39 protein-coding genes and 1 pseudogene are annotated in these 42,499 nt (G+C 70.7%); 28 read left to right on the forward strand and 12 right to left on the reverse strand.

Annotation, left to right across the window (positions count from 1 at the left end; all coding sequences use genetic code 11):
• The first annotated feature begins 265 nt into the window (after positions 1 to 265).
• From argC to ABT186_RS16450, 5 genes are all read left to right on the forward strand, one after another.
• A complete protein-coding gene (argC, locus tag ABT186_RS16430) occupies positions 266 to 1,294 on the forward strand; it encodes an N-acetyl-gamma-glutamyl-phosphate reductase (protein WP_351925531.1) in 1,029 nt (342 codons plus the stop codon).
• Positions 1,291 to 2,469: a bifunctional glutamate N-acetyltransferase/amino-acid acetyltransferase ArgJ gene (argJ, locus tag ABT186_RS16435; RefSeq protein ID WP_351232734.1), complete on the forward strand. Its 1,179-nt coding sequence runs from the start codon at positions 1,291 to 1,293 to the stop codon at positions 2,467 to 2,469. Before argC ends, argJ begins: the two co-directional genes overlap by 4 nt.
• Before the next feature lie 162 nt (positions 2,470 to 2,631).
• Entirely contained in the window at positions 2,632 to 3,567 is a 936-nt protein-coding gene (gene argB, locus ABT186_RS16440) for an acetylglutamate kinase (protein ID WP_351232732.1), read from the forward strand.
• On the forward strand, positions 3,564 to 4,793 hold the full coding sequence (locus tag ABT186_RS16445) for an acetylornithine transaminase (RefSeq protein WP_351232730.1): 1,230 nt from the start codon (positions 3,564 to 3,566) through the stop codon (positions 4,791 to 4,793). Before argB ends, ABT186_RS16445 begins: the two co-directional genes overlap by 4 nt.
• A 7-nt stretch (positions 4,794 to 4,800) precedes the next feature.
• Positions 4,801 to 5,337, forward strand: coding sequence for an arginine repressor (locus ABT186_RS16450; RefSeq protein ID WP_351232728.1), 537 nt, complete (start codon positions 4,801 to 4,803; stop codon positions 5,335 to 5,337).
• 61 nt (positions 5,338 to 5,398) lie between these two features.
• Here the strand turns inward: ABT186_RS16450 and ABT186_RS16455 are convergent, their stop codons facing one another.
• The 5 genes from ABT186_RS16455 to ABT186_RS16475 form a co-directional block, all read right to left on the reverse strand.
• Positions 5,399 to 6,199 (reverse strand): FAD:protein FMN transferase, encoded by an 801-nt coding sequence (locus tag ABT186_RS16455; RefSeq protein WP_351232726.1) that lies wholly within the window; start codon positions 6,197 to 6,199, stop codon positions 5,399 to 5,401.
• On the reverse strand, positions 6,200 to 7,000 hold the full coding sequence (locus ABT186_RS16460) for an FMN-binding protein (protein ID WP_351925533.1): 801 nt from the start codon (positions 6,998 to 7,000) through the stop codon (positions 6,200 to 6,202).
• A 28-nt stretch (positions 7,001 to 7,028) separates the two neighbouring features.
• A complete protein-coding gene (locus tag ABT186_RS16465) occupies positions 7,029 to 8,366 on the reverse strand; it encodes a ferredoxin reductase family protein (protein ID WP_351232740.1) in 1,338 nt (445 codons plus the stop codon).
• Positions 8,367 to 8,490: 124 nt separating this feature from the next.
• The gene (locus tag ABT186_RS16470) at positions 8,491 to 9,024 is read right to left on the reverse strand and encodes an FMN-binding protein (protein ID WP_351925535.1); all 534 of its coding nucleotides are present in this window, start codon (positions 9,022 to 9,024) and stop codon (positions 8,491 to 8,493) included.
• A gap of 9 nt (positions 9,025 to 9,033) precedes the next feature.
• Positions 9,034 to 10,383 carry a ferredoxin reductase family protein gene (locus tag ABT186_RS16475; protein ID WP_351232720.1) on the reverse strand — a complete coding sequence of 450 codons (1,350 nt, stop codon included), beginning with the start codon at positions 10,381 to 10,383 and terminating at the stop codon, positions 9,034 to 9,036.
• Between the two features lie 206 nt (positions 10,384 to 10,589).
• On the opposite strand from ABT186_RS16475, the gene ABT186_RS16480 reads away from it, so the two are divergent.
• Positions 10,590 to 11,330: a response regulator transcription factor gene (locus ABT186_RS16480; RefSeq protein WP_351925537.1), complete on the forward strand. Its 741-nt coding sequence runs from the start codon at positions 10,590 to 10,592 to the stop codon at positions 11,328 to 11,330.
• Positions 11,331 to 11,359: 29 nt separating this feature from the next.
• The gene (locus tag ABT186_RS16485; protein WP_351925539.1) at positions 11,360 to 12,829 is read left to right on the forward strand and encodes a sensor histidine kinase; all 1,470 of its coding nucleotides are present in this window, start codon (positions 11,360 to 11,362) and stop codon (positions 12,827 to 12,829) included.
• Here the strand turns inward: ABT186_RS16485 and ABT186_RS16490 are convergent.
• From ABT186_RS16490 to ABT186_RS16500, 3 genes are all read right to left on the reverse strand, one after another.
• The gene (locus tag ABT186_RS16490) at positions 12,816 to 13,520 is read right to left on the reverse strand and encodes a L,D-transpeptidase family protein (protein WP_351232716.1); all 705 of its coding nucleotides are present in this window, start codon (positions 13,518 to 13,520) and stop codon (positions 12,816 to 12,818) included. The genes ABT186_RS16485 and ABT186_RS16490 overlap by 14 nt on opposite strands.
• 3 nt (positions 13,521 to 13,523) lie before the next feature.
• The gene (locus tag ABT186_RS16495) at positions 13,524 to 14,111 is read right to left on the reverse strand and encodes a pyridoxamine 5'-phosphate oxidase family protein (protein WP_351232714.1); all 588 of its coding nucleotides are present in this window, start codon (positions 14,109 to 14,111) and stop codon (positions 13,524 to 13,526) included.
• A 125-nt stretch (positions 14,112 to 14,236) separates the two neighbouring features.
• A complete protein-coding gene (locus ABT186_RS16500; protein WP_351925541.1) occupies positions 14,237 to 15,139 on the reverse strand; it encodes a hypothetical protein in 903 nt (300 codons plus the stop codon).
• A gap of 305 nt (positions 15,140 to 15,444) precedes the next feature.
• Between ABT186_RS16500 and ABT186_RS16505 the strand changes: the two genes are divergently transcribed.
• The 5 genes from ABT186_RS16505 to ABT186_RS16525 all read left to right on the forward strand — a co-directional run bounded on the left by ABT186_RS16505 (position 15,445) and on the right by ABT186_RS16525 (position 21,467).
• Positions 15,445 to 16,641: an argininosuccinate synthase gene (locus ABT186_RS16505; protein WP_351232710.1), complete on the forward strand. Its 1,197-nt coding sequence runs from the start codon at positions 15,445 to 15,447 to the stop codon at positions 16,639 to 16,641.
• A gap of 130 nt (positions 16,642 to 16,771) precedes the next feature.
• The gene (gene argH, locus ABT186_RS16510) at positions 16,772 to 18,199 is read left to right on the forward strand and encodes an argininosuccinate lyase (RefSeq protein ID WP_351925543.1); all 1,428 of its coding nucleotides are present in this window, start codon (positions 16,772 to 16,774) and stop codon (positions 18,197 to 18,199) included.
• Positions 18,200 to 18,268: 69 nt separating this feature from the next.
• Entirely contained in the window at positions 18,269 to 19,240 is a 972-nt protein-coding gene (locus tag ABT186_RS16515; protein WP_351232706.1) for an aldo/keto reductase, read from the forward strand.
• 80 nt (positions 19,241 to 19,320) lie between these two features.
• A complete protein-coding gene (locus tag ABT186_RS16520; RefSeq protein ID WP_351925545.1) occupies positions 19,321 to 19,872 on the forward strand; it encodes a TetR/AcrR family transcriptional regulator in 552 nt (183 codons plus the stop codon).
• Complete coding sequence (locus tag ABT186_RS16525) at positions 19,869 to 21,467, forward strand: MFS transporter (protein ID WP_351232702.1); 1,599 nt, start codon at positions 19,869 to 19,871, stop codon at positions 21,465 to 21,467. Before ABT186_RS16520 ends, ABT186_RS16525 begins: the two co-directional genes overlap by 4 nt.
• A 132-nt stretch (positions 21,468 to 21,599) precedes the next feature.
• Here the strand turns inward: ABT186_RS16525 and ABT186_RS16530 are convergent, their stop codons facing one another.
• Positions 21,600 to 22,271 carry a lysophospholipid acyltransferase family protein gene (locus ABT186_RS16530; RefSeq protein WP_351232700.1) on the reverse strand — a complete coding sequence of 224 codons (672 nt, stop codon included), beginning with the start codon at positions 22,269 to 22,271 and terminating at the stop codon, positions 21,600 to 21,602.
• A 342-nt stretch (positions 22,272 to 22,613) separates the two neighbouring features.
• On the opposite strand from ABT186_RS16530, the gene ABT186_RS16535 reads away from it, so the two are divergent.
• The 3 genes from ABT186_RS16535 to ABT186_RS16545 all read left to right on the forward strand — a co-directional run bounded on the left by ABT186_RS16535 (position 22,614) and on the right by ABT186_RS16545 (position 24,913).
• Positions 22,614 to 23,774, forward strand: a complete 1,161-nt coding sequence (locus ABT186_RS16535) for a glycerophosphodiester phosphodiesterase (RefSeq protein WP_351925547.1) — start codon at positions 22,614 to 22,616, stop codon at positions 23,772 to 23,774.
• A gap of 89 nt (positions 23,775 to 23,863) precedes the next feature.
• Positions 23,864 to 24,370 carry an RNA polymerase sigma factor gene (locus ABT186_RS16540; RefSeq protein WP_351225241.1) on the forward strand — a complete coding sequence of 169 codons (507 nt, stop codon included), beginning with the start codon at positions 23,864 to 23,866 and terminating at the stop codon, positions 24,368 to 24,370.
• Positions 24,371 to 24,415: 45 nt separating this feature from the next.
• Positions 24,416 to 24,913, forward strand: coding sequence for a GNAT family N-acetyltransferase (locus tag ABT186_RS16545; RefSeq protein ID WP_351225243.1), 498 nt, complete (start codon positions 24,416 to 24,418; stop codon positions 24,911 to 24,913).
• Here ABT186_RS16545 and ABT186_RS16550 read toward each other — a convergent pair.
• Positions 24,910 to 25,344: a hypothetical protein gene (locus tag ABT186_RS16550; protein ID WP_351225245.1), complete on the reverse strand. Its 435-nt coding sequence runs from the start codon at positions 25,342 to 25,344 to the stop codon at positions 24,910 to 24,912. The genes ABT186_RS16545 and ABT186_RS16550 overlap by 4 nt on opposite strands.
• A gap of 1 nt (position 25,345) precedes the next feature.
• Complete coding sequence (locus tag ABT186_RS16555; protein WP_351925549.1) at positions 25,346 to 25,705, reverse strand: hypothetical protein; 360 nt, start codon at positions 25,703 to 25,705, stop codon at positions 25,346 to 25,348.
• Positions 25,706 to 26,170: 465 nt separating this feature from the next.
• Between ABT186_RS16555 and ABT186_RS16560 the strand changes: the two genes are divergently transcribed.
• The 13 genes from ABT186_RS16560 to ABT186_RS16620 all read left to right on the forward strand — a co-directional run bounded on the left by ABT186_RS16560 (position 26,171) and on the right by ABT186_RS16620 (position 41,714).
• Complete coding sequence (locus ABT186_RS16560; RefSeq protein WP_351225249.1) at positions 26,171 to 27,223, forward strand: methionine ABC transporter ATP-binding protein; 1,053 nt, start codon at positions 26,171 to 26,173, stop codon at positions 27,221 to 27,223.
• Positions 27,220 to 27,993: a methionine ABC transporter permease gene (locus tag ABT186_RS16565; protein WP_351225251.1), complete on the forward strand. Its 774-nt coding sequence runs from the start codon at positions 27,220 to 27,222 to the stop codon at positions 27,991 to 27,993. Before ABT186_RS16560 ends, ABT186_RS16565 begins: the two co-directional genes overlap by 4 nt.
• Positions 27,994 to 28,084: 91 nt before the next feature.
• The gene (locus ABT186_RS16570) at positions 28,085 to 28,918 is read left to right on the forward strand and encodes a MetQ/NlpA family ABC transporter substrate-binding protein (protein WP_351225253.1); all 834 of its coding nucleotides are present in this window, start codon (positions 28,085 to 28,087) and stop codon (positions 28,916 to 28,918) included.
• A 142-nt stretch (positions 28,919 to 29,060) separates the two neighbouring features.
• Entirely contained in the window at positions 29,061 to 29,699 is a 639-nt protein-coding gene (locus tag ABT186_RS16575) for a GNAT family N-acetyltransferase (protein ID WP_351225255.1), read from the forward strand.
• Positions 29,700 to 29,827: 128 nt separating this feature from the next.
• Positions 29,828 to 31,039, forward strand: a complete 1,212-nt coding sequence (gene cbiE / locus ABT186_RS16580) for a precorrin-6y C5,15-methyltransferase (decarboxylating) subunit CbiE (protein WP_351225257.1) — start codon at positions 29,828 to 29,830, stop codon at positions 31,037 to 31,039.
• Between the two features lie 344 nt (positions 31,040 to 31,383).
• The gene (gene cobT / locus ABT186_RS16585; RefSeq protein ID WP_351925551.1) at positions 31,384 to 35,031 is read left to right on the forward strand and encodes a nicotinate-nucleotide--dimethylbenzimidazole phosphoribosyltransferase; all 3,648 of its coding nucleotides are present in this window, start codon (positions 31,384 to 31,386) and stop codon (positions 35,029 to 35,031) included.
• Between the two features lie 143 nt (positions 35,032 to 35,174).
• On the forward strand, positions 35,175 to 36,392 hold the full coding sequence (cobA, locus tag ABT186_RS16590) for a uroporphyrinogen-III C-methyltransferase (RefSeq protein ID WP_351225261.1): 1,218 nt from the start codon (positions 35,175 to 35,177) through the stop codon (positions 36,390 to 36,392).
• An 80-nt stretch (positions 36,393 to 36,472) separates the two neighbouring features.
• Positions 36,473 to 37,363 carry a TrmH family RNA methyltransferase gene (locus ABT186_RS16595; protein ID WP_351225263.1) on the forward strand — a complete coding sequence of 297 codons (891 nt, stop codon included), beginning with the start codon at positions 36,473 to 36,475 and terminating at the stop codon, positions 37,361 to 37,363.
• A gap of 52 nt (positions 37,364 to 37,415) precedes the next feature.
• Positions 37,416 to 37,709 carry a hypothetical protein gene (locus ABT186_RS16600; RefSeq protein ID WP_351925553.1) on the forward strand — a complete coding sequence of 98 codons (294 nt, stop codon included), beginning with the start codon at positions 37,416 to 37,418 and terminating at the stop codon, positions 37,707 to 37,709.
• Between the two features lie 190 nt (positions 37,710 to 37,899).
• Positions 37,900 to 38,424 carry a PadR family transcriptional regulator gene (locus ABT186_RS16605; RefSeq protein WP_351225267.1) on the forward strand — a complete coding sequence of 175 codons (525 nt, stop codon included), beginning with the start codon at positions 37,900 to 37,902 and terminating at the stop codon, positions 38,422 to 38,424.
• Positions 38,421 to 39,107: an ABC transporter ATP-binding protein gene (locus tag ABT186_RS16610; protein WP_351225269.1), complete on the forward strand. Its 687-nt coding sequence runs from the start codon at positions 38,421 to 38,423 to the stop codon at positions 39,105 to 39,107. Before ABT186_RS16605 ends, ABT186_RS16610 begins: the two co-directional genes overlap by 4 nt.
• Positions 39,104 to 41,338 carry an FtsX-like permease family protein gene (locus ABT186_RS16615; RefSeq protein ID WP_351925555.1) on the forward strand — a complete coding sequence of 745 codons (2,235 nt, stop codon included), beginning with the start codon at positions 39,104 to 39,106 and terminating at the stop codon, positions 41,336 to 41,338. The genes ABT186_RS16610 and ABT186_RS16615 overlap by 4 nt, the downstream gene beginning before the upstream one ends.
• Before the next feature lie 196 nt (positions 41,339 to 41,534).
• Positions 41,535 to 41,714 carry a DUF6191 domain-containing protein gene (locus ABT186_RS16620; protein WP_351225273.1) on the forward strand — a complete coding sequence of 60 codons (180 nt, stop codon included), beginning with the start codon at positions 41,535 to 41,537 and terminating at the stop codon, positions 41,712 to 41,714.
• Positions 41,715 to 42,254: 540 nt separating this feature from the next.
• On the opposite strand, the pseudogene ABT186_RS16625 reads toward ABT186_RS16620, so the two are convergent.
• Positions 42,255 to 42,499: pseudogene (locus ABT186_RS16625) on the reverse strand (hypothetical protein); the annotation flags it as partial.

Here is a 42,499-nt window from a genome sequence, read left to right on the forward strand (position 1 = left end):
GCCACGGCCCCCACCCCGGGCGTGCGAGTTGCCCCGGCGGCAACCCGGGGGGGGGGGGCGGGAGGGGCGTAAATCCCCGCTACCCCCCCCGTCCGCGTCCGAGGCGGCGATTCCGTCGGCCTTCGTCGCCTCCCGCTGTCTCCCGCTGCCTCCTGCTCGGTCGCGCCGCCGCGCGCCCGGGAGGCAGGCGGCGGCGGGTCCGACGCACAGGATTGCATAAACGTGCAGCGAAACGTATAGTCATGCCATCCAGGAGGAGGGTTCCATGACGGTACGTGCGGCGGTGGCCGGAGCGAGCGGGTACGCGGGCGGAGAGCTGCTGCGTCTGCTTCTGGCGCATCCCGAGGTGGAGATCGGCGCCCTGACCGGCAACTCCAACGCCGGACAGCGGCTCGGCGCGCTGCAGCCGCATCTGCTGCCCCTCGCCGGTCGTGTGCTGGCCGAGACCACCCCGGACGCCCTTGCCGGTCACGACGTCGTCTTCCTCGCCCTGCCCCACGGGGAGTCCGCCGCCGTCGCCGAGCAGCTCGGCCCGGATGTGCTCGTGATCGACATGGGCGCCGACTTCCGGCTGAAGGACGCGGCCGACTGGGAGAAGTTCTACGGTTCCCCGCACGCCGGGACCTGGCCCTACGGCCTCCCCGAACTGCCGGGTGCCCGCGCCGCGCTGGAGGGGTCCAAGCGCATCGCGGTGCCCGGTTGCTACCCGACCGCCGCCTCCCTCGCCCTCTTCCCCGCGTACGCCGCCGGGCTCGCCGACAACGAGGCCGTGATCGTCGCCGCCTCCGGCACCTCGGGCGCGGGCAAGGCGCCCAAGCCGCACCTGCTCGGCAGCGAGGTCATGGGGTCCATGTCCCCGTACGGCGTCGGCGGCGGCCACCGGCACACGCCCGAGATGATCCAGAACCTGAGCGCGGCGGCAGGGGAGCCGGTCTCCGTCTCCTTCACACCGACCCTCGCCCCGATGCCGCGCGGCATCCTCGCCACGTGCAGTGCCAAGGCGAAACCCGGCGTCACCGGCGAGGCCGTCCGCGCCGCCTACGAGAAGGCCTTCTCCGACGAACCCTTCGTCCATCTGCTCCCCGAGGGGCAGTGGCCCGCCACCGCGTCCGTCTACGGTTCCAACGCGGTTCAGCTGCAGGTCGCGTACGACGAGGCCGCGGGCCGCATCATCGCGATCAGCGCCATCGACAACCTGACCAAGGGCACCGCGGGCGGTGCCGTCCAGAGCATGAACATCGCCCTCGGGCTCGACGAGACCACCGGGCTTTCCACGATCGGAGTCGCACCGTGAGCGTCACCGCTGCCAAGGGGTTCACCGCCTCGGGCATCGCCGCCGGGATCAAGGAGAACGGCAACCCGGACCTGGCCCTCGTGGTCAACAACGGGCCCCGCCTCGCCGCCGCGGGCGTCTTCACCTCCAACCGTGTCAAGGCCGCGCCGGTGCTGTGGTCCGAGCAGGTTTTGAAGGCCGGCGAGGTGTCCGCCGTCGTCCTCAACTCCGGCGGTGCCAACGCCTGTACGGGCCCCAAGGGTTTCCAGGACACGCACGCGACCGCGGAGAAGGTCGCGGAGTCGCTCAACACGGCAGGACACGACGAGACGGGTGGCCACAACTCCGGCATGGTCGCCGTGTGCTCGACCGGCCTCATCGGTGTCCTGCTGCCGATGGACAAGCTGCTGCGGGGAGTTGACAAGGCCGTCGCCCAACTCGGTCCGCACGGCGGCGAGAAGGCGGCCATCGCCATCAAGACCACCGACACGGTTCACAAGACGTCGGTCGTGACCAAGGACGGGTGGACCGTCGGCGGTATGGCCAAGGGCGCCGGCATGCTGGCACCCGGCCTCGCCACCATGCTCGTCGTCCTCACCACGGACGCCGACCTCGACAGCGGGACCCTGGACACGGCCCTGCGCGCCGCCACCAGGGTCACCTTCGACCGTGTCGACTCCGACGGCTGTATGTCCACCAACGACACGGTGCTGCTGCTCGCCTCGGGCGCGTCCGGAATCACCCCGGATCACGCCGAGTTCGCCGCGGCCGTCGAGTCGGTCTGTGCCGACCTCGGCCGTCAGCTCATCGGCGACGCCGAGGGCGCGAGCAAGGACATCAAGGTCGAGGTGATCAACGCCGCGACCGAGGACGACGCCGTCGAGGTGGGCCGCTCCATCGCCCGCAACAACCTTCTGAAGTGCGCGATCCACGGCGAGGACCCCAACTGGGGCCGCGTCCTGTCGGCGATCGGCACCACGAAGGCCGCCTTCGAGCCCGACCAGCTCAACGTCGCCATCAACGGCGTCTGGGTGTGCAAGAACGGCGGCGTCGGCGACGACCGCGAGCTCGTCGACATGCGCTACCGCGAGGTGCACATCGTGGCGGACCTCGCGGCAGGCAACGAGTCTGCGACGATCTGGACCAACGACCTCACAGCCGACTATGTCCATGAGAACAGCGCCTACTCATCTTGACGTGCCCGCCTGGTTGTCGCGGGTCCTCGTCGTCGCCGACGAGGGTTCCTGCTTCACAGGCGACCGCTCGCCCCGGACGTGTCCGGGATGAGTCTTACAACGCCTCCGCAGGCCAGCACCGCCCGCCCGGCGGCTGATCCGAGATCTTTCCGAAAGTCGGCTATGACGGTCAATCACTCAGAAGAGCGAAAGTCCTCGACACGCAAGCACACGGCACTGCCCAAGGCCCAGATCCTCATCGAGGCGCTGCCCTGGCTGACCCGGCACCACGGCAAGACGGTCGTCATCAAGTTCGGCGGCAACGCCATGGTGAACGAGGAGCTGAAGGCCGCCTTCGCCCAGGACGTCGTCTTCCTGCGGCACGCGGGCCTCAGGCCCGTCGTCGTGCACGGCGGTGGGCCGCAGATCAGCGCCGCCCTGGACAGGCACGGCATCGTCAGCGAGTTCAAGGCGGGCCTGCGTGTCACCACGGAGGACGCCATGGACGTCGTACGCATGGTGCTCGCCGGGCAGGTGCAGCGCGAGCTGGTCGGGCTGCTCAACCAGCACGGGCCGCTCGCCGTCGGCCTCACCGGCGAGGACGCGCACACCATCACCGCCACCAAGCACCAGCCCGAGATCGACGGCGAGCTGGTCGACATCGGGCGCGTGGGTGAGATCACCGACATCGACACGGGCGCGATCGAGGCCCTGCTCGCCGACGGCCGCATCCCGGTCGTCTCGTCGATCGCCCGTAGCCAGGACGACGGACATGTCTACAACGTCAATGCTGATACGGCTGCTGCGGCACTCGCTGCGGCACTGGGCGCCGAAACCCTCATGGTCCTCACGGACGTCGAGGGCCTCTACGAGGACTGGCCGAACAGTGACGAGGTGATCAGCCGCCTCACCGCTTCCCAACTGGAGAAGCTGCTGCCGGAGTTGTCCTCCGGCATGGTGCCGAAGATGGAGGGCTGTCTGCACGCCGTGCGCAACGGCGTCAACACCGCCCGCGTCATCGACGGCCGGGTCCAGCACTCGATCCTGCTGGAGATCTTCACGGACGAGGGCATCGGCACGATGGTGCTGCCCGACGACGAAGAGGGGGACGCCGAATGACCGGCACCGCGACCAACGAAGAGCTCACCCAGCGGTGGCAGGGCGCGCTCATGAACAACTACGGCACCCCGCGGCTGCCCCTCGTCCGCGGCGAGGGCGCCAGGCTGTGGGACGCCGACGGCAAGGAGTACGTCGACTTCGTCGGCGGTATCGCGGTCAACGCGCTCGGCCACGCCCACCCCGCGGTCGTCGAGGCCGTCAGCAAGCAGATCGCCTCCCTCGGCCATGTCTCCAACCTGTTCATCGCCGAACCGCCCGTCGCCCTCGCCGAACGGCTGCTCCAGCTCTTCGGCCGCGACGGCAAGGTCTTCTTCTGCAACTCCGGGGCCGAGGCCAACGAGGGCGCCTTCAAGATCGGCCGGCTGACCGGGCGCACCCATGTGGTCGCCACCCAGGGCGGCTTCCACGGCCGCACCATGGGCGCCCTCGCGCTCACCGGCCAGCCCGGCAAGCAGGAGCCGTTCCTGCCGCTGCCCGGCGACGTCACGCACGTCCCGTACGGCGACGCCCAGGCCCTGGCCGCCGCGGTCACCGAGGACACCGCCCTCGTCATCATCGAACCCATCCAGGGCGAGAACGGGGTCGTCGTGCCGCCCGCCGGTTACCTCAAGGCGGCCCGTGCGATCACCGCCGCCACCGGGGCGCTGCTCGTCCTCGACGAGGTGCAGACCGGCATCGGCCGTACCGGGCACTGGTTCGAGTACCAGGCCCACGAGGGCGTCCTGCCCGACGTGGTCACGCTCGCCAAGGGCCTCGGCGGCGGCCTTCCGCTGGGCGCCACCGTCGCCTTCGGCAGGGCCGCGGAACTGCTCCAGCCGGGTCAGCACGGCACGACCTTCGGGGGCAACCCCGTCGCCTGCGCCGCAGGGCTCGCCGTCCTCGACACCATCGCGGCCGAGGGCCTGCTGGAGAACGTGAAGCGGCAGAGCGAGAAGCTCCGGGACGGAATCGAGGGCCCCGGCGGGAGTTCCCGTCACCCGCTGATCGACCATGTCCGGGGCTCGGGCCTGCTCCTGGGTATCGTGCTCACCGAGCCACTCGCGCAACAGGCGCAGCAGGCGGCTCAGGACGCCGGTTTCCTGGTGAACGCGCCCGCCCCGAACGTCGTACGGCTGATGCCGCCGCTGAACCTCGGCGACGACGCGGTGGAGGCCTTTCTCCAGGCGCTCCCCGGTGTCCTCGACGCAGTGAACCCAGTGAATGGGGACGGACGATCCGGAGAATGAGGCGACGATGAGTCAGGCGCAGGACCAGGAGCACACGGGGCCCGCCGTGCCGCAGACCCGCACCGCACGCCACCGCCGGATCGTGGACATCCTCAACCGGCAACCGGTGCGCTCCCAGAGCCAGTTGGCGAAGCTCCTCGCCGACGACGGGCTGAACGTCACCCAGGCGACGCTCTCCCGGGACCTGGACGAGCTGAACGCGGTGAAGATCCGCAACACCGACGGCGACCTCATCTACGCGGTCCCGAGCGAGGGCGGCTTCCGCACCCCGCGCGCACCGCTGGGCGAGTCGGCCAAGGAGGAGCGGATGCGGCGTCTGTCCCAGGAGCTGCTGATCTCCGCGGAGGCCTCCGCCAACCTCGTGGTCCTGCGCACGCCACCGGGTGCGGCCCAGTTCCTGGCCTCGGCCATCGACCAGGCGGAACTGCACGACATCCTCGGCACGATCGCGGGTGACGACACACTGCTGCTCATCAGCCGCGACCCGAGTGGGGGCCAGGCGCTGGCGGACCACCTGCTGCGACTGGCGCAGAACAACCACTGACACACGCGAGGAGGGCGTACCGATTCCGGTACGCCCTCCTCGTACGAGTACGGGACACGAGTCATCCCAATCGAGCCGCGAGCCCTCCCGTGCACCGCACCTCGTCGCCCGCGGTGATCAGCAGCGCCTCCACGTCCGGCAGGGACTCCAGCCAGGCCAGCCCCTCCCGCGAGCCCATCGCGAACGCGGCCGTCGCCCAGCAGTCGGCCCAGGTCAGCCGCGGAGCCACCACGGTCACGGCCACCAGATCGGTCACCGCGGAGCGGCCCGTGCGCGGGTCCACGATGTGCGCACCGCGCTCCGCGGTCCCGGACGTCGCCACGGCAAGTTCGTCCGCGCCGGCCGCGGAGACCACCGCCGCGAGCCCGCCGGGCCGCAGTGGATCCGACACGCCGACCCGCCAGGGACGGTGCGGCCCGGGCACGCCGTACATCTGCACGTCCCCGCCCCCGTTGACACTCACTCCGCTCGCTCCGGTCGCCGCCAGGCTCCGGGCCGCCCGTTCGACCGCCCAGCCCTTCACGATCCCGGTCGGGTCGATCCGGCCCTCGTACCGGGTGCTGAACCAGCCGTCGCTGACCCGCTCGGCCTCCTCGCCCAGAGCGAGCACCTCGGCGACCTCCGGATCGCAGCCCTCGACGGTCAGCTCTCCGCGGACGAGCCGGGATATCTGGCTGTCCTCCCGGTAGGTGCTGAACACCTCGTCCACGCGGTGCAGCCCGGCGATCGCCTTCTCCAGCGCACTCTGCACGGCCTCGGGCTCACCGCCGCGCACGTCGAAGGAGAAGACGGTGCCCATCACCTCCTCGGCGTGGCGCAGCACGGGAGGGGCCTCGGCGGGGTCGGTCACCTGATCGGCCATTCAGCCACCGGCCTTGTCCAGGGCCGACTGAAGAGACTGCTTGTACCCGGCGCTGGTGTAGGTCGCGCCGGATACCGCGTCGATGTTCGCACTCTGCGCGCTCACCGCCTCCTGGTTGAGCTTGGGTACGGCCATGGCGGTCTTCTGGTCGCTGAGGCCGCCCTTGGGCGCCTGGACGGCCTCGGCCTTGGTGACCTTCCCGCCGCTCACCGTCACACGCACCTGGACGGGGCCGTACTGCGTCTGCACCACGTTACCCGTCACCGCACGCGCCTGGGCCGACGATCCGGTCGACCCGGAGCCGCCCGCGGAGCCGGACGAGCCGCTGCTGCTGCCGGACGCGGTCTTCGCCTTGTCGATCGCCGACTGCAGGGACTGCTTGTACCCGCCGCTCGTGTAGGTCGCCCCGGAGACCGCGTCGATCTGCGCGCTCTGGGCCGCGACAGCCTCCTGGTTGAGCTTGGGTACGGCCATGGCGGTCTTCTGGTCGCTGAGGCCGCCCTTGGGCGCCTGGACCGCCTCGGCCTTCGTGATCTTCCCGCCGCTCACGGTCAGACGCACCTGGACGGGGCCGTACTGCGTCTTCTCCACGTTGCCGGTGACGGTCTGCGCGCCCGTCTGCTGCCCGCTGCCGCCCTGCGGCGCCTCCTGCGCCGCCGCGGTCTGCTGCGGCGCGGCTCCGCCCGCCGCCGCGGCCGAGGCCGGACCGGACGCCGGCTTCAGCGACAGCAGCAGCACGATCCCGGACACGGTGGCGGCGCCGGCGAGCACGACACGCCGAATGGGGTGGCTCTTCCTCATCGTTCCTGAGCTCCTGATTTCCCGTCGCTCACATCTCGAACGACTCGTGATGGATGCGGCGGGCGGGGACCCCCGCGCCGCGCAGTGCTTCGTACACCTGCTGCGCGAAGCCGGGCGGCCCGCACATGAAGACGTCGTGGCTGTCGATGTCCGGGAGCTTCCGGCGCAGGGTGTCCGCCGAGATGTCCGGGCGCTCCCCGTCCGGGCTGTTGACCGCGTACATCAGCCGGGCGCCGCGCTCCTCGGCGATCTGGGCGAGCTCGTCCCACAGCGCCAGGTCCTGTGTGGTGTTGGCCCGGTAGAGCAGGGTCAGGTCGCCGGGGGCCCCGGGCAGCGTTTCGAACAGTGCCCGCATCGGGGTGATGCCGACGCCGCCGGCCACCAGGAGCACCTTGCCGCGGCTGCGCCGGTCGGCGGTCAGCGCCCCGTACGGGCCCTCCGCCCACACCCGGGTGCCGGGCTCCAGGTCACGCAGCGCGGAGCTGTGGTCGCCGATCGCCTTGACCGTGATGCGGAGCATGTTGGGGCGGGGTGCCGCCGACAGCGAGTACGGGTGCGAGCTGAACCGCATGCCGGGCGCGAGGAACCGCCAGCGGAAGAACTGCCCGGCCTCGGCGCCCATGCGGTGCAGCTTCCGTCCGGTCATCAGCACCGAGACGATTCCGGGCGCCTCCTCGATGACCGCCTCGACCCTCAGCCGGTGGCGCAGGTTCAGCCGGATCGGCGTGAGGATCCGGTACCAGATCACCAGCGCGGTCACCGACCCGTACAGCGCGTACCAGGCGGTCTTCGCCTCCGGCTGGGCGGCGAACTCGTTGCCGGTCGACAGCTGGTGCCAGAACGACAGGTAGGTGGCCGCGTAGGTGAGCAGATGGACGTGGTACCAGAGGTCGTACGAGATCCTGCGGCGGACAGGGCCCATCGAGAGCAGCCCGATGAGCACCAGCAGACCCGTGCCGATGGTGGCCTTGCCCACGTCCGGCAGCTGGTTGATCGAGTCCATGGTCTGCTGCACGATCCCGCCGAGCCCCTTGCCCGCCTGCAGGGCGTAGCCCCACATGGTCAGGAAGAGGTGGGCGAGGACCAGGCAGATGGTGTACCGGCCGGTCATCGCGTGCCAGCGTGCGACCCGGTCCGAGCCGACCCGGCGCTCCAGCGCGGGCACCCGCGCCATCTGCAGCACGACCAGCGCCATCAGATAGCCGGCGAGCAGGCCGGTGATCCGTCCCGCATTGAGAATTCTGCTGTTGTTGTCGGCGATGGACGGGGTGTTCATCCACCACAGCCAGATGACGCCCGCAGCGCCCGCCCAGACGGCGACCAGCAGCGGGACGGCGTGGGAGCGGCGTGGGCGGATGGCGCGCATCGTCTGGCGCCGCGCGGCGCGGCCACCGGCGATCGTGGACACGGTCTCCTCCGTGGTCCTGCGTGGGACGGGTGAGGCCAGTGGCCCCCTTGGCCCAGAGGTACGTGGCGGAGACGCCGTGCGTTCAAGCCTTCGCGGAGTCCAGGGCCGACTGGAGTGACTGCTGATAACCCTGGCTCGTGTAAGTGGCGCCGGAGACCGTGTCGATGTTCGCGCTCTGCGCGGTGAGCACCTCCTGGTTCAGCTGTGGGACGGCGTAGCTGTTGATCTGCTGGTCCCGTGGGTTGTCCTGGGGGTACGTCACCGCCGTGGCGTCGGTGATCCTGCCGTTCTTCAGGGTGATCCGGACCTGGACGGGGCCGTAGCGGGTCTGGACCGAGCTGCCGGTGACGGTCTTCGTGCCGGTCGTGGACGACCCACCCGAACCACTCGACCCACTCGGACTGCTTGAACCGCTTGAACTGCCCGGTCCGCCGGATCCGCTCGATTCGCCGGAGCCGGCCGACGCGCTCGCACTGCTCGACGGGGCGGGCGCGGCCACGGCGACGCCCGGTGTGGAGTGCGGCTTCATCGACAGCAGCAGCACCATCCCGGACACGGTGGCCGCGCTCGCCAGCACGATCCGGCGCAGCGGGCTCTTCCTCTTCAACGTGTGCATGAAAAGGCCTCACAGTTCGAACGACTCGTGGTGGATACGGCGGTCGGGCACCCCGGCCGCGCGCAGCGCCTCGTACATGTCCTCGGCGAATCCCGACGGGCCGCACAGATAGACGTCGTGGTCGGCGAGTTCGGGCACCGCGCCGTGCAGCGCACCCGGCGTCAGCCGCGGGCGCGAGCCGTCCTCGCCGTTGAGTGCGTACAGCACCCGGGCGCCCCGCCAGCGGGCTATGGACTCCAGCTCGGCGCCCAGCGCCAGGTCCCCCGCCGAGCGCGCCCGGTACAGCAACGTCACCTCGCCCGGCAATGTCTCGAACAGGGCGCGCAGCGGGGTGACCCCGACGCCGCCCGCGATCAGCAGTGACTTGCCGGTGGTCTGCCGGTCGGCGGTCAGCGACCCGTACGGACCCTCCGCCCACACCCGGGTGCCGGGCCGCAGCAGGGTCACCGACGCGCTGTGGTCGCCGAGCGCCTTGACGGTGATGCGCAGCTGCTTCGGGCGGGGCGGCGCCGACAGGGAGTACGGCGTGGACGTCCAGCGCATGCCGTCCGTGAGGAACCGCCAGCGGAAGAACTGCCCCGGCTCGGCGCCCATCTCGTCCAGGCGCCGGCCGCGCATGACGACGGACCACACGCCGGGCGCCTCCTGGTGCACCGACGCCACCCGCAGCTTGTGGCGCAGGTTGAGCCGCACCGGGGCGAGGATCCGGAACCACACCACCAGGGCCGCGACACCCAGGTACAGCGCGTACCAGGCGGCCTGGGCGACCGGGTTCCCGGTGAACTCGGCGCCAAGGGCGAGCTGGTGGCCGAAGGCGAAGAAGACCGCCACGTAGGTGAGGAGGTGCACGTAGTACCAGAACTCGTGGCTGACCCGGCGGCGCACGGCGCGCATCGACGTGATCCCGACGGCGAACAGGATGAGCGTGCCGAGGGTGGCCTTGATCATCTCCGGGTAGTCGAAGACCACGGTCATCGTCTCGTGCACGAGCGAGACCCTGTCCTGGGCGGCGTACCCGGCGAGGATCAGGACGATGTGCGCCACCAGCAGGCAGATCGTGTACCGCCCGGCCATCGCGTGCCAGCGCGCCACCCGGTCCGAGCCGATCCGCCGCTCCAGCAGCGGCACGCGGGCCATCAGCCCGACGAGCACGGCGCAGGAGTACCCGCACAGCAGCCCGGCGATCCGCCCGGCCCCGGTCAGCCAGCCGGCCGCGCCCACCACGGAGCCGGTGTCCTGCCACCACAGGGCCACCACGGCGGCCGCCCCGGCCCACAGGAGGGCCAGCAGCGGGCTCGCCGGAGAGCGCCGGACGACCGGCGACAAGGGTGGCGCCTGCTGCTGGTAGACCGCGGTCATGATCCGTTCCTTTCGGGCGTCGAGGACGCAACTGTGCAAGCGGAACTTCTGAGGCGGCTCTGAGGAATCTGAGCCTGTCCTGAAAACGACGCGGTACGAGGGCCCTGCGCAGGGAACTCTCGGCGGACGCGGCCCGGCACTCATAGAGAACTCAGAGGGACCGGTGGTCCCGGCCACTGCCGGGGTGGGTGATCCTGGAAAGCGCGATGAACACACCACGCTCCGGCCGACCCGCCCTCGCCCGCCCCGACGGCACGCCCCTGCGCGTCCTCGTCGTCGACGACGACCCGGACCTCGCCGAGGTGCTGTCCGGGGCCCTGCGCTACGAGGGCTGGGTGGTGCGCTCGGCCGGCGACGGCGCCACCGCCGTCGCCGAGGCCCGCGACCTGATGCCCGACGCCGTCGTTCTGGACGTGATGCTCCCGGACACCGACGGCTTCTCGGTGCTGCGCACCCTGCACACGGTGAAGCCGGACGTCTGTGTGCTCTTCCTCACCGCGCGGGACGCGGTCGAGGACCGCATCGCGGGCATCACGGCGGGCGGTGACGACTATGTGACCAAACCGTTCAGCCTGGAGGAGGTCGTCGCCCGGCTGCGCGGACTGCTGCGCCGCGCAGGCATGGCCCGGCAGCTGGAGGAGGGCCCCCGGCTGACCGTGGGCGACCTGGTCATGGACGAGGAGGCCCGCGAGGTGACCCGGACCGGCGAGCTGATCGAGCTGTCCCCGACGGAGTTCGAGCTGCTCCGCTTCCTGATGCGCAATCCGCGGCGCGTGCTCAGCAAGGCACAGATCCTCGAGCGCGTGTGGTCGTACGACTTCGGCGGTCAGGCCCATGTCGTCGAGCTGTACATCTCCTACCTGCGCAAGAAGGTGGACGCGGGCCGCGAGCCCATGATCCACACCGTGCGCGGGGCCGGGTACGTGCTCAAGCCGGTGGTCCGGTGAGGGCGGGGCTGCGGGCGGTGGCGCGGTGGATGCGGTGCCTGCCCCGCCCGCGCACGCTGCGGGCCCGGCTCACCGCCGGGCTCGTCGTACTGCTCGCGCTCAGCTGCGCCGCCGTCGGGCTGGCCGCCGTCATCGAGCTGAACGGCTTCCTCACCGGCCGGCTGGACCAGCAGCTGCGCGACGTCGGCCAGCGGTTCCCGGCGAGCCTGGAGCACGGCATCATGCCGTCGGACCATGACGGCGACGAGCGCCCCGACACACGCAAGCAGCCCTCCGGCACCTTCGGCGCCCGGCTGGTCGGGGACACGGTCACCAACGCGGCGGTGGTGCGCCCCGGCAGCGACACCAGCGATCTGAGCACTCCGCTGAGCAAGCGGGACAAGCGGACACTCACGGGGCTCCGCGTGGACGGCAGGGGCCACAGCGTCCGCCTGTCGTCCCTCGGCGGATACCGGCTGATGGCGTTCGAGGGTCTGGACGGCGACGTGCTGATCACCGGAATGCCGCTGGAGCCGGTGGAGGCCGCGGTACACCGCCTGGAACTCGTCGCCGCAGTCGTCTTCGGCGCGGCCCTGGCGGTCACCGGGGTCGCCGGCGCCGTCTGGGTGCGGTGGTCCCTGCGGCCGCTCAGCCGGGTAGCCGCGACCGCCACCCGGGTCAGCGAACTCCCGCTCGCCAGCGGCGAGGTCGCGCTGCCGCCGCGCGCCCCCGAGGACGACCCGCACGGCGAGGTGGGCCGGGTCGCCGGCGCCTTCAACCGCATGCTCGGCCATGTCGAGGACGCGCTGACCAAGCGGCACGCGAGCGAGGAACGGCTGCGCAGCTTCGCCGCCGACGCCAGCCACGAGCTGCGCACGCCGGTCGCCTCCGTCCGCGGCCATGCCGAGCTGGCGTTGCTGCACCCGGGTCCGGTGCCGCCGGAGGTGACCCACGCCCTGGAGCGGATCGCCGCGGAGTCGGGGCGCATGGGCGAGATGGTCGACGATCTGCTGCTGCTGGCCCGTCTGGACGCGGGGCGCCCCCTCGAGCGGCGCTCTGTCGACCTCACTCGCCTGGTTCTGGACGCGGTGGCGGACGCGCGGGCGGCGGGGCCGGGACACCGTTGGACGATGGAGTTGCCTCAGAAGCCGGTGACGGTGACCGGGGACGCTCACCGGCTCCATCAGGTGTTGGCCAACCTGTTGGCCAACGCGCGTTTGCACACACCCGTGGGCACCAAGGTGACCGTCTCACTGGCGACCGAGGACACGACGGTCGTCCTCACGGTGCACGACGACGGCCCAGGAGTCCCCGACGAGATCCAGCCGGGCGTCTTCGAACGCTTCACCCGGGCCGACCACCGCCGTCGCGCGGACCACCAGGGCGGCGGCACCGGACTCGGCCTGTCGATCGTGGCGGCGGTGACGGAGGCGCACGGGGGGAGCGTGGGGCTGGAGAGCCGCCCGGGGGCGACGAGGTTCACCGTGCGTCTGCCCGGAGGCGGGGCTAGTAACGAGTGATGGCGGTCGTCCCGCTCGCCGTCCCGATCGCAATATGCGGCCCCCGCGAAGGCTCAACCCACTCCACAAGACGCCGCATCGCATCCTCAGGCACCGACACACACCCCTCCGTCGCCGCCTTCCCGTTGACATGCAGGAAAATGCCGGCGCCCCGCCCCCGCACAGGCCGCCGGTAGTTGAACCCGATGACAAAGGCGTACCCGTACTGCGGATCGTGCGCGATCAGATGCTCCGACTCGGACGCCCGGCAGTCGGCCGCCAGAGGCTCCGTCCAGCGGTTGTAGGAGGCGGAGTCGTTGTCCTGACACCACCACGAGTCCTGGTGCACCCGGCGGTACGACGCCTTCGTGCCCTTGGGCGCGGCCTTGATCCCGAAAGCGTACGGAAGGTCGTACAGGCCGGTGGGCGTGGTCTTCGTCCCCTGCTTCCGTGTGCCGCCCTCGGCGAGCCCCTTCGCGCCGAAGCGCGCCGCCGCCGAACCGGCCTTCACCCACTGTCCGCCTCGGCGGTCCCACCAGGTGACCGTGCCCGATGTCGAGCCGGTCGTGGGTGTCTGAGCCGTGATGAGCTGGGTGCCGCCTCCGGTGTCCGCCATCCGCTCGGGCAGCGGTACCTCCTCGGTGGCGCCCGGCGCGGTGCCGAGCAGAAGGAGGGAGGCGAAGGAGAGGGCGGCGACGGCACCGGGGCGCATGGCTCAGAACGTAGACGGCGGCAAGGGCAACGGAAGTCCCGGCAGGCCGTCCAGGCTGGATTCGACGTGATCTTTCCCCCGGAAGTAGTCACTGAGGGAGGCGTCGTCCTCACGCGCGAACCGCCTGCCGTGCAGATCGCGGTCCTCTTCGTATGTCATGAAGGGCACCGCGTAGCCGCAGGAGTCCCGGACATGCTCGGCCGTCACGACGATGATCGCGCGCAGACCGTGGGGGGTCGGATCGATGTCCGGGAAATGGGTGAGGAGTTCCTTGAAGCGGGGGTCGTCGCGGAAGACCGGCTCACCGCGTCCGTGCACCCGCACGATGTTCGGCGGTCCCTGGAAGGCGCACCACATCAGGGTGATCCGGCCGTTCTCACGGAGGTGCGCGATCGTCTCGGCGGTGGATCCGGCGAAGTCCAGATAGGCCACCGTCAGGTCGTCGATGACGGCGAACGAACCCTTGAGCCCCTTGGGGGAGAGATTGACCGTGCCGTTCGCCGACAGGGGAGCGGTGGCTGTGAAGAAGAGGGGTTGCGCCTCGATGAACGTACGCAGTCTGCCGTCTATGCGCTCATAGGTCTTTCCCATGTCTAACGATTATCGGGGAAATTCCTTCGGCTGTCTAAGGAATTGCGGCGTCCGGTTCTCCGGTGTTCGCCGGGTGTCCATGGCCGCCCCGGCCGGCGCGCGGGGCGGCCACGGTGCCTGTCACATCACTTGTTGAGCGTGCAGGCGGCCAGGGAGTCGAGGCCCTGCGGCTTGGTGCCCTTGCGGCCGATGGCGATGGCGATGCGGTCGATCGTCGAGACGCGCTTGTCCTTGAGGGGGCCGAGGATGGCGTTCTGGACGAAGTTGGGGCCGCCCTGCCCGACCGAGGAGGCGAGTCGCTTGTTGGCCTCGGCGATCTGGGTGTTGAGGAGGTCGAGGTTGCGGTTGACCTCGGCCTGGGCGGAGGCGGGTACCGCGGGCAGCTTGGACTTCACGTCGGGGCAGGTGATGGTGCCCGCGGCGTTGTTGTTGCCCGTGTTGGCGTTGTTCCCGGCGTTGCCGGCGTTGCCTGTGTTCGCCTTGCCGCCGTTGTTGCCTGCGTTGTTGTTCCCGCCGGCCTGCTGGGTGGCCGCCGCGCTCGGGGCGGCGTTCCCGGCGTTCGCGGCGCCGCCCGTGTTCGCGGCGCCGCCGGCGTTGAGGGTGCACGGCGCCAGCGCGTCCAGACCCTGCGGCTTGGTGCCCTTGCGGCCGATGGCGATGGCGATGCGGTCGATCGTCGAGACGCGCTTGTCCTTCAGGGGGCCGAGGATGGCGTTCTGGACGAAGTTGGGGCCGCCCTGGCCCACCGTGTCGACGAGTCGCTTGTTGGCCTCGGCGATCTGGGTGTTGAGGAGGTCGAGGTTGCGGCTGACCTCGGCCTGGGCGGAGGCGGGGATCGCCGGGAGCTGCGACTTCACGTCAGGGCACGTGATGGTACCGGGGGACGCCAGGGTCCTGGCGTCGTTGCTCTTGGACGTTTCCCCGGCGAGGGCGGAACCGGCGATCACCGCGCCGGACAGCGCCACTGCGGCGGCGCCGCCGATGATCGCCACGCGACGCTTGTTGTACTTCGGAAGAGCCCTGGACATGACGATGCCTCACTCGGGGTCGGGAATGACTGCGGTTACTCGGACCGCAAGCCATGGGGTGGCTGCTGTGACGAAACGCGGCGCCTGCGTTCGGCGAGAGATACGGGAAAGCGATTTCGAGTGTTCAAAGGGTTTTGAAATTGCCTTTCGAAACCGTGGCGGGCGCACCGGCCCCGCCGCCCGAGGGCCCGCCCCCGACACGCCGCGGGGACCCGATCCCGCCGCGCCGAAGCGCCTGGATTGACGAACCATGCAGACTCCTGCATACTCATGCATGTCAGCGAATGCACTGTGAGGAGAAACCCGTGACCGAGCGCGTCGTACTCGCCTACTCAGGCGGTCTGGACACCTCCGTCGCCATCGGCTGGATCGCCGAGGAGACGGGCGCCGAGGTCATCGCCGTTGCGGTCGACGTCGGCCAGGGCGGCGAGGACCTGGACGTCATCCGCAAGCGCGCGCTCGCCTGCGGTGCCGTCGAGGCCGAGGTCGCGGACGCCAAGGACGAGTTCGCCGACGAGTACTGCCTCCCGGCGATCAAGGCCAACGCCCTCTACATGGACCGCTACCCGCTGGTCTCCGCCCTCTCCCGGCCGACGATCGTCAAGCACCTCGTCGCGGCCGCCAAGAAGCACGGCGCCACCACGGTCGCCCACGGCTGCACCGGCAAGGGCAACGACCAGGTCCGCTTCGAGGCCGGCATCGTCGCCCTCGCCCCCGACCTCAAGTGCATCGCCCCGGTCCGCGACTACGCGATGACCCGCGACAAGGCGATCGCCTTCTGCGAGGAGAAGCAGCTCCCGATCGCCACCACCAAGAAGTCCCCGTACTCCATCGACCAGAACGTCTTCGGGCGCGCGGTCGAGACGGGCTTCCTGGAGGACATCTGGAACGCCCCGATCGAGGACATCTACGAGTACACCTCCAACCCGGCCGAGCCCCGCGACGCCGACGAGGTGATCATCACCTTCAAGCAGGGTGTCCCGGTCGCCATCGACGGCAAGGCCGTCAGCGTCCTGCAGGCCATCCAGCAGCTCAACGAGCGTGCCGGTGCCCAGGGCATCGGCCGGATCGACATGGTCGAGGACCGGCTCGTCGGCATCAAGTCCCGTGAGGTGTACGAGGCTCCGGGTGCCATCGCCCTGATCACCGCCCACCAGGAGCTGGAGAACGTCACGGTCGAGCGCGAACTGGCCCGCTACAAGCGGCAGGTCGAGCAGCGCTGGGGCGAACTGGTCTACGACGGCCAGTGGTTCTCCCCGCTCAAGCGCGCCCTGGACGGCTTCATCAACGAGGCCAACCAGCACGTCAACGGCGACATCCGCATGACCCTGCACGGTGGCCGTGCGGTCGTCACCGGCCGGCGCTCCGAGTCGTCACTGTACGACTTCAACCTCGCCACCTACGACACCGGTGACACCTTCGACCAGGCCGCGGCCAAGGGCTTCATCGACATCTACAGCCTGTCGTCGAAGATCGCCGCACGGCGTGATCTGCAGGCATAGCCTGACGTGGACCTCGCGTAAGGCCTCATATCGCCTGAGAGGCACCTCACACGCACTAGCCTGACAACCGCCTCCTCACTCCCGGGTGGGGAGGCGGCGGCACATCCAGACCTTCCTAGGAGCAACGCAAGTGAGCAGCAACAGCGGTGACGTACGGCTCTGGGGCGGCCGTTTCGCCGACGGTCCCGCCGAGGCCCTGGCGAAGCTGTCCGCGTCCGTCCACTTCGACTGGCGGCTCGCGCCCTACGACATCGCCGGTTCCCGTGCCCACGCGCGCGTGCTGCACAAGGCGGGGCTCCTCACGGACGACGAGCTGACGCGGATGCTCGCGGGGCTCGACCAGCTGGAAGCGGACGTGGCATCCGGCGACTTCATCGGCACCATCGCCGACGAGGACGTCCACACCGCCCTGGAGCGCGGTCTGCTGGAGCGCCTCGGCCCGGACCTCGGCGGCAAGCTCCGCGCGGGCCGCTCCCGCAACGACCAGGTCGCGACCCTTTTCCGGATGTACCTGCGCGACCACGCCCGCACCATCGGCGGTCTGATCGCCGAACTCCAGGACGCGCTGATCGGCCTGGCCGAGGCCCACCCGGACGTGGCGATGCCGGGCCGCACCCACCTCCAGCACGCCCAGCCGGTGCTCTTCGCGCACCATGTCCTCGCGCACGTCCAGGCCCTGTCCCGGGACGCCGAGCGGCTGCACCAGTGGGACGAGCGCACGGCCGTGTCGCCGTACGGCTCCGGCGCGCTCGCGGGCAGCAGCCTCGGCCTCGACCCGGTGGCGGTCGCCAAGGACCTCGGCTTCGAGCACGGCAGCTCGGCCAACTCCATCGACGGCACGGCCTCCCGCGACTTCGTCGCCGAGTTCGCCTTCATCACCGCGATGATCGGTGTCAACCTCTCCCGGATCGCCGAAGAAGTCATCATCTGGAACACGAAGGAGTTCTCCTTCGTGACCCTCCACGACGCGTTCTCGACGGGCTCGTCGATCATGCCGCAGAAGAAGAACCCGGACATCGCCGAGCTGGCGCGCGGCAAGAGCGGTCGTCTCATCGGCAACCTGACCGGGCTCATGGCCACGCTCAAGGCCCTGCCCCTCGCGTACAACCGCGACCTGCAGGAGGACAAGGAGCCGGTCTTCGACTCCATCGACCAGCTGGAGGTCCTGCTGCCGGCCTTCACCGGCATGATGGCCACGCTGACCGTGCACCGGGAGCGCATGGAGGAGCTGGCCCCGGCCGGCTTCTCGCTCGCCACCGACATCGCCGAGTGGCTGGTCAAGCAGGGCGTGCCGTTCCGCGTCGCGCACGAGGTCGCCGGCGAGTGCGTGAAGGCCGCCGAGGCCGAGGGCAAGGAGCTGGACGGGCTCACGGACGAGCAGTTCGCGAGGATCTCCGCGCACCTGACCCCCGAGGTGCGGTCCGTCCTCAACGTCCCCGGGGCCCTCGCCTCCCGCAACGGGCGGGGCGGAACGGCACCCAGCGCGGTCGCCGTTCAGCTCGCCGAGGTCAAGGCGGACGTGGCGGCGCAGCACGCGTGGGCGAGCGCCAAGAAGTAGCAGGTAAGAGGGGGCATCGCGGGTTACGTTGGTCCGGAGCCGCAAGGAGCCGACCGAACGGAGCCCGCGATGCCCTTCGCCCGACTGGCTGCAGCAACGACTCCCACATGCCACATCGGCCTCGGCCTGGCCGCCGTGGGCCGCCCCGGTTACATCAACCTCGGCCGGGAGCAGGACCTCCCGGAGCACCGCACCGTCGACGCCCTGCGCGAGCGCAGCCATGAACTCCTGGACGCCGCCTACGCCCAGGGCGTCCGCTACTTCGACGTCGCCCGCTCCTACGGCCGCTCGGAGGAGTTCCTCGCGGACTGGCTGAACGCGCGGCCCGACGTGGACGACGTGGTGATCGGCAGCAAGTGGGGATACACGTACACCGCGGCCTGGTCCACCGACGCCGAGCAGCACGAGGTCAAGGACCACAGCGTCCAGACGTACGAGCGGCAGCACGCCGAGACCACCGCCCTGCTCGGCGACCGGCTCGACCTCTACCAGATCCACTCGGTGACCCCCGACAGCCCGGCCCTCACCGACAAGGACCTGCACGCCAGGCTCGCCCGGGCGGCGGCCGAGGGCGTCACGATCGGCTTCTCCACCAGTGGCCCGGCGCAGGCCGACGCGATCCGCGCCGCACTCGCCGTCACGGTCGACGGCGAACCCCTCTTCCGTACCGTGCAGTCCACGTACAACGTGCTGGAGACCTCGGCCGGCCCCGCGCTCGCCGAGGCCCACGACGCCGGGCTCACGGTGATCGTCAAGGAGGGCATGGCCAACGGACGGTTGGCCGACCCGTACGCCCCCGAGGCGCTGAAGGCCGTGGCCGCCCGGACGTCGCTCGGCTGCGACGCGGTCGCGCTCGCCGTGATCCTGCGCAGGCCGTGGGCCGGTGTCGTCCTCTCCGGTGCGGCTACCGTCAGCCAGCTCGCCTCCAACCTGCACGCGGCCGTCGTCGACCTCGACGAGGACCAGATCACCCGCCTCGAGGCCCTCGCGGAGGACCCGCGCGCGTACTGGGAGCGGCGCGGGCAGCTGCCCTGGCACTGAGAACATCCCAAGTCAGTGGGTCCTGAGACTCGCATGCCTATTGTGAGACACAAATGTCTCACATGGGTTATGGTTGTCTCATGGCCCTCGACCGTGACCACGTGCTGCGCAGCGCAGCCGCCCTGCTCACCCGGAAATCCACCGCCACCATGGACGAGGTCGCCAAGGCGGCCGGGATCAGCCGGGCCACGCTGCACCGCCGCTTCGCGGGGCGCGACGCGCTCGTACGGGCGCTGGAGGCGCTCGGCATCGAGGAGTGCGAGGCGGCGCTGGACGCCGCACGGCTGGACGACGGCTCGGCCCAGCAGGCACTGCGCAGGTTCGTGAAGGAGATCGAACTGGCCGCCGGACTGCTCGCCTTCCTCTACACCGAGAACCAGCTCTTCGAGGGCGAGGGGCAGAACGAGGGCTGGGCCCGGATCGACGCCCGGATCGCCGCGCTGTTCCGGCGCGGCCAGGCGAGCGGCGAGTTCCGCATCGACCTCACCCCGGCGTGGCTCACCGAGGCGCTGTACGGCCTGTTGGCCTCCGGCGCCTGGGCCGTGACGGAGGGCCGGGTCGCCCCAAAGGACTTCACCTACATGATCGCCGAGCTGCTGCTCGGCGGCGCACTACGAAGAGAGGAACCATGACCAGCACCCTGCAGCACGGGGGTGCCCCCTGCTCATGGGGGACCCCCCGCTCGAGCGAAGCCGAGAGTGGGGGAGAAGCCGAGAGCCGGGGGGAGCGCACGTCGCAGGCGGAGAAGCGTCCGGGCCGGTGGCTCGCGCTCTCCGTCCTCGTGCTCGCCGTGCTGCTGGTGGCCGTGGACGCGACCGTCCTCGGCCTCGCGACTCCGTACATCAGCGAGGACCTGAAGCCGTCCGGCACCCAGCTCCTCTGGATCGGTGACGTCTACTCGTTCGTCATCGCCGGTCTGCTCGTCTCCATGGGCAGCCTCGGCGACCGCATCGGCCGCAAGCGGATCCTGCTCGGCGGCGCCACGGCCTTCGGGCTGATATCCGTCCTCAACGCCTACGCGTCGACGCCGGGGGCAATGATCCTGGCGCGGGCGCTGCTCGGCGTCGCGGGCGCCACCCTGATGCCCGCCACGCTCGCCCTGATCCGCAACCTCTTCCACGATCCGCGCGAGCGCAGCCTCGCCGTCGGTATCTGGGGCGCCACCGCTTCGGCCGGTACGGCGGTCGGCCCTGTCGTCGGCGGCTTCCTGCTCGAACACTTCTGGTGGGGCTCGGTCTTCCTCATCAACCTGCCCGTGATGGTGGTCCTCGTCCTCGTCGGCATCAGGACGCTGCCCGAGTCCCGCAATCCGAACCCGGGCCCCTGGGACCTGAACAGCGTCGTGCTGTCGCTCGTAGGCGTGGTCGGCGTCGTGTACGCCGTCAAGGAGGCGGCCGCCCACGGGTTCACCTGGCCGGCCGCGGGCACGGGGCTCCTAGGCGCCGCCGCCCTCTACGGCTTCGTCCACCGTCAGCTCACGCTTCCGGTTCCGCTGCTGGACATGCGGCTGTTCCGCAACCGCGGCTTCAGCGGTGCCGTGCTCGCCGATCTGCTGACCGTGCTCGGCATGTCCGGGCTGGTCTTCTTCCTCTCGCAGTTCCTGCAACTGGTGCAGGGAAGGCGACCGTTCGAAGCGGGCCTCGCCGAACTGCCCGCCGCTGTCGGCGCGGTGGTGGCGGGCATGGTCGCGGGTGCGGCGGCCCGGCGCTTCTCGGTGCGGGCCGTGGTCTCGGGCGGTCTCGCCGCGGTGGGCCTGGCGCTCGCCGCCCTCACCCTGCTCGACGGGTCCACCGGCTACCCGCTCATCGGGACCGCCCTGCTGGTCGTGGGCGTCGGCGCGGGTTTCTCGTTCACCGTGACGGCGGACGTGATTCTCTCCAGCGTGCCCAAGGAGCAGGCGGGCGCCGCCTCCGCGGTCTCGGAGACGGCGTACGAACTCGGCGCCGCCCTCGGCATCGCCCTGCTCGGCTCGATCGTGACCGGTGTCTACCGCGACTTCACGGGCCCGACCGGCACCCCTGCCCAGGCGCACGAGTCACTGGGCGGGGCGGTCGAGGCAGCGGCGGGCCTGCCGTCCGACACGGCCCAGGCCCTGCTGTCGTCGGCGCGCGAGGCGTTCGTAGAGGGCCTGAGTCTGGCAACGGGCGCGGGCGCGGCGGTGCTCCTGGCCACAGCAGTGGCGGCGTGGTTCCTGCTACGCGGACAGAACCTGGAAGACGCGGGGTAAGGGGAGTGCCCCAAAGGGGCGCGGGGCTGTGACATTCTGCGGCTCCGCCGCGTGGGCGCGAGCAACCGCAGTCGACCTGCACTCGCCCAACGGGCAGGACCCCGATGGCGATGAGGCGCCCCCAGGCTCCCGCTACGCGGCCTTCGCCTTCGTGGCGTACATGTCCACGTACTCCTGCCCCGACAACCGCATGACCTCCGTCATCACGGAGTCGGTGACGGCCCGCAGCACATACCGGTCCCGGTCCATCCCCTCGTACCGGGAGAACTCCATCGCCTCACCGAAGCGCACCGTGACCTTGCTCGGCCGCGGCATCCCCGCACCGCCCGGCTGGATCTTGTCCGTGCCGATCATGGCGAACGGAACGACGGGCGCCCCGGTCATCAGCGTCAGCCGCGCGATGCCGGTGCGCCCGCGGTACAGACGGCCGTCGGGAGAACGCGTGCCCTCGGGGTAGATGCCGAAGACCTTGCCCTCCTCGAGGATGCGGCGGCCGGTCATCAGCGCCGCGACACCGCCCTTGCCACCGTCGCGGTCGACCGGGATCATGCCGACCCCGGTGAAGAACCAGGCCATCAGCCTGCCCTTGAGGCCCTTGCCGGTGACGTACTCGTCCTTGCCGATGAAGAAGACCTGACGGTCGCAGACGAGCGGCAGGATCATCGAGTCGATGAACGTCAGGTGGTTGCCGGCCAGAATGACCGGGCCGTCGCCCGGGATGTGCTCCGCGCCCTCCACCTGTGGGCGGAACATCAGGCGCATGATCGGTCCGAGCACTGCCTTGATGAGCGCGAAGCGGGACAACGGGCCCTCCGGTGTCAAGGGATGCGGTATGAGTCTGTGCAGGTGAGGACGATACTCGCGACACCCGGCGGATCGCACATCGGGTCACGCACCGGATACACGTCGTTGACGACTGTTTACCTGCGATGGCGTTCTGTTGCACGTTCGTCATCCACGGGGCCGGTGTGACGAACATCGCGCCCAGCGGGTGACGGGGCGTCATTTCGGGTATCCCGATCGCCGTCACCCATGCATCCAGTAGGACGGTGCACGTCCGTCGTGCGTTCCCGTGTACGTCTCCCAACCGTCACCCGTACGCACCTACGATCGAGCCGCTTCGACAGGCGTGGCGGGAGGGAACCCATGGGGACGCAGGAGTCGTACGAGCAGGTTCGGGGAACGGGTCGTCGGGCGTTGCTCGGGGCCGCGGTGCTCGGCGCGGGCGGAGCGGTCCTCGGACTGCCCGGCGCCGCGAGAGCGGACGCACAGCACGGGGGCGGCCTCAAGAGCCTGCCGGTGCCGACGATCGTCGGACACCGCGGGGCCAGCGGCTACCGGCCGGAGCACACCTTCGGCTCCTACAACCTCGCCCTCGACCTGGGCGCCGACATCGTGGAGGCCGGTGACCTGGTCCCCACCAAGGACGGCCACCTCGTGTGCCGGCACGAGCCGGAGATCGGCGGCACCACCGACGTCGCCGACCACCCCGAGTTCGCCGACCGCAAGAAGACCAAGGTCCTGGACGGCGTCTCCACCACCGGCTGGTTCACCGAGGACTTCACGCTCGCCGAGCTGAAGACGCTGCGCGCGATCGAGCGCATCCCCGCCATCCGCCAGCACAACACCATCTACAACGGCCGCTGGGAGATCCCCACCTTCGAAGAGGTGCTCCGCTGGCAGGACGAGCAGACCCGCAAGCGCGGCAAGCAGGTGTGGATCTACCCCGAGACCAAGCACCCCACCTACTTCCGCAAGCAGGGCCTCGACATGGAGCAGCTGCTCTCGACGGCTCTGCGCAAGCACGGCAAGGACAGGAAGAACTCGCCGGTCATCATCCAGTCCTTCGAGCCGAGCAGCATCCAGAAGCTGAACAAGCTCGTCGACAACCCGCTCGTCGTGCTTCTGTCCGGCGCGAACACCCGCCCCTGGGACTTCGTGGAGGCGGGCGACCCGCGCACGGTCGCCGACCTCATCACCCCGAAGGGCCTCAAGGAGATCGCGTCGTACGCACAGGGCCTAGGCCCGACCCTCGACCTGGTCATCCCGAAGGACGCGAACGGCAACCTCACCGCGCCGTCGACGCTCGTCGCCGACGCGCACGCCGCGGGCCTGATCCTGCACCCGTACACGATGCGCGACGAGAACAACTTCCTGCCCACGAACTTCAAGAAGGGGACCGACCCGAACGCGTACGGGGACGTCTTCGGCGCCTTCAAGACGTACTTCGCCACGGGTATCGACGGTGTCTTCACCGACAACGCCGACACGGGCGTGCTCGCCCGCGAGGACTTCCTGCGCGGATGATGCGTCAATGCATGAGGCTTGATCCCCGGTTGGGGTGAATTACGGCCGCTCCGGCAACCCGTTGCCGGAGCGGCCGCGTCTCGCCGCACGTGACCCACGAGATGCTCAGGGCCCTGCGGCCCCTGCTCACCGCCGAGGCCTCGGCCGAGGCGTATGCGTGCGGGATGGAGCCGAACGACCTGGAACAGGCGGTCTGGCTGCGGCTCCTGGAGCGGCTGGAGGTGGACGGGCCGCCCGTCGACCCGCAGGGATGGCTGCGTCGGGTCGTCCGCTCAGAGGCGCGCCGAGGCCGTCGCACCGCCCGTCTCGAACTGCCGTACGGGTGCGAGCCCGCGGACGACAGGAGGCCGGACCCCGAACAACAGGCGCTCACGGCGGCCCGCCGCCGGGCCCTGCACGCGGCCGTACGCCGTCTTCCCGGCCGCTGCCCCCGCCTCATGGCGGCGCTGCTCTCCCCGCAGGACCTGACGTATCGGGAAATCGCAGGGGAGTTGGGTATCTCACAGGGCAGTCTTGGACCGGAACGCTCCAAATGCCTGGGATGTCTTCGTCGATTGCTGGCGGCGGAGGTTGCGGCCCGCGAACCGCGGGGATAGGAGTGAGGGACGACCGGTGATCAGGTGAGCGGGAGGCGTGCGCACATGGGCATGAGCGTGACCATCTCTGTGGCGACGGAGCAGGACGCCGAGCAGATCTTCAGGCTGCAGTACCTGTGCTTCCAGAGCGAGGCGGCACTGTACGGCAACTACCGCATCGACCCGCTCGTCCAGACTCTCGACTCGGTCCGCGAGGAGGTCGCCTCGGACTGCGTCTTCGTGGCCCGGCTGGGCGACGAGGTGGTCGGTTCGGTGCGCGGCAGCGTGACCGAGGACGGCGCGGCGTCCATCGGCAAGCTCTGTGTGCACCCTCGGCTCCAGGGACATGGCATCGGCGCCCGGCTGCTGCGCGCGGCCGAGGCGGCGCTGGTGGAGGAGCGCGGCGCGAAGAAGTTCCGCCTCAGCGCGGGCCACCGCAGCGAGGGCAACCTCCGCCTGTACCGCCGCGTCGGCTACGAGGCGGTGGGCACGTCCCAGGGCAACGACGGCGTACCGATGATCGTCCTGGAGAAACCGGCGGGGCAGTACGCGGCGACGGCCTAGGCCTGAGCGGGGCCCTGGTTCGTCCGTGCCTTGCGGAGCCAGTACATCGCCGACAGCGGCAGCAGGACGGGGATGAAGATGTACCCCATGCCATAGTCGGACCAGACCGTCGCGTCCGGGAAGGCGGACGGCTCGACCAGGGTCCAGGTGCCGACCGTCAGTACGCCCGCGAGCTCGGCGGCGCAGCACACCAGCGCCGCCCTGCGGGCCGTCTCGCCGCCGCGGACCAGGGAGTACGTGATGAAGCCGTAGACGACCCCGGCGACCGCGGAAAGGGAGTACGCCAGCGGGGCCTTGTCGAACTGCGTCGAGATCTGTACGACCGAGCGCGACACCGCACCGACCACCATCACGCCGTACAGCCATACCAGCAGCATGCCGGGCCCGCTGATCAGCCGCGTCGTCGCCGGCTTCTCCTCCGTGGCCGTCATCTCAGCCTCCCCAGATGTCAAAGAGCCGCACCTCGAGCACGGCGAGGACCACACCGCCGGCCGCGACCGTAACCGAACCCCAGCGTGTGCGCTCCGCCAGCGACATGAAGCCCGCCGCCGGGATGCATGCGAAGGCGCCCAGCAGATACGCCACAAAGATCGTCGTGCCCTGTTCCGGCTTCTCGCCGCGCGCCAGCTGGACGATGCCGACGACCAGCTGGACCAAGGACAGCAGCGTCACCACGGCCATGCCGATGAAGTGCCAGTCCTTCGTGGGCTGATCACGGTAGGCCGCCCAGCCGCACCATGCGGCGAGCAGCAGCGCGGCGACACCGGTCGCCGGTGTCAGGGCATCAAGCATGCCGTGACCCTATTACGGGCCAAAAGACCCGAGGCGCTCGCCCCCGTGCAGCGCTCATCCCATCCTCATCGTGGTCCACGACCGTCCGCTATTCGGACGGCCGGACAGGTCCCGGCTGTACGTCTGCTTTACTTCATCCCATGACCACGACGAGCAGCCGCACCCTTGCGACCGAGGCGACCATGACGCCCGGTGCTCGTTGTATGTGTCGAATGTGCGCCTTCTAGAGGGCCCTTGCACCACCCTGAGCCTCGCGCCCCGAAGCGAGACGCCGTGGCATGTCCGTACGTGGTACCGCGTAGCTGACTGAGCCACCCCCACTGCCTCAACGGCGTGGGGGACCCCATCGCGCACACGTTCTCCCCGGTTCGTTCGCCTTCGCGAGAACCGTGCCGCGTTCCCGACCGAATGCACATGTGCCCGGGCACACCCACGCCCGCGCACTCGACAGTGACGGAAACCCCAGTGATCACCACATCGGGCCTGACGAAGATTTACCCGGCCGACCGCTCACGCGGCCGCGAGGTCACCGCCCTCGACGGCGTCGATCTGCACGTCCGCGAAGGCGAGGTGTACGGCGTCATCGGCCAGTCCGGCGCCGGCAAGTCCTCGCTCATCCGCTGCGTCAATCTCCTGGAGCGCCCCACCTCCGGCACGGTCACCGTGGCCGGACAGGACCTCACTGCGCTCGCGGGCCGAGGACCGCGCGCCGGCCGGGAACTGCGGCAGGCGCGCAGCCGTATCGGCATGGTCTTCCAGCACTTCAACCTGCTGTCCTCGCGGACCGTCCAGGACAACGTCGAGCTGCCCCTGGAGATCCTCGGCAAGTCCGGGAAGGAACGTTCCCGCAAGGCCCTCGAACTCCTCGACCTCGTCGGCCTCGCCGACAAGGCCAAGGCCTACCCGGCCCAGCTCTCCGGCGGCCAGAAGCAGCGTGTAGGCATCGCCCGCGCACTCGCCGGCGACCCCAAGGTGCTGCTCTCCGACGAGGCGACCAGTGCCCTCGACCCGGAGACCACCCGCTCCATCCTCCAGCTGCTGCGCGACCTCAACCGCCGGTTGGGCCTGACCGTCCTGCTCATCACCCATGAGATGGACGTCGTCAAGAGCATCTGCGACTCGGCCGCCCTCATGGAGAAGGGCCGCATCGTCGAGTCCGGCACGGTCGGCGAACTGCTCGCCACCCCTGGCTCCGAACTGGCCGCCGCGCTCTTCCCGGTCAGCGGCGACGCGTCCGGCGACGACCGCACCGTCGTCGACGTCACCTTCCACGGCGACGCCGCCACCCAGCCCGTCATCTCGCAGCTCTCGCGCACGTACAACATCGACATCTCGATCCTCGGCGCCGCGATGGACACCGTCGGCGGCAAGCAGATCGGCCGGATGCGCATCGAACTGCCCGGTCCCTACGAGGAGAACGTCGTGCCGATCGGCTTCCTGCGTGAAAAGGGCCTGCAGATCGACCTCGTCGAAAAGGCGGCCCAGGAGCCCGCGCCGGTGAAGGAAGGTGCCAAGTGACCTGGACCGACTATTCGGCGATGCAGCCCCTGCTGTCCCAGGCGTGTTGGGACACCCTCTACATGGTCGGGTGGTCCACCCTGATCGCGATCGTCGGCGGCCTGCCGCTCGGCATCCTGCTCGTACTGACCGACCGCGGCGGACTGCTCCAGAACGTGGTAGCCAACAAGGTCATCGGACAGGTCGTGAACGTCGCCCGCTCGATGCCGTTCATCATCCTGATGGTCGCGCTGATGAGCTTCACGCGCACGGTCACCGGGACGACGATCGGCCGTGAGGCCGCCATCGTGCCGCTCGCCATCGGCGCGATCCCCTTCTTCGCCCGCCTTGTCGAGACGGCCGTCCGCGAAGTGGACGGCGGGCTCGTCGAGGCCGTGCAGGCGATGGGCGGCAACACCTGGACCGTTGTGCGCAAGGTCCTCGTACCGGAGGCTCTGCCCTCGCTGATCTCCTCCGCCACCACCACGGTCGTCGCCCTCATCGGCTACTCCGCGATGGCGGGCACGGTCGGCGCCGGCGGCCTCGGCGACATCGCCATCCGCTACGGATACCAGCGCTTCGAGACCCAGATGATGTGGATCACGGTGGCGATCCTCGCCGTCGTCATCTCGCTCATTCAGCTCGCGGGCGACTATGCGGCCCGCGCACTGCACCGCCGCGGCGGCCGCTCGTCCGCCGCCCCCCGGCTGCGGCTGCTGAAGGACCAGGCGCCCGCCGGACCGGCTCCCGCCGCCGAGACCGCCACGGCCGACGTGAGCAAAGCCGCCTGAGACCGCGCCCCTGGCCTCCCCCCTCGTCCCCCCTGTTTTTCCCCGTTAACCCATGACGGGGTCGCACCACCCATAAGGAAAGGCACTTTTCGTGCGTTACACCGCCAAGATCACCACCGCCGTCCTCGCCGCCGGAGCCCTCACCTTCGGGATCACCGCCTGCGGCTCCGGCAAGAGTTCCTCCGCCTCCTCCGACTACAGCGGCCCGCTGGTCGTCGCCGCGAGCCCCACCCCGCACGCCGAGATCCTCGACTTCGTCAAGCAGAACCTGGCGAAGAAGGCGGGCCTCGACCTGGAGGTCAAGGAGTTCACCGACTACGTCACGCCGAACACGGCGACCGAGGACGGCTCCGTCGGTGCCAACTACTTCCAGAACCAGCCGTACCTCGACGACTTCAACAAGAAGCAGGGCACCCATATCGTGCCCGTCGTCACGGTGCACCTGGAGCCGCTCGGCCTCTACTCCCACAAGATCAAGAAGGCCGACGAGCTGAAGAGCGGTGCGACCGTCGCCATCCCGAACGACACGGTCAACGAGGCGCGGGCGCTCAAGCTGCTCGACGCCAACGGGCTCATCACGCTCAAGAGCGGCGTGGGCAGTGAGGCGACCCCCCAGGACATCGCCAAGAACCCGAAGAACCTCAAGTTCAAGGAGCTGGAGGCGGCCCAGACCCCGCGCTCCCTCGACGATGTGGACGCCGCGGTGATCAACGGCAACTACGCCATCTCCTCGGGCCTCAAGCCGGCCAAGGACGCCGTCGTCCTGGAGTCCGCCAAGGACAACCCGTACGGCAACTTCCTCGCGGTGAAGAAGGGCAACGAGAAGGACCCGAGGGTGAAGAAGCTCGCCGAGCTCCTCACCTCGCCCGCGGTGAAGAAGTTCATCGAGGACAAGTACGCCGGATCGGTCATCCCCTCCTTCTGACGGCGCGTACACCCCGTATCACCACGCACCGGGTCCGCTCCCTCACCGGGTGTGGACCCCGTCGTGCCATTCGGTGCTTCCATGTTGCATGCTGGGCAGTTCAGCAGGCCTTGAAGGTTTCCGAACGTTACGGAGCGGCGCAATGACGAGCACCTTCCCCAACGTCTCCATCAGCACGGAGCGGTTGGTACTGCGCCCTCTCGACGAGGACGACATCCCCGCGCTCGCCGAAATGATGAACGACGAGCTGGTCGGTGCCTGGACCGACGTGCCCCAGCCGTTCACCCAGGAGGGCGCCCGCACCTGGATCACCGAGTACGCGCCCGCCGAACGCGCCGCGGGCCGCGGCCTCGATCTGGCCGTCACCGAGTTCCTCACCCAGCGGCTGGTGGGCGTCATCCAGCTCGGCAGGACCAACTGGCAGGTCCGGTCCACCGAACTGTCCTACGTCATCGCCTCCTGGGCGCGCGGCGAGGGCTACGCCTCCGAGGCGGCGCTCGCCACCGCCCAGTGGCTCCTCGGGGACCAGAAGTTCGAGCGGATCGAACTGCGCACGGCGGCCGACAACACCGCCTCCCAGCAGGTCGCGCAGAAGATCGGCTGCATCAGCGAGGGCGTCCTGCGCAACGCCTGCATAGCGCACGTCCGCGCCGAGGACGGTACCTGGACCGACGTGCGGACCGACTTCATCGTGTGGAGCCTGCTGCCGGAGGATCTCGACGGAGTCAGCGAGGAGCTGGCCGACACCGGTGGTTTCACGTCGTTCTCGAACTGGAACTGACAGCGAGGGACCGCTCCCACCGGTGGAGGCCCGGGCGGGTGCCACCCGGCCGAACCAGGTACTCTCACGGAGCCCGCCGTATGGGCTGTCCCTGACGACCTGCGCAAACATCCTGGAGACTGACGACGATGGCCGACCGGGTCACGGTGATCGGCTGGGACGGCTCGCCGCTGACCGCCGCGGCGCGCTCCGCCCTCGGGGCCGCCACGCTCGTCGCCGGCGCGGCCCACCACCTCGCGCTCCCCGAGGTGCCGGTGACGGCCGAGCGCATCCGCCTCGGCAGCGTCGCCCTCGCCGCCCGCCGTATCGCTGCACACCGCGGCACCGCCGTCGTCCTCGCGGACGGCGACCCGGGCTTCTTCGGCGTCGTACGCACCCTGCGCGCCCCGGAGTTCGGCCTGGAGGTCGAAGTCGTCCCCGCCGTCTCCTCGGTGGCCGCCGCCTTCGCGCGCGCCGGGATGCCCTGGGATGACGCACAGGTGGTGGTCGCACATCGCCGCACCCTGCGACGTGCGGTGAATGTATGTCGAGCCCACACCAAAGTCGCGGTTCTCACCTCACCCGGCGCCGGGCCCGCGGAGCTCGGTCTGCTCCTCGACGGGGTCCACCGCACCTTCGTCATCTGTGAGGAACTCGGCACCGAACGCGAACAGGTCACCGTCGTCACCTCCGACAAGGCCGCCGACCACACCTGGCGCGACCCCAATGTCGTCATCGTCATCGGCGGACCCGTGACCGCGGCCGACGGCGGCGGCTGGACCGCCGGCCGCGACCCGGGTACGGGACCGCGCGGCTGGGCACTGCCCGCCGAGGCATACGGCGGAGGACTCGGCGAAGGCGAAACAGATCTGCTGCGTGCCGCCCAACTCGCCCGCCTGGGACCGCGGGTGGGTGACCTCGTGTGGGACATCGGCATCGGAAGCGGCGCCTTCGCCGTGGAGGCCGCCCGCTGCGGGGCCGCCGTCATCGCCGTCGACCGCGACCCGGACGCCTGCGGCCGTACGGCGGTCACCGCCCGCCGGTTCGGGGTTCAGCTGCAGGTCGTGCACGGCACCGCCCCGCACATCCTGGAAAACCTGCCCGAACCGGACGTCGTGCGCGTCGGGGGCGGGGGAGCGGCGGTCGTCTCGGCCGTCGCCGACCGACGCCCGCAGTGCATCGTCACGCACGCCGCGACCCGCGACGCGGCCGAACTCGTCGGCAGAGACCTCACGGAGCACGGCTACGACGTCGAGTGCGCCCTGCTGCAGTCTGTCGAGCTCGACACGCGGGCCTGGACGGAGAAGGAACGGAGTGTCGCGTTCCTGCTCAGCGGCCGATTGCCCGAACGCTCCCCGTGATCCGGTTGTCGTACCGGCGCGGTAGGCTGACCGACCGTTGTACCGCACTTGGGTGATCCGGCACTTCGTCAGTCAATGTCCGGAAAGCGCACACCTTTTGGGGTGGATGTGGTACGGCGGGACCGGAGGGCGCGCAACGTGGCGCAGTCCACAGCGGGCCGTCGCGGATCATGCTGTCGCGACGGCGGGACGACCGGGACAATGCCGTTCAATGGCTTTGTCGTCATTGTTGGCGGGTCGTTCGTGCCGCTGGGCACGCACGCTCGTTCTTCACTGCGGGCGGTCGGCGCGCCGTTCCGGGCGAGCTGGGCGTAGAAGCACTAACCGATGGGCGAGGGATACGCATGACCGACACCGGCCAGGTCCCGGGCGAGGGGCTGCCGGAGAACGCAGGCATGGTGGAGCAGCCGGGCGTCCTCGCGCCGGGCGCGTACACCTACCTCGACCACTCCGACACCACAGCCGAGGACGACGACCTGCTTCTGATGCCCGGCCAGCAGGGCGCGTGGGGCAACGAGATGACCCAGTCGGCCTCGGCTCCGGCGCCGTTCCTCCACGAGCCCGGCCCGCACGAGACGGCCGGCCGGGACAGCGGCTCCATCGATGTCGGCGCGGTCCGTACGCCGCCCATGGCGCCCTCGCCGCAGCAGACTCCGCGCCGTCCGCTGCACCTGGGCCCGCCCACCCCGGACACCTCCGGCAGCCCGGTGCGTTCGCTCTCCGACCGTGGTCCGGCGGACGCCCCGATGCGCCCCTCGGGGCCGCCGACGACCGGCCCCGAGTACCTCGATGTGCCGCACCTCGGGGACAACTCCCCGCAGGGGGCGGTGCCGTGGGGCGCCCCGCCGCAGACGCAGACCGTGCCGCCGGTGGGCCCCGAGGGGACGGCTGCAGAAACGGTCGTCCCGGAGCAGCTGCCGATGTCCGAGCCGGTGACGGCGGCGGAGGCGGTCCCGGTACCGGTCGTCCCCGAGGCCGCCCCCGTGGTCCCGGAGGGCCTCGAGCCGCTCCAGGAGTACGCGATTCCGGCGGCTCCCGAGGCGTTTCAGGCCACCGCAGCGCCGGTCGGTTCCGAACCGCCGCAGCCGCAGGACGTGCCGCAGGAGATCCCGGGCGCGCCGACGGCCTCGCACCGGGTTCCGGAGGCCACGCACGTCGTACCGGCACCCGACCGTGCGCCCGAGGGGTCGTCGGCCGCAGAGGCCGGGCAGGGCCAGCACGGTTCGCCCGTCCCTGCCACCCCGCAGGCGCCCGAAGCCGCACCGGCGCAGGCAGAGTCTTCGGCGCCGGTCGCCCCGCAGGCTCCGGACGCCGCGCCCGCGCCCGGGGTGACCGCCGCCGTGGATGACACGCCGGACACGCAGTTCACGGACGCCGCGCCCTTCACGGCCGTGCCGCACGCCCCGCAGCCGACGGGCGACATGGCGCACGCCGGCCCGGTCGAGCCCGCGGCCGACGCGGAGGCACCCCAGCAGGCCGCCGAAGCCCTCGCCCCCGCGTCCACCGGCCTCACGGTTCAGCCCCCGCAGGTCCCCGAGCCCGGTGCGCCCGCCCCTGCCCAGCACGCCCAGGACCCGGCTCAGCATGCCCAGGACCCGGTCCAGGCCATGACCCCCGTACCGGATCAGCAGACGCCCCGGTCCGCCGAGCAGGCCGCTCACATCGTGGACGCCCCGGCTCAGGAACTGGACAACGCGGCTGAGGTCGTGGAGCCCGCGCCGCAACCGGCCGCGGAGGAGGCCGAGCAGGCGCAGTCCGCCGTCGCCGAGCCCGTCCAGGCCGTGCCGGTGGGAGTCGCCGCCCAGGCGGTGCCGCTCGAGGCGTCCGCCGGCCTGACACACGGGGAGCAGCCCGCGAACGGTGAGCCGGCCGGTGGGTCCGGCGCGCCCCTGGACTCCCGGGCGGACCAGTCCTTCGGCCAGTTCGTGCCCGTGGAGGGCATCGTGCCGACCACCCCGCACCTGGCGCCCACCCCGCCGCACGCCCTGAGCGTGCCGCCCCTGCCCCCGCAGGAGCAGCCCGCCGCCGAGGAACCCGCTCCGGCAGCCGCCGAACAGGAGGAGCAGGCGGTCGCCGCAGAGGCGACGGAGGAGCCCGTCGCCACCGTTCCCGCTCCCCGCGAGGGCGAGGCACCCGCTCCGGAGCCGCGCGACGCGGATCCGGAGCCCGTAGTCGCACAACAGGCGGAGGACCTGGACACCCGGGCCGCCGACCAGGAAGAGAGCAAGGCCGCAGTGGAAGAAGTACGACAGTCCACCGGCCCGGCTGCGCCCGGTTACGACGACGCCGAGCGCGAGACGGTCCTTCGTGTGATGCGCGAGCGCCGCGACATCCGCAACGGCTTCCGCAGCGACCCGATCCCGCACGAAGTGCTGCTGCGCGTCCTGGAGGCCGCCCACACCGCGCCCTCCGTCGGCCATTCCCAGCCGTGGGACTTCGTCGTCATCCGCTCGGCCGAGACGCGCCGCACGATGCACGAACTGGCCCAGCGTCAGCGCGAGGCCTACGCCAAGTCGCTGCCCAAGGGCCGTGCGAAGCAGTTCAAGGAACTGAAGATCGAGGCCATTCTCGACACCCCGGTGAACATCGTGGTCACCGCCGACCCGACCCGCGGCGGCCGCCACACCCTCGGCCGGCACACCCAGCCGCAGATGGCCCCGTATTCCTCCGCGCTCGCCGTCGAGAACCTGTGGCTCGCCGCCCGCGCCGAGGGCCTCGGCGTCGGCTGGGTCAGCTTCTTCGACGAGCGCGAGATGGTGCGCGCCCTCGGCCTGCCCGAGCACCTGGAGGTCGTCGCCTACCTCTGCGTGGGCTACGTCGACGAGTTCCCGGAGGAGCCCGAGCTGATGCAGGCGGGCTGGTCCAAGCGCCGCCCGCTGTCCTGGGTCGTCCACGAGGAGACGTACGGCCGTCGCGCGCTGCCCGGCGAGGAGCCGCACGACCTGCTCGCCGAGACCGTGGCGGGCATCCGCCCGCTCGACGCCAAGGCGCTCGGCGAGGCCTGGGAGCGGCAGAAGCGCATGACCAAGCCCGCGGGCGCGCTCGGCATGCTGGAGATCATCTCCGCGCAGCTGTCCGGCCTGTCCCGGCAGTGCCCGCCGCCGATCCCGGAGCCCGCGGCTGTCGCGATCTTCGCCGGGGACCACGGGGTGCACGCCCAGGGAGTCACCCCCTGGCCCCAGGAGGTGACCGGCCAGATGGTCGCCAACTTCCTCGGCGGCGGCGCGGTCTGCAACGCCTTCGCCAACCAGGTGGGCGCCGAGGTCTGCGTCGTCGACGTGGGTGTGGCCGCCGACCTGCCCGCGACCCCCGGCCTGCTGCCGCGCAAGGTGCGCGCGGGCACGGCGGACATGACGACCGGCCCCGCGCTCACCCGCGAGGAGGTCAAGCAGGCGATCGAGGTCGGCATCGAGACGGCCCGCGACCTCGTGGCGGCGGGCAACAGAGCGCTCCTCACCGGCGAGATGGGCATCGCGAACACGACGGCCTCGGCTGCCCTGATCGCGGTCTTCACGGACACCGACCCGTCCGAGGTGACGGGCCGCGGCACCGGCATCAACGACGAGACGCTGGCCCGCAAGACCGAGGTCGTCCGCCGCGCCATCGAACTCCACAAGCCGGACCCGGCCGACCCGATCGGTGTCCTGGCGGCGTTCGGCGGTCTGGAACACGCGGCGATGGTGGGCCTGCTGCTCGGCGGCGCGTCCCTGCGTACGCCGGTGATCCTGGACGGCGTCAGCGCGGGCGCCGCCGCCCTGGTGGCCCGCGCGATCGCCCCCGAGGCCCTTGCCGCGTGCATCGCGGGCCACCGCAGCGCCGAGCCGGGCCATGTGGCCGCCCTCAACAAGCTGGGTCTGCGCCCCCTGGTCGACCTGGACCTCCGCCTGGGTGAGGGCACGGGCGCGCTGCTCGCCCTGCCGCTCGTCCAGAGCGCCGCGCGGGCGATGCACGAGGTGGCGACGTTCGACTCGGCGGGCGTCACCGAGAAGTAGGCCCGAGGCGGGGGTCGGGGTACGCGCTCCTGCGTGCCCCCGACCCCGCCGTACGCTGACCCCATATCTAAAATGCGCACGTCAGGGATGCTCCAGAGCCGTAGCGCCCATTCGTATCGCCAGGACGAGGAGCCGCACCTCACATGGCCGAACACCCCGCCTACCCCGTAGGCCTCCGTCTCTCCGGCCGTCGCGTGGTCGTCCTCGGCGGCGGCCAGGTCGCCCAGCGCCGCCTTCCGGCGCTCATCGCAGCCGGGGCGGACATCGTCCTCGTGTCCCCGGAAGCGACACCCTCCGTCGAAGCCATGGCGGACGCCGGGGAGATCACCTGGAAGAAGCGTGCGTACGACGACGGCGACCTCGCGGACGCCTGGTACGCCCTGATCGCCACCAGCGACGTCGAGGCCAACACCGCCGCCTCCGCGGAAGCCGAGCGCCACCGTGTGTGGTGCGTCCGCTCCGACGACGCCGACGCGGCCACCGCCTGGACTCCCGCGACCGGTCACAGCGAGGGCGTCACGGTCGCCGTCCTCACCACGGAGGCCAAGGGCCGCGACCCCCGCCACACCGCCGCCATCCGCGACGCCGTGGTCGAGGGCCTGCGCGACGGCACGCTCGTCGCGCCGCACCACCGCACCCGCACCCCCGGTGTCGCGCTGGTCGGCGGCGGCCCCGGCGACCCGGATCTGATCACGGTCCGCGGCCGCCGCCTGCTTGCCGAGGCCGACGTGGTCATCGCCGACCGACTCGGCCCCCGCGACCTGCTCGCCGAACTCCCGCCGCACGTCGAGGTGATCGACGCGGCGAAGATCCCGTACGGCCGCTTCATGGCCCAGGAGGCCATCAACAACGCGCTGATCGAGCACGCCAAGCAGGGCAAGTCGGTGGTGCGACTCAAGGGCGGCGACCCCTTCGTCTTCGGCCGTGGCATGGAGGAGGTCCAGGCCCTCGCCGAGGCGGGTATCCCGTGTACGGTCGTTCCGGGCATCTCCAGTTCGATCTCGGTGCCGGGAGCGGCCGGCATCCCCGTCACCCACCGCGGTGTCGCACACGAGTTCACGGTGGTCAGCGGCCATGTCGCCCCCGACGACGAACGCTCGCTGGTCGACTGGCCGTCGCTGGCGAAGCTGACCGGCACGCTGGTGATCCTCATGGGCGTCGACAAGATCGGGAAGATCGCCGAGACGCTGGTCGCCCACGGCAAGGCGCCCGACACCCCCGTCGCCCTGGTCCAGGAGGGCACGACGGCCGCCCAGCGCCGCGTCGACGCGACCCTGGCGACGGTCGCCGAGACCGTACGGGTCGAGGACGTGAAGCCCCCGGCGGTCATCGTCATCGGCAAGGTCGTCAACGTCGGGTAAACGGACGACCGAGTAACCCGGGGTAACACAAACCCGTTCCAGCCGTTGGCACCGCTCCCAGGACAAGGCAGTATCACCCTGTGGCCGATCTCATCACCGTTGAGGACCCCGACGACCCGCGCCTGCGCGACTACACGGGCCTGACCGACGTGGAGCTGCGCCGCAAGCGCGAACCCGCCGAGGGCCTGTTCATCGCAGAGGGCGAGAAGGTCATCAGACGGGCCAAGGACGCCGGTTACGAGATGCGCTCCATGCTGCTGTCCGCCAAGTGGGTCGACGTCATGCGGGACGTCATCGACGAACTCCCGGCCCCGGTGTACGCGGTCAGCCCGGAACTCGCCGAGCAGGTCACCGGCTACCACGTGCACCGCGGCGCGCTCGCCTCCATGCAGCGCAAGCCGTTGCCGACGGCGGACGAGCTCCTGGCGACCGCCCGCCGGGTCGTGATCATGGAATCCGTCAACGACCACACCAACATCGGCGCGGTGTCGCCTTTGGGTCCCCAGAAAGGTGCGGTTCAGCGCGTCGCCGTCTTCGAGGACATAGTTGATCACGCGAATCTGGGGGCTGCCTTCCGCAACGCGGCTGCTCTGGGCGTGGACGCCGTCTTCCTCACGCCACGCTGCGCCGACCCCCTCTACCGGCGGGCTGTGAAGGTGTCGATGGGCGCTGTCTTCCACGTCCCCTGGACCCGGCTGACCTCTTGGCCGAAGGACGTGGAGCTGTTCCGTCAGCACGGCTTCGTGACGGCTGCCTTGTGTCTCTCCGAGAAGTCGATCACGATTGACGAACTGGCCGCCCGCCGGTACGAGAAGTTGGTCCTGATGCTCGGTACCGAGGGGGAGGGACTGACGACCGGCGCCCTACGCGCGGCCGATGAATGGGTCCGGATCCCCATGGCCGCAGGGGTGGACTCCCTCAACGTCGCCGCAGCCTCCGCTGTGGCCTTCTACGCGACGAGACTCCGGTAAGCCCCGACGCTGCGACCCACCCGGCCGCCAGGACGCCGCAGGGGCGTCCCCGGTGAGCCGGATTTCGCCGCAAGCCGATCTCGCCGACGCGCAGGCCCGCAACGCGCGCCTGGCCGGACGCATTCAGCGACTGGAGCGCAGACTCTCCGTGGCACTGGGCGAACAGGTCTGGTGCGCGTCGGCCCCTGAAGCCCCCGCTGACATCGAGGAACTCCAGCGCACGATTACCGGACCGGAACAGCGCAACTTCGATCTCTCCGCTCGGGTGGAAGAACGCGATGGCGAACTCGCCGCCGCGCGAGCCGCCAACCGGGAGCTGACCAGAGCCCAGAATCAGCGTCCCTGATGGCTGGCCGGGGCGACTCGCTTGTTGCTGATGCCGGGGGCGGACCGCACGCTGCTGCCAGAGCGTCGCGACGCAATGAGTTCGTGGATTCGGGGCTTGCCTGATCGGGATGCGAGCCCCCAGCCGCCACGTCAGGATGCACCCTCTGCGGATATACACTCAGAGTATATCTCTGGTGTATGGTCCTCCCATGAGTGTTCCTCTCACCCTGTTGGGGCTGTTGGAGCGGGAGCCGAGCCACGGCTACGACCTCAAGCGTGACTACGACGCGTTCTTCGGCCGGGGCAAGCCGCTGCCGTACGGGCAGGTCTATACGACTCTTGGCCGGTTGGCGCGGGACGGGAAGGTGGTGGCCGGCGAGGCTGAGCCCGGGGACGGCCCCGAGCGCAAGCGCTACGTGATCACCGAGGCGGGGGCGACGGAGTTCGAGACCTGGCTCACCGAGCCGGTGGCCCCCGAGCCCAATCTGCAGACCGTGCTGTTCACCAAAGTCGTGCTGGCCCTGATGCTCGGCCGCGACGCCCAGCAGTACCTCGACACTCAGCGGGCCGCCCACCTGCAGCGGATGCACGAGCTGACCCAGCTGCGCCGCACCGGCACGCTCGTCGACGCCCTGCTCGCCGACCACGGCCTGTTCCACCTGGAGGCCGACCTGCACTGGATCGAGCTGACCGCGGCCCGGATGGATGCGCTCGCCGAGGCGGTGCGCGCATGACCGCCCTCATCGAGGCCCGCGACCTCACCCTCTCCTTCGGCGAGACCCCTGCCCTGCGCGGTGCCGACCTGGCTGTCGAGGCCGGCGAAGTGTTCGCCGTGATGGGCCCGAGCGGCTCGGGCAAGTCCACCCTGCTGCACTGCCTGGCCGGCATCCTCACCCCCGACTCGGGTGAGGTGCACTTCGACGGACGCCGCATCGACACCATGAACGAGGCGGACCGCAGCGCGCTGCGCCGCGACACCTTCGGGTTCGTCTTCCAGTTCGGCCAGCTCGTTCCCGAGTTGACCGCCGAGGAGAACGTCGCCCTGCCGCTGCTGTTCTCCGGCGTGCGCCGGGCGGCCGCGCTCGCCGAGGCCCGGCCCTGGTTCGCCCGGCTGGGCCTGGACGGCCTGGAGCGGCGCCGCTCCGGGGAGTTGTCGGGCGGTCAGGCGCAGCGGGTGGCGCTGGCCCGCGGCCTGGTGGCCCGGCCCAAGGTGCTGTTCGCCGACGAGCCGACCGGGGCGCTGGACTCCCTGACCGGCGAGCAGGTGATGGAGCTGATGGTGGACGCGGCCCACGAGGAGGGCACCACCGTCGTCCTGGTGACTCACGAGCCCCGGGTCGCCGCGTACGCCGACCAGAAAGCAATGGTCCGGGACGGCAAGTCCAGCCTGCTCACGACCGGACGGATAGCCTCATGATCGCCTTTGCCCTCCGCCTGGCGGTCAGTGGCGGCCGGGAGGCGATCGCCCGCCTGGTCATGATCGCCGCCGCGGTGGCCATCGGGGTCGGGCTGCTGCTGTCGACCTTCGCCAGCATGAACGCCGTCGACCGGACGAACCAACGCCAGGTGTGGCTCGACACCGGCGCCGCGAGCCGTACCGAGCAGCCGTCGGTGGCCCCGCTGTGGTGGCGGCCGCACAGCGACTACTACGACGGCAAATCCCTCACCGAGGTCGATGTCGCCGCGACCGGCCCGACCTCTCCCGTCCCGCCCGGCCTGACGCACCTGCCGGCGCCCGGCGAGTACTACGCCTCTCCCGCGCTGGCCAAACTGATCCGCGACACCCCGGCCGACCAGCTGGGCGACCGCTTCCCGGGCCGGCTCGCCGACACGATAGGCGACGCCGCTCTGCCCTCCCCGGACTCGCTGATCGCCGTCATCGGCCGTACCCCGGCGCAGATCAAGGGTGCAACAGGGGCGAGAGAGGTCACCACCATGGCCCGTACCCGGCCGCTTTCCTGCGACAACCAGTGCTGGGACAACGCCGTGCGCGGTGACGCCATGACGCTCATCTACTCCGTGGTGGCCGGCGCGCTGATCTTCCCGGTGCTGATCTTCATCGGCACCGCGACGCGTCTGTCCGCCGCCACCCGCGAGCAGCGCTACGCGGCGATGCGGCTGGTCGGTGCCACTCCCTGGCAGGTGGCGGTGATCTCGGCGGTGGAGTCGACGCTGGCGGCGGCCGCCGGGACAGTGGTCGGTTTCGGGCTCTACGCCGCGCTGCGCCCGCTCGTGGCCACCATCCCGTTCACCGGGCAGCAGCGGTTCTTCCTCTCGGATCTGACACTCAGCGCACCCCAGGTCCTCGGCGTCGCCGTCGGCGTGCCGGTGGCAGCGGCGATCGCGGCGCGGCTGGCGCTGCGCCGGGTCACCATCTCCCCGCTCGGCGTGACCCGCCGGGTCTCCCCGCGCCCGCCGCGCGCCTGGCGGCTGATCCCCCTGTTGGCGGGCCTGGCCGAGCTGGCGTACTTCATCAACCGCCGCCCGATGACCGGGAACGGCCAGGCGGCGGCCTACCTCCCCGGCTTCCTGGTGGCGATGCTGGGCCTGGTGATCGCCGGACCCTGGCTGACCATGACCGTCGCCCGGGCGGTGGCCCGGCGCACCCGCCGCCCGGCCGCCCTGATCGCGGTGCGCCGGCTCGCCGACGACCCGAAGGCCGGCTTCCGCGCGGTCAGCGGCCTCGTCCTGGCCCTGTTCGTGACCACCGCGACAGTCAGCATCATCGGCACCATCAACCACCAACGCGGCGGGCTCGACGGCGACCCGCAGACCCGGACGGTGGTGGAATTCGGCACCTTCGGCGATTCGCCACTGGCCGGGACCGTCCCGGCACGGCTGCTCGCCGAGGCGCGGGGGATCCCGGGGGTGCGAGGTCTGGCCGTCGTCCACGCCAACCCCGGCGGTGTCGGCGAGGTCCCGGCCCCGGGAGGTCAGCCCCCGATCGTCCCGGCGCTGGTGTCCTGCTCCGACCTGGCGCAGATCTCGATGATGGGCCGCTGCCCGGCCGGGGCCGACGTCGCGGGCGTCGACTTCTACGCCTTCGCCAACCTCGTGTCGCAGCCGCGCGCACAGTGGCGCGCCGCCGCCATCAGCCCCGCCGCGCTTGCCAGGCTGCCCGTGCAGCTGCTCTACGTGGCCACCGACGGGTCCACGGCGGCCAAGGAGCACGTGCGTACCCTGCTCACCACCGCCTACCCCTACGACCAGGGCAGGACTGTCGCCGACTACGGCACCGAGCTCCAGCAGGAGCTGGCCAGTTGGCGGCAGTTGGCCAACGTGGTGCTGCTGACCACGCTGCCGATCGCCGGCTGCAGCCTGGCGGTGAGCGTCGTCGCGGGCCTGTCCGACCGCAGACGCCCGTTCGCGATCCTGCGGCTCACCGGCGCGCCGCTGCGGCTGCTGCAGCGCGTGGTCGGCCTGGAGAGCGCGCTTCCGCTGCTGGCTGTTTCCGCGATCGCGATCGGCACCGCCTTCGCTGCGTCGGCAATGTTCCTGACCTCGCAGATGCACTACGACCTGATCTCGCCGGACGCGGCGTACTACGCGCTGGTCGCGGGCGGACTGGCCGCCGCGCTCGGGATCATCGCCTCCACCCTCCCCCTGCTCAGACGCATCACCGGCCCCGAAGCCGCCCGCAACGGCTGACGCGCCTCCCGCTACGGCCCCGGATGCGGCGGCGTCCGGGGCCGTAGCAGAACTCTCGGCGCGCCGCAGCTCACTCCTCTTCGGACACAGCTGTCGTCTCTGATTCGCAGTCAGGAGCCCTGATGATGGACATTCATTCAAACCACCTGCCTCGCCGGCGTCCGGAACCTCGGCCCGATCAAGCCCGTACCGTCCGGTGAACATCCTCGAAGAGATCTTCCATCCCAGCGCCCGCCACCAGCACGAGGAGCGACGCCGTCTGGAGTGGATGCGCGACGACGAGGGCGAGGGCGATCCCTACCGCGGGCCGATCGACCTCGACAGCGGCATGGTCCACATCAGGATCGGCCCGAAAGCAGCCGACTCGGCGAAGTGACTTCGAGGACCTGGCACATGCATTCAAAGGGCTGTCAGGGCCTTCTGATCCCTCATCACAAGATCGCCGGCATCCAGAGATCAGAAATTTGGTGGGCTGGCCGGCTACCCAGGCGCGGGGCGTAGCCCGGTTCTGTCCAAGAAGCCCAGGGAGGGTCCGTGACAACCACGCCGTTCATGACCCAAGAACCAATGACACGCCGTCGCATACTCGGGGCCGCGCCGGCAGTCGGGGTCGCCGTGCCGATCGGCGCCGCACACCAGGCGTGGGCGGCTTAGACCGCCCCGGGCCCGGTGCAGCTCACCCTTCCGGTGCCCACCGGACCGTACCCGGTGGGCACGGTGCCCCTGCACCTCGTCGACGCTTCACGTCCGGATCCCGTGGCCGGCCCCGGGCATCACTGCGAGCTGATGGCCGGCCTCTGATACCCCGCCCGAGGCGTCAGGGGGTATCCGCCGGCCCCTGGGAGGATCCTGCCGGGGCTGCGGCGACCGCCGGGCGCTGAGGCACGGGCGGCCGGATCTCCTCACGGACCGTCGGTCAGCCTCCCCGGCTCAGCTCGCTCCGGTACTGCTCGGCCATGAGGCCGCCGGGCAGCGGAGCGTACGACTGCTCCGGTCGTACGTCCTTGCGTACGCCCCCGTCGTCCAGCCCCCGCGCAGGCCCCTGGCAGCCCTGGGCCGCCGCGATGCCCAGCGCCACCAGCAGCGTCACCACGACGAACACGAAGATCCGCTGGCGCAGCAGCCGCGGGTTGGCCGGGCGCCGCCCGGTCCCGGTGGTCC

It is taken from the genome of Streptomyces sp. NPDC001634 (genome assembly GCF_040298185.1).
Taxonomy (GTDB): domain Bacteria; phylum Actinomycetota; class Actinomycetes; order Streptomycetales; family Streptomycetaceae; genus Streptomyces.

What these genes read in the sequence shown, in the direction of transcription:
- argC (WP_351925531.1), top strand. Translation starts at nt 266, where the DNA reads ATGACGGTACGTGCGGCGGTGGCCGGAGCGAGCGGGTACGCGGGCGGA.
- argB (WP_351232732.1), top strand. Translation starts at nt 2,632, where the DNA reads ATGACGGTCAATCACTCAGAAGAGCGAAAGTCCTCGACACGCAAGCAC.
- ABT186_RS16445 (WP_351232730.1), top strand. Translation starts at nt 3,564, where the DNA reads ATGACCGGCACCGCGACCAACGAAGAGCTCACCCAGCGGTGGCAGGGC.
- ABT186_RS16450 (WP_351232728.1), top strand. Translation starts at nt 4,801, where the DNA reads ATGAGTCAGGCGCAGGACCAGGAGCACACGGGGCCCGCCGTGCCGCAG.
- ABT186_RS16455 (WP_351232726.1), bottom strand. Translation starts at nt 6,199, where the DNA reads ATGGCCGATCAGGTGACCGACCCCGCCGAGGCCCCTCCCGTGCTGCGC.
- ABT186_RS16460 (WP_351925533.1), bottom strand. Translation starts at nt 7,000, where the DNA reads ATGAGGAAGAGCCACCCCATTCGGCGTGTCGTGCTCGCCGGCGCCGCC.
- ABT186_RS16465 (WP_351232740.1), bottom strand. Translation starts at nt 8,366, where the DNA reads ATGCGCGCCATCCGCCCACGCCGCTCCCACGCCGTCCCGCTGCTGGTC.
- ABT186_RS16470 (WP_351925535.1), bottom strand. Translation starts at nt 9,024, where the DNA reads ATGCACACGTTGAAGAGGAAGAGCCCGCTGCGCCGGATCGTGCTGGCG.
- ABT186_RS16475 (WP_351232720.1), bottom strand. Translation starts at nt 10,383, where the DNA reads ATGACCGCGGTCTACCAGCAGCAGGCGCCACCCTTGTCGCCGGTCGTC.
- ABT186_RS16480 (WP_351925537.1), top strand. Translation starts at nt 10,590, where the DNA reads ATGAACACACCACGCTCCGGCCGACCCGCCCTCGCCCGCCCCGACGGC.
- ABT186_RS16485 (WP_351925539.1), top strand. Translation starts at nt 11,360, where the DNA reads ATGCGGTGCCTGCCCCGCCCGCGCACGCTGCGGGCCCGGCTCACCGCC.
- ABT186_RS16490 (WP_351232716.1), bottom strand. Translation starts at nt 13,520, where the DNA reads ATGCGCCCCGGTGCCGTCGCCGCCCTCTCCTTCGCCTCCCTCCTTCTG.
- ABT186_RS16495 (WP_351232714.1), bottom strand. Translation starts at nt 14,111, where the DNA reads ATGGGAAAGACCTATGAGCGCATAGACGGCAGACTGCGTACGTTCATC.
- ABT186_RS16500 (WP_351925541.1), bottom strand. Translation starts at nt 15,139, where the DNA reads ATGTCCAGGGCTCTTCCGAAGTACAACAAGCGTCGCGTGGCGATCATC.
- ABT186_RS16515 (WP_351232706.1), top strand. Translation starts at nt 18,269, where the DNA reads ATGCCCTTCGCCCGACTGGCTGCAGCAACGACTCCCACATGCCACATC.
- ABT186_RS16520 (WP_351925545.1), top strand. Translation starts at nt 19,321, where the DNA reads ATGGCCCTCGACCGTGACCACGTGCTGCGCAGCGCAGCCGCCCTGCTC.
- ABT186_RS16525 (WP_351232702.1), top strand. Translation starts at nt 19,869, where the DNA reads ATGACCAGCACCCTGCAGCACGGGGGTGCCCCCTGCTCATGGGGGACC.
- ABT186_RS16535 (WP_351925547.1), top strand. Translation starts at nt 22,614, where the DNA reads ATGGGGACGCAGGAGTCGTACGAGCAGGTTCGGGGAACGGGTCGTCGG.
- ABT186_RS16545 (WP_351225243.1), top strand. Translation starts at nt 24,416, where the DNA reads ATGGGCATGAGCGTGACCATCTCTGTGGCGACGGAGCAGGACGCCGAG.
- ABT186_RS16550 (WP_351225245.1), bottom strand. Translation starts at nt 25,344, where the DNA reads ATGACGGCCACGGAGGAGAAGCCGGCGACGACGCGGCTGATCAGCGGG.
- ABT186_RS16555 (WP_351925549.1), bottom strand. Translation starts at nt 25,705, where the DNA reads ATGCTTGATGCCCTGACACCGGCGACCGGTGTCGCCGCGCTGCTGCTC.
- ABT186_RS16575 (WP_351225255.1), top strand. Translation starts at nt 29,061, where the DNA reads ATGACGAGCACCTTCCCCAACGTCTCCATCAGCACGGAGCGGTTGGTA.
- cbiE (WP_351225257.1), top strand. Translation starts at nt 29,828, where the DNA reads ATGGCCGACCGGGTCACGGTGATCGGCTGGGACGGCTCGCCGCTGACC.
- cobT (WP_351925551.1), top strand. Translation starts at nt 31,384, where the DNA reads ATGACCGACACCGGCCAGGTCCCGGGCGAGGGGCTGCCGGAGAACGCA.
- cobA (WP_351225261.1), top strand. Translation starts at nt 35,175, where the DNA reads ATGGCCGAACACCCCGCCTACCCCGTAGGCCTCCGTCTCTCCGGCCGT.
- ABT186_RS16605 (WP_351225267.1), top strand. Translation starts at nt 37,900, where the DNA reads ATGAGTGTTCCTCTCACCCTGTTGGGGCTGTTGGAGCGGGAGCCGAGC.
- ABT186_RS16610 (WP_351225269.1), top strand. Translation starts at nt 38,421, where the DNA reads ATGACCGCCCTCATCGAGGCCCGCGACCTCACCCTCTCCTTCGGCGAG.
- ABT186_RS16615 (WP_351925555.1), top strand. Translation starts at nt 39,104, where the DNA reads ATGATCGCCTTTGCCCTCCGCCTGGCGGTCAGTGGCGGCCGGGAGGCG.